Source organism: Streptomyces sp. NPDC034049 (assembly GCF_055575575.1).
Genome location: NZ_JBVISJ010000006.1, coordinates 458,118 through 515,788, shown reverse-complemented (window position 1 = coordinate 515,788; position 57,671 = coordinate 458,118). Strand labels below are relative to the sequence as shown.

Sequence of the window (57,671 nt, the reverse complement as noted above, 5' to 3'; positions counted from 1 at the left end):
GGTGTCGGCGCCCACCACGTCCATGTGCCCCGCAGCAGCGACCCGGCGTCGGTGGCGAGTCTGCGCAGTGCCTGCGCGGACGCCGACCTGGTGCACGCGCACGGCCTGCACGCCGGCTTCCGCGCCACCCTCGCGCTCGGCCGGCGCACCACCCCGCTCGTCGTCACCCTGCACTCGCGCTCGCACGCCGAGGGGGCGCGGGCGCATCTGCTGCGGCTGTTGGAGCGGCGGGTCGCCAAGGCGGCGGCCGTGGTCCTCGGCACCTCCTCCGACCTCGTCGACCGGGCCCGCAGCCGGGGTGCGCGCGACGCCCGGCTGGCCGCCGTGGCGCTGCCCGTGTCGCGCCGGGCCGTCCCCGGCGAGGACCCGGAGCGTCCCGCGTCCAAGGTCAGGGCCGAACTGGGCGCCACGGAACGCCCGTTGCTCATGGCCGTCGGCACGCTCGACCGCCACTGGGGGCACGAGACCCTGCTCGACGCCGCCCGGCAGTGGCGCGAGCTCGACCCTGCCCCTCTGCTGGTCGTCGCGGGTGAGGGGCCGTCGCGGGGGGTGCTGCAGCGGCGCATCGAGGACGAGGAGCTGCCCGTACGGCTCGTCGGGCGGCGCGACGACGTCTCCGAACTGGTCGCGGCCGCCGACCTCGCGCTGCTGCCCGGCGGTCCCGAGGCCCGCTCGGTCCTCGCGCAGCAGGCGCTGCACGCGCGCGTGCCGCTCGTCGCCGCCGCCGTCGGATCGCTGCCCGACCTGGTCGGCGACGGCGCCGAACTCGTCCCGTACGGCGATGCCGGGGCGCTCGCCGGAGCCGTCCTGCGCCTTCTCGGGGACCCCGCCCACCGCGAGGTGTTGCGGGAACGGGGTGCCCGGCAGGCGGCCACCTGGCCGACCGAGGACGAGACGGTGGCCCAGGTGCTCAGTGTCTACGACGAGTTGACGCAGCTCAGGCCCCTGACCTGACGGGCGGGCCGGCGTCCGGCCTCAGCCGACGTGTCGGCGTGCCCGCAGGGCCAGGCTCAGGGCCAGTACCGCCTGGGGGTCGTCCAGGTCGGTGCCGAGCAGTTCGCCGATGCGGGCGAGACGGTTGTAGAGGGTCTGGCGGTTGAGGTGCAGCTCGCGGGCGGTCTCCGCCTTGCGGCCGGCGTGCGCGAGATAGGTCTCCAGGGTCGGCAGCAGCGAGGGCCTGGACCGCTCGTCGTGGTCACGCAGGGGGCCGATCGCGCGGTCCACGAAGGCGGCCAGGTCGGGGTGGTCGCGCAGCCGCCACAGCAGCAGGTCGATGTCGAGGCGCCGGGCGTCGTACCAGGGGCGGTCGGCCAGGCCCTGCGCGGCCGTCGCCGTCTCCGCCGCATGCCTGAGGCCCGCCGAGGCGGCCGCCCAGCCGCCGGGCACGCCCACGACCACCACGGGCGGCCGTCCACCCGGCCGCTGCGTCCCGGCGCGCTCCGCGCCGGCCCGGAGCGCCGCCGCGACCCTGTCGGCCACCGCCGGACGCTCCGACTCCGTGCGCAGGCCCAGCAGCAGCGGTACGCGGCCCTCCACGGGGCGTACGCCGAGCAGCACGGGTACGCCCACGGAGGCCAGCTCCTCGGCCACCGCGCGAGCCAGGACGGCCCAGCCCCCGCCCGGGGAGAGGCCGTCGGCGAGCCGCATCACGACGGGCAGCAGGGGGCCGGCGCCCGGCTTGAAGCCGAGGACGCGGGCCTGCGCGGGCGCGTCCTCGGCCCGGACCCGGCCCTCGGCGAGGTCGGTGAGGAAGTCGCCGCGTCCCCGTGCCGCCAGCTCCTCCTCCTGCCGGGCCTGCATCAGCACGACGGCGAGGATGCCGGCCGCGCGTTCGGCCGCCATCCGGTGGACGGGCGCCAAGGGGGCCACGACGGGCAGGAGGACCAGACGGGCCCGTACCGAGCCGGTGCCGGGACCGCCGCCCGGTACGTCGACGAGGGTCGTCCCGGCGGGCGGCTCGTCCTGGTGCCGTTCGCGCAGCCCCTCCCACACCTGGAGCGGATCGGTGTCCGCCGGACCGGTACCGGCGGCGTACAGCAGCTGTCCGTCGGGGGTCTCCAGGAAGACCGGGTTGCCGCTGAAGCCGGCCAGGATGCCGAGGACCTGTGGCACCCCGCCGCCGCCGAGCAGGGCCTCGGTGCAGCGGCGGTGGACCTCCTCGGCCTGCTGCAGCAGCGCGTAGTGGCCGTTGACGATCTCGGTGTGGATCTCCTCGGTGACCGTCACGAAGGCCACCTCGCGGTGCAGCTGGACGAGCGGGAGCCCGGCCGAGCGCGCCGTCTCGACGAGGGCCGGGGGGAGCCGGTCGAACCGCGGGCCCAGTTCGACGACCAGGGCCGAGATACCGCGCTCGGCGAGGGTCCGGACGAACGCGCGCTGGTCGGCGGGGCGGGTGCCGAGCCCGTACCCGGTGGTCAGCAGCAGCTCGCCGCCCTTGAGGAGCGAGGCGATGTTGGGGACCTCGCCCGCGTGCACCCAGCGCACGGTGCGGTGCAGCCGGTCGGCGCCCGCGAGGACCTCCGGCAGGCCGCCGCGCAGTCCGGGCAGCTCCAGCGCCCGCCGCACGGTGATGCCGCCCTGCGCCTCGCGGCCCTCACCTGGTTCGCGGCCTTGACGGGTGTCCATGCAGCGGACGGTACCCGCTCGTCAGGCCGGCGGGATGTTGTGGTTGAAGCGGAAGACGTTGTCGGGGTCGTACGCGGTCTTCACCGCCGTCAGCCGCCGGTAGTTGTCGACGCCGAGACCGGCGACGACCCGGTCGGCGCCCTCGTCGCCGACGAAGTTGAGGTAGACGTCGCCGGTGCTCCACGGCCGTACGTCGGCGCGCACGTCCCGTACCCAGCGCTTGCACCGGTCGTCGTCCTCGGGGTCCTCCCAGACGCCGAAGGGGTGGACGACCCAGGGGGAGTCCCGGTAGGGGACGGGATAGTGGGCGGGGCCCTCCGGTATCGCGCCGCCGAGCGGGAAGAGCACGTGCTGGGTGCCGGTCGGCACGGGCATCGACCAGGCGCGGGTGGCGAGCACGTCCACCAACTCGTCCGGCAGGCCGGTCAGATACTCCGCCGACCAGTAGTTCCGCATGCCCGGCGGGTCGTCGATCATGCACTGCACGTCCGCGTACGGCATCGCGCCGACCACCTCGGCCTCGTGCGGCAGCGCCAGGAGCGGCTGGGCGACCTTGCGCATGTCCTCGTCGGTGCCCGCGTACGTCAGCAGGACGGCGCAGGTGAGCTTGCCCACCTGGTGCTCGGGGACGAACTCCTCGGGCGGAGCGGTGAGATAGAGGACGCCGCCGCTCGCCTCGCGCGGTCCGGTCTCGACGACCTCGCGGTACACGCGGATCACCTCGGGGCCGTGTTCCGGGCGGTAGAGCAGCAGGGCGACGGCGAAGGCGGGCAGTTCGTGCAGCCGGAGGGTGAGCGCGGTCGCCACGCCGAAGTTCCCGCCGCCGCCGTGCAGGGCCCAGAACAGGTCCGGGTGTTCCTCGGTGTCCGCGTGGACGGCGTGTCCGTCGGCGGTCACCAGTTCGACGCCGAGCAGGTTGTCGACGGCGAGCCCGAAGGTGCGGTCCAGCCAGCCGCTGCCGCCGCCGAGGACGAAGCCGCCGACCCCCGTGGTCGACGCGCGGCCTCCGGTGGTGGCGAGGCGGTGGGGCTCGGTGGCGCGGTCGAGGTGGCTCATGGTGGCGCCGCCGCCGACCTGTGCGGTTCTGGACACGGGGTCGACCGTGACCTCGTGCATACGGCGGAGGTCGATGACGAGCCCGTTGTCGTTCAGTGCCATTCCGGCCACGCTGTGGCCGCCGCCGCGCACCGCGATCGGCAGGTCGAGGTCGCGGGCGAAGCAGACCGAGCGGACGACATCGGTCTCGTCGGCGCACTGCGCGATCACGGCCGGGCGCCGGTCGATCATGGCGTTGAACACCGTGCGGGCGTCGTCGTACCCCGGGTCGTCCGGCGCGAACACGTCGCCTGCCAGATCCTCGCGCAGTGCGGCGAGCGCCGCCCGCGCCTTCGAGAGGGGAGCCATGGTGAGCCGCCCCCTTTCGGTCAGGGGACAGGGCTCCTTCCAGGCTAGGCGGGCAAGGCGGATCGGGCCTGCCCGGCGGAGACGAGGTGCCGCCCGCGCCCACCCGTGCCGCCTCTGGCGGCACGACTGCCCGCAGACAGGAAGACGGGACGAGGCAGCGCGAGCACCCCTACCAGTGAGCGCAAGCGCTTGCCGTGTGCGCCTGTGCGCGCCCCGGTCCGCCGCCGTGCGCGCCGGACCGGAGGGCGCGCGCTCAACCGCCGTACGCCCCCGAGGCGGTCAGCCGCAGAGCGGTGTCGATGAGAGGGACGTGGCTGAACGCCTGCGGGAAGTTGCCGACCTGGCGCTTGAGCACCGGGTCCCATTCCTCGGCGAGGAGGCCGAGGTCGTTGCGCAGGGAGAGCAGCTTCTCGAAGAGCTTGCGGGCCTCGTCGACCCGGCCGATCATCGCCAGGTCGTCCGCCATCCAGAACGAGCAGGCGAGGAACGCGCCCTCGTCGCCCGGCAGCCCGTCCACGCCCTCGTCCTCGCCGGAGGTCGGGTAGCGCAGGATGAAGCCGTCCGGGGTCGACAGCTCGCGCTGGATCGCCTCGATGGTGCCGATGACCCGCTTGTCGTCCGGCGGCAGGAAGCCCATCTGCGGGATCAGCAGCAGCGAGGCGTCCAGTTCCTTCGACCCGTAGGACTGGGTGAAGGTGTTGCGCTCCTTGTCGTATCCCCTCTCGCACACGTCCCGGTGGATGTCGTCGCGCAGCTCGCGCCACTTCTCCAGCGGGCCGTCCGCGTCACCGGACTCGATGAGCTTGATCGTGCGGTCCACCGCGACCCAGGCCATGACCTTGGAGTGCACGAAGTGGCGGCGCGGGCCGCGCACCTCCCAGATGCCCTCGTCCGGCTCGTCCCAGTGGTCCTCCAGGTAGCGGATCAGCTTCAGCTGGAGGAGGGAGGCGTAGTCGTTGCGGGCCAGGCCCGTCATGTGGGCCAGGTGCAGGGCCTCGGTGACCTCGCCGTACACGTCCAGCTGGAGCTGGTGGGCGGCGCCGTTGCCGACCCGGACGGGCGCGGAGTTCTCGTACCCGGGCAGCCACTCCAGCTCGGCCTCGCCCAGCTCCCGCTCACCGGCGATGCCGTACATGATCTGCAGGTTCTCCGGATCGCCGGCCACGGCGCGCAACAGCCACTCGCGCCAGGCGCGGGCCTCGTCGCGGTAGCCGGTGCGCAGCAGCGAGGAGAGCGTGATGGCCGCGTCGCGCAGCCAGGTGTAGCGGTAGTCCCAGTTGCGGACGCCGCCGATGTGCTCCGGGAGGGATGTCGTCGGGGCCGCGACGATGCCGCCGGTGGGGGCGTACGTCAGGGCCTTCAGCGTGATCAGGGAGCGGATCACGGCCTCGCGGTACGGGCCGTGGTACGTGCACTGCTCCACCCAGTCGCGCCAGAACTCCTCGGTCGCCCGCAGCGACGGCTCGGGTTCCGGCAGCGGCGGGGGCTGCTTGTGCGAGGGCTCCCAGGAGATCGTGAACGCGATCCGGTCGCCCGGCGTCACGGTGAAGTCGGCGTAGGTGGTCAGCGCCTTGCCGTAGGTCTCGCACTCGGTGTCGAACCACACCGAGTCCGGCCCGGCGACGGCCACCGTGCGTCCCTCGTGCTTGTGCACCCAGGGCACCACCCGGCCGTACGAGAACCGCATGCGCAGCGCCGAGCGCATCGGCACCCGGCCGCTGACGCCCTCCACGATCCGGATCAGCTGCGGGGCGCCGTCACGCGGCGGCATGAAGTCCGTCACACGGACCGTGCCGCGCGGGGTGTCCCACTCGGATTCCAGGATCAGCGAGTCGCCGCGGTACCGGCGCCGGGAGGCCGTGGGCGGCTCGGCGTCGGCCGCGTGCGCGGGACCCAGTCTCCAGAAGCCGTGCTCCTCGGTGCCGAGCAGTCCCGCGAAGACGGCGTGGGAGTCGAAGCGGGGCAGGCACAGCCAATCGACCGTGCCGTCCCGGCAGACCAGCGCGGCGGTCTGCATGTCTCCGATGAGTGCGTAGTCTTCGATGCGCCCGGCCACGTGCAACTCCAGTCGAACGGCCACGTCGTCGCCCCCCGAGGGGCGGTCGCTGTGCGGTGTGCGGTCAAGGGACCCAAGGGATCGACAAAGGAACCATGTTTCCAGAGTGATCCAAGGGACGGTGTCATGCGATGTCGCTCAACGATCCTCAACGCATATGAGGCGATCGTTGCTCAACCAACTGACGAGCTCTCATGATTACCGGAGACGGTCGGGGGTGGTGCCGTCGCGCCGGCCGCGCTCGGCAGCGAGTGTCCGAAGAGGATACGACGCACCGGAGGGCTCCGCGTGCCGCTCCAGGCAACACGAGTGAGCCGAACGGGTGAGCCAATGGTGAAGACCGACCGGGATGCGCCGACGATCGTACGAGGTCCGTGTCGGCCCGTGCGCGGAGCGTGGCCGGAAGCGATCGTGTCGTGTCGCTGATACCCTGGTAGCCCGTGGACCGGTGGGCGCCCCGACACAAGAGGGACCCCCGAACCGCAGCGAAGGCACCCCCGACGGATGAGCTCGGGCGGCGGCCGACCCGCACACCGAACCGCGACCACGGGAGCCCCCTCTTGGCCATGCCGCCCGCTGCTTTTCGAAACACGACGACAAAGCACATCTTCGTCACCGGGGGTGTCGCCTCCTCGCTCGGCAAGGGTCTGACCGCCTCCAGCCTCGGCATGCTGCTCAAGGCCCGTGGCCTGCGCGTCGTGATGCAGAAGCTCGACCCCTACCTGAACGTCGACCCCGGCACGATGAACCCCTTCCAGCACGGTGAGGTGTTCGTCACCAACGACGGCGCCGAGACCGACCTGGACATCGGCCACTACGAGCGCTTCCTCGACCGTGACCTGGACGGCTCGGCCAACGTCACCACCGGCCAGGTCTACAACACGGTCATCGCCAAGGAGCGGCGCGGCGAGTACCTGGGCGACACCGTCCAGGTCATCCCGCACATCACCAACGAGATCAAGCACCGCATCCGGCGCATGGCCTCCGACGAGGTCGACGTCGTCATCACGGAGGTCGGCGGGACGGTCGGCGACATCGAGTCGCTGCCGTTCCTGGAGACCGTCCGCCAGGTCCGCCACGAGGTCGGCCGTGACAACGTCTTCGTCGTCCACATCTCGCTCCTGCCGTACATCGGGCCTTCGGGAGAGCTGAAGACGAAGCCGACGCAGCACTCGGTTGCGGCGCTGCGCAACATCGGTATCCAGCCAGATGCGATCGTGCTGCGCTGCGACCGCGAGGTGCCCGCCGCGATCAAGCGCAAGATCTCCCTGATGTGCGACGTCGACGAGGCGGCCGTGGTCGCGTGCCCCGACGCCCGCTCGATCTACGACATCCCCAAGACCGTGCACGGCGAGGGCCTGGACGCCTATGTGGTCCGCAAGCTGGACCTGCCGTTCCGCGACGTGGACTGGACGACCTGGGACGACCTGCTCGACCGCGTCCACAACCCGCTGCACGAGATCAACCTGGCGCTGGTCGGCAAGTACATCGACCTGCCCGACGCCTACCTCTCGGTCACCGAGGCGCTGCGCGCGGGCGGCTTCGCCAACAAGGCCCGGGTGAAGATCAAGTGGGTCACCTCGGACGACTGCAAGACCCCGGCCGGCGCCGCGGCCCAGCTCGCCGACGTCGACGCCATCTGCATCCCCGGCGGCTTCGGCGACCGGGGCGTCTCCGGCAAGGTCGGCGCCATCCGGTACGCCCGCGAGAACAGGATCCCGCTGCTCGGCCTCTGCCTGGGCCTGCAGTGCATCGTGATCGAGGCCGCCCGCAACCTGGCCGACATCCCGGACGCCAACTCCACCGAGTTCGACTCCGGCACTGCGCACCCGGTCATCTCCACCATGGCCGAGCAGCTCGACATCGTCGCCGGTGAGGGCGACATGGGCGGCACGATGCGGCTGGGCATGTACCCGGCCAAGCTCGCCGAGGGGTCGATCGTGCGCGAGGTGTACGACGGCAAGGAGTACGTCGAGGAGCGCCACCGCCACCGCTACGAGGTGAACAACGCCTACCGCGCGGAACTGGAGAAGAAGGCCGGTCTGCAGTTCACCGGGACCTCGCCCGACGGCAAGCTCGTCGAGTACGTCGAGTACCCGCGCGAGGTCCACCCCTACCTGGTCGCGACCCAGGCGCACCCCGAGCTGCGCTCCCGTCCGACCCGCCCGCACCCGCTGTTCGCGGGGCTGGTGAAGGCCGCCGTGGAGCGGAAGACCGGCAAGTAAAGCCGAGCGGCGCGAGAGCTGTACGGTGACCGGGGTGCGCGTCTTTCGGGACGTGTGCCCCGGTTTCTTTTTGCATGTGTGGGAGGACGAGTCGACATGACGATCAAGGACACCGCCGAGGAGTGGGAGATCCGGGCGAGCGAGACGCCGTTCGTCGGCAAGAAGACCTCCGTGCGCACGGACGACGTGGTGATGCCCGACGGGTCGGTCGTCCGCCGCGACTACCAGGTGCACCCCGGGTCCGTCGCCGTCCTCGCCGTCGACGACCAGGACCGGGTCCTCGTCATCCGGCAGTACCGGCACCCGGTCCGCGAGAAGCTGTGGGAGATCCCGGCCGGGCTGCTCGACGTGCCCGGCGAGAACCCGCTGCACGCCGCCCAGCGCGAGCTGTACGAGGAGGCGCACGTCAAGGCGGAGGAGTGGCGGGTCCTCACCGACGTCTACACCACGCCCGGCGGCTGCGACGAGGCCGTGCGGATCTTCCTGGCCCGGGACCTCTCCGAGGCCGAGGGGCGGCGGTTCGAGGTGGAGGACGAGGAGGCCGACATGGAGTTGGCCCGGGTGCCGCTGGACGAGCTGGTGCGGGGGGTGCTCGCGGGGGAGCTGCACAACAACTGCCTCGTGGTGGGGGTGCTTTCGCTGGTGGCCGCGCGCGGTGCGGGCGGGGTGGAGTCGCTGCGGGCGGCCGAGGCGCCGTGGCCCGCACGGCCCTTCGAGATCTAGGTGGCCGGGGCGTGGGTGAGCTGCGGGTCCGTCGTGGCTTGTCGGGCAGTTCCCCGCGCCCCTGAAAGCCTGGGGCCCGACTCCTCCCCATCACTCCGACCGCTGCCAGTCGTACGATCTGCTGATCCGATCGAGCGATCTCACCGCCCCGCTCCGCCCTGATCGTCGCAGAGCGTGAACTAGGCTCGGGAAACGCCCGAACCGGAGTCCCGGCGGGCTTGCGCGTGCGGTGGGACGGGAGTGTGGCCCGTGGCGGATCAGGCGGTGGATCTCGGGGATGCCCGGGTGTCCGGAACGGGGCGGCCCCCGGCTGTCGAGGCCGCCCTCACGGAGAGTCAGTTCCTGGGCCGTACGCGAGAGTTGAAGGAACTGCGGGCCGACATCGACCGGGCCGGGCTCAACACACTGGCGGGCCGCAAGGCGCCCCACGCGCGCGTGCTGCTCATCGCCGGCCGGCCCGGCTTCGGCCGCACCGCGCTCGCCGAGGAACTCGTCCGGCAAGTTACCGACGGTTACCCCGATGGGGTGCTGCGGACCCGCCTCACCGAACCCGACGGCACCCGGATCCCGGTCGAGCGCGCGGCGCGGGAACTGCTCGGCGGGCTCGGGCTCCCGGCGCCGGCCGGTGCCGACGAGGACGACCTCAGCGAGGCGCTGCGCGCGGCGCTGGCCGACCGCCGGGTGGTGCTCCTGCTGGACGACGCGGCCGACGCCGAGCAGGTCGACGCGCTGCTGCCGGACACCCCGGACTCCCTGGTCGTCGCGGTCTCCGGCGGGCCGCTGACGGGCATCTCCGACGTCCGCCCCTGCACCCTGGGCGGGCTGGACACCAAGTCCGCCGTGGAGCTGCTGGAACGCTTCAGCGGCTCGGTGCGCATCACCGTGGACCCGCGCTCCGCCGAGGGGCTCGCCGAGGTGTGCGGGGCCCAGCCCGCCGCGCTGCGGCTCGCCGGGGGCTGGCTGGCCGCCCGGCCCTCCGTCGCCGTCTCCGATCTGGCCAAACAGCTGCGCACCGACGAGGACGACAGCCCGCCGCACACCAAGATCTTCAAGCTGTCGTACGCCTCGCTGCCGACCACCGCCGCCCGGATACTGCCGCTGCTCGCCCTGGCCCCCGCCGGCCTCGTCGACCCGCACATCGCCTCCGGTCTCGCCGGCTGCTCGGTCGGCACGGCCCGGGGCGCCCTGGACGACTTCGTGGCCCTGGGCTTCCTGCGCGAGGTCGACTCGCCGCTGCCGCAGTACGAGGTCCCCGGCTGTCTCCAGCCGCTCCTGCGGTCCCTCGTGGAGAGCCAGGCGCGGCCGGGGGAACTGCAGCTGGCCCGGGCGCGGATGCTGGAGCGGACCGTGCGGCTGCTGCAGTCCTGCCGGGCCATCACCGAGACCGACAGCCCGCTGGCCCGCGAGAAGCTCCTCGCGATGCCCAAGGAACTGCGGTTCCCGACGCCCCGGGCCGCCGAGGAGTGGCTGCGCGTGCGCCGGCCCGCGCTGCTGGCCGCGGCCCGGCTCGCGGTCGCCGACGGCGAGCTGGACACCCTTGCCCGTCGCCTGATGTCGCAGCTGGTCAGAGCCCTGGTGGCGCACTTCGGCACGCAGGCCGCCGCCCCGGACCTGTACGACCTGCACGGGCTCGTCCTCGATGTCGCCGAGCGCCGCGAGCTGCCCCGCGAGCAGGCGGCCGCCCTGTTGAACCTGGGCGACCTGGACGCCCGGACCGGCCGTACGACGGCGGCGCTGGCCCGCTACCGGGCCGCGCTCGACGCCGGACGGCGGGCGAACGACCCGTACGCCACCGGCCGCGCGATGGAATCCGTGGGCGCCGCCCATCAGGAGCTGGAGGACTACGAGCGGGCCGCCGACTGGTACGGCAGGGCGCTGGCCCAGCGGCTGGCCCGGGACGAGCGCGAGGACGCCACCCGGCTGTACGGCCGGATCGCAGCCACGCACACCTACGCGGGCCGGTACGGCGAGGCGCTGCGCAACTGGAGCTCGGCGCTCACCGGCCACCGCCGGCTCGGCGATGTGGGCGGCCAGGCGCGGGTGTTGAGCGAGATGGCGCGGGTCCAGGAGTACGCCGGGCGGCCCGAGGAGGCGCTGAGGACCTGCCAGGAGGCCGCAGAGTGGGCGCGGCGCGCCGACGACGTCCGGTTGCAGGCCGCGATCCAACTGCGGATCGCCGACACCCTGGAGCGGCTCGGCGACCCCGCCGCGGCCCGGCTGCACCGGGCGGCCGCCGAGCGGCTGCTCGGCGACGAGGCCCCGGACCCCGAAACCGGCGAGATCGAGCCGGAACAGGGTGCTAACACCTGCGAAATCCGTAGTGCATCCGCGAAAGATTGATGCATTGAAAGGCTAGACAGCGGGGACACCTTCATTAGACTGGCTGCACCGCCGGTTCTCCTGCGGTGTCTCCCGGTGCGCTCAGATGCGTACGGGTATGTCCTGCATTGCGTGTACATGTTTCCGCCTGTGCGTGCGAGCCCCACACCCCTCCGAGCCAAGGACCGTGATCGACGTGAAGGTCGGCATCCCCCGCGAGGTCAAGAACAACGAGTTCCGGGTGGCGATCACCCCCGCCGGCGTGCACGAGCTCGTGCGCCACGGGCACCAGGTCGTCATCGAGCAGGGCGCCGGAGTCGGCTCGTCGATCCCGGACGCCGAGTACGTCGCCGCCGGTGCCGAGATCCTGGCCACGGCCGACGAGGTGTGGGCCGCGGCCGACCTGCTGCTCAAGGTCAAGGAGCCCATCGCCGAGGAGTACCACCGCCTCCGCAAGGACCAGACGCTCTTCACCTACCTGCACCTGGCCGCCTCCAAGGAGTGCACGGACGCCCTCGTCGAGTCGGGCACGACCGCGATCGCGTACGAGACCGTCGAGCTGCCGAACCGCGCGCTCCCCCTGCTCGCGCCGATGTCCGAGGTCGCGGGCCGGCTCGCCCCCCAGGTCGGCGCGTACCACCTGATGCGGGCCAACGGCGGGCGCGGCGTGCTGCCCGGCGGTGTGCCGGGGGTGCTGGCCGGGCGGGCCGTCGTCATCGGCGGTGGTGTGTCGGGCTGGAACGCGGCGCAGATCGCCATCGGCATGGGCTTCCACGTGACCCTGCTCGACAAGGACATCAACAAGCTCAAGGAGGCCGACAAGGTCTTCGGCACCAAGATCCAGACCGTCGTCTCCAACGCCTTCGAGCTGGAGAAGGCCTGCCTGGAGGCCGACCTCGTCGTCGGCGCCGTCCTCATCCCGGGAGCCAAGGCCCCGAAGCTGGTCACCAACGAGCTGGTGTCGCGGATGAAGCCGGGAAGTGTCCTTGTCGACATCGCGATCGACCAGGGCGGCTGCTTCGAGGACTCCCGGCCCACCACCCACGCCGAGCCGACCTTCCCGGTCCACGAGTCGGTCTTCTACTGCGTCGCCAACATGCCCGGCGCGGTGCCCAACACCTCCACCTACGCGCTGACCAACGCCACGCTCCCGTACATCGTGGAACTCGCCGACCACGGCTGGGCCGAGGCCGCGCGCCGCGACCCGGCGCTGGCCAGGGGGCTCAACACCCATGACGGCAGGGTCGTTTACCGCGAGGTGGCCGAAGCGCACGGCCTGGAGCACGTCGAGCTGGCGTCGCTGCTCGGCTGATCCGCCGACGCGGGGACCTCGTCCGCGGTGCGTCGACGGCCCGCTGACCGGCTGCTTCAAGTCACCTTTCGGTAAAAGGCGATACGTCAACACAGGTCGTCAACAGCGTCGTCCCGGCCGGATCTTGCCCGACAAGGTCCGGCCGGATGTGTGTATGGTCACTTTGCGACACTCGCGCAACTGGCCTCGAACGTAACCGTTCGGTTGTTTCGCGCACCGGTGAATCCTGCCGTGCGACGGCCCTACGCCCTTGACAGCCGCATGTTTCATTGCCGACACATCGGGCCGGGTCCGGCGGATTGTGTTGCTGCGGACCGCCGACACGCCATAGAGTCGCCAGCTGTCGGCATGGTGCCACGCTGACCTATCTAGAAGTTTCCTGGTCACCAAGGAGGTAAGACGACTTGTGAATGAGTCGACATTTACTCCCGGGGGTGGTCAACCAGGAATGCCTGCGCCGGTCTCGGGTCCCACGGGGTTCGCGGCTGTCGGCTCGGTCGCTGTCCGCACCTTCGCGGCCCACCAGAGTCCGCAGGCAACTCCGACAGCACTCCAGAGCATGGATGGCCAACACGTGAACGCCATGGCCGGCGACGGAAGTGGCGGGGTCCACAACCACTTCGCCGACTACGACGAGCTGCCCGACGGGCACTTCTACGACCCCGACGCCGAGTACGAGCCCGATCCGGAGTACGCGGCCACGCTCGCGCCCGACGCGGCCCGTCAGCGCCGCGAGCGCATCGGTCCCACCGGTCGCCCGCTGCCCTACTTCCCGATCCCGGGCCCGCTGACCGACCACGGTCCCGCGAAGATCATCGCGATGTGCAACCAGAAGGGCGGCGTCGGCAAGACGACGTCGACCATCAACCTGGGTGCCGCGCTCGCGGAGTACGGCCGCCGGGTCCTGCTCGTCGACTTCGACCCGCAGGGCGCCCTCTCGGTCGGCCTCGGGGTGAACCCGATGGAGCTCGACCTCACGGTCTACAACCTGCTCATGGAGCGGGGCATGTCGGCCGACGAGGTCCTGCTGAAGACCGCCGTCCCCAACATGGACCTGCTGCCGAGCAACATCGACCTGTCTGCGGCCGAGGTCCAGCTCGTCTCCGAGGTCGCGCGCGAGTCGACGCTGCAGCGCGCCCTGAAGCCGCTCATGGCCGACTACGACTACATCGTGATCGACTGTCAGCCCTCGCTCGGTCTGCTCACGGTCAACGCCCTGACCGCCGCGCACAAGGTGATAGTGCCACTGGAGTGCGAGTTCTTCGCTCTGCGCGGTGTCGCCCTGCTGACGGAGACCATCGAGAAGGTCCAGGAGCGGCTCAACCCCGAGCTGGAGCTCGACGGCATCCTCGCCACGATGTACGACTCACGCACCGTGCACAGCCGTGAGGTCCTCGCGCGCGTCGTCGAGGCGTTCGACGACCACGTCTACCACACGGTCATCGGGCGCACGGTCCGCTTCCCGGAGACCACGGTCGCCGGTGAGCCGATCACCACGTACGCCTCCAACTCCGTCGGCGCCGCCGCCTACCGCCAGCTCGCCAGGGAGGTGCTCGCCCGGTGTCACGCCGAGTGAGTCTGCCGGGGGCCGACGAACTCTTCCGTACGACAGGGGGAATGGCGCTGCAGCCGTCCACTCCCCGGCGGGGGCCAGGCGGAGAAGCACGTGTGCCCGCTCCCGCCGGGGAGAGCGACGGGGCCGCCGGCGCCGAGGACGCGCCGCCGTCCGTGCCCGTGCAGGGCGGTGACGGCGAGGGGTCCGAGCATGTGGCCGCGGACGCCGAGTCCGACGGTGAGCAGCCGCGCAGCCGTGCCGCCGCGGCGGGGGCCGAGCGGGCCGCCGCCGGACGGGGGCCGAAGCCGCAGGAAGGTTCTGCCGCCGCTCCCCGTAAGCGGGGGCGGGCCTCCGGGCGCCGGCCCAGCGGGCGGGAGCGGCACGACGAGAAGATCACCGTGTACGTCTCCGCCGAGGAGCTCATGGACCTCGAACACGCGCGGCTGGTGCTGCGCGGGGAGCACGGGCTGGCCGTCGACCGGGGGCGGATCGTGCGCGAGGCCGTCGCCGTGGTGCTGGCGGATCTGGAGTCCCGTGGGGACGCGAGCATCCTCGTACGACGGCTGCGGGGGCGGTAGAGGTAGCCTGCGGGGGCTATGACCTCGTACGACTCCTCTGGCCCGGCTTCCGGTGGTTCCGGTGGTCGTCGGCGTGCGCTGGGGAGGGGGGCGCTGGCTCCGCCCTCGGCTCCGCCGGGTGAGCCGGTTTCGGGTGAGTCTTCGGCCGAGGAGCGTACGGCGGCCGAGGCCGGTGGGGCGTCGTGCCCACCCGCTCCGCTCCGCGGAACGCCTGCCCGCAACGCGAGCGGGAGTGACGAGACGCCGCCTGCCGCGGTCCCTGCCGAAGCCGAAGCCGAAGCCGAAGGGGTTTCCTCCGGTGTCGCGGTCGAAGGGGCCGATGCGGACGGCGGCGGGGTCTTCAAGGTCCGGCTGGCCAACTTCGAGGGGCCGTTCGATCTGCTGCTTCAGTTGATCTCGAAGCACAAGATGGACGTCACCGAGGTGGCGCTGTCCAGGGTCACCGACGAGTTCATGGCGCACATCCGGGCCATGGGGCCGGACTGGGACCTCGACGAGACGACCGAGTTCCTCGTCGTGGCCGCGACGCTGCTGGATCTGAAGGCCGCGCGGCTGCTGCCCGCCGCCGAGGTCGAGGACGAGGCCGACCTCGCCCTCCTCGAAGCCCGGGACCTGCTGTTCGCCCGGCTGCTCCAGTACCGCGCGTACAAACAGGTCGCGGACATCTTCAACCGGCGCCTGGACGAGGAGGCCCGCCGCTACCCCCGCACCGTCGGCCTGGAGCCGCACCACGCCGAGCTGCTGCCCGAGGTGGTCATCAGCATCGGGGCGGAAGGATTCGCCAGGCTCGCCGTGAAGGCGATGCAGCCGAAGCCGAAGCCGCAGGTGTACGTCGACCACATCCACGCGCCGCTGGTGAGTGTGCAGGAGCAGGCCGGGATCGTGGTCGCGCGGCTGCGGGAGCTGGGGGAGGCGTCCTTCCGCGTGCTCGTCGAGGACACCGACGACACCCTCACCGTCGTCGCCCGCTTCCTCGCGCTGCTGGAGCTGTATCGGGAGAAGGCCGTGGCGCTGGACCAGGAGACCGCCCTCGGGGACCTCCTCGTGCGCTGGACCGGCGGGGACGGGGACGCCGAGCCCGTGGTCACGGACGAGTTCGACCGGCCGCCCGAACCGCCGAAGGAGGAGACGAAGGCATGAGCGAGAAGACGAGGGAGGGGGCGAGGGCGGGGACGGCCGAGGACCCGACCGGGGCGCCCGCGGGGTCGCGCGGCGTCGCCGGCCTCGACCTCAAGCCCGCCCTGGAGGCCGTCCTCATGGTCGTGGACGAACCCGCGACGGCGGACCATCTGAGCAAGATCCTGGAGCGGCCGAAGCGGCAGATCTCCAAGGCGCTGCGGGAGCTGGCCGACGAGTACGCGGCACAGGGGCGCGGCTTCGAGCTGCGGCTGATCGCCGGGGGCTGGCGCTTCTACACCCGGCCCGAGTACGCCGCCGCCGTCGAACGGTTCGTGCTCGACGGGCAGCAGGCCCGGCTGACCCAGGCCGCGCTGGAGACGCTGGCCGTGGTCGCGTACCGGCAGCCGGTGAGCCGCAGCAGGGTCTCGGCCGTACGAGGGGTCAACTGCGACGGGGTCATGCGCACCCTGCTCCAGCGGGGCCTGGTCGAGGAGGCGGGCGCGGAACCCGAAACAGGTGCGATCCTGTACAGGACGACGAACTACTTCCTGGAGCGGATGGGCCTGCGCGGTCTGGACGAACTCCCGGAACTCGCGCCCTTCCTCCCGGAGGCGGAGGCGATCGAGGCCGAGACCCAGGAAGCCGTACCGTCGTTCGATCCGGATGCTCCGGATTCCGAGGACACAGACGACAAGACGGAACTTTGATGCGAAGCAGCAGCGGCAGGAACAGCAGCGGAAACAACGGCGGGAGCCGTGGTGGCAACAGCGGCGGCCGCGGCGGGAGCGGTGGTGGCCGCGGCGGGAGCGGCGGTGGCCGTGGCGGGAGCGGCGGTGGCCGTGGCAACTACCGAGGTGCGGGGAACGACCGCGACGACAGCCAGGGCGGCCGGCCGAAGAAGCCCCGCCCCGAGGAGCGCCGTTACGACGTGGGCCCCGGCGGCTCCCCGGACGGTCCCAAGTCCGGGCGCGGCGCCTCGGCGCGCGGTGGGTCCAAGGGCGGTCCGAAGCAGTCCCAGCAGCAGCGCGGGCGGTGGGCCCCGGCGACCTCGCGCGAGTACGACGCGCGGGCCGAGGAGCGCAACCGCGAGCGCTACGCGGGCAAGAAGGACGTCAAGCTGCCCAAGACCTTCCCGGGCGCCGAGCAGGAGGGCGAGCGGCTGCAGAAGATCCTCGCGCGCGCGGGCTACGGCTCGCGGCGGGCCTGCGAGGAGCTGATCGAGCAGGCGCGGGTCGAGGTCAACGGCGAGATCGTGCTGGAGCAGGGCAAGCGCGTCGACCCGGAGAAGGACGAGGTCAGGGTCGACGGTCTGACCGTGGCCACGCAGTCGTACCAGTTCTTCGCGCTGAACAAGCCGGCCGGCGTCGTCTCCACGATGGAGGACAACGAGGGCCGGCAGTGCCTCGGTGACTATGTGACCAACCGCGAGACGCGGCTGTTCCACGTCGGGCGGCTCGACACCGAGACCGAGGGTGTCATCCTGCTCACCAACCACGGTGAGCTGGCGCACCGGCTGACCCACCCCAAGTACGGCGTGAAGAAGGTCTATCTCGCGCACATCGTGGGCCCGATCCCGCGTGACCTGGGCAAGCAGCTCAAGGACGGCATCCAGCTGGAGGACGGGTACGCGCGCGCGGACCACTTCCGGGTCGTCGAGCAGACCGGCAAGAACTACCTCGTCGAGGTGACCCTGCACGAGGGACGCAAGCACATCGTGCGCCGGATGCTGGCCGAGGCCGGCTTCCCGGTCGACAAGCTGGTGCGCGTCGCCTTCGGGCCGATCACCCTCGGCGACCAGAAGTCGGGCTGGCTGCGCCGTCTGTCGAACACCGAGGTCGGCATGCTGATGCAGGAGGTCGACCTCTAGGCCCCGGGTCCGTCAGGACGCCAGGTCCGTGCCGCCTCCGTGCGGCGCGAGCAAGCAGGAGCCGGTCCCGCGTTTGCCGTCGGGGCCGGCTCTTTGCCGTTCCCGGCGCCCCGCTTGTCGACGTTCTTGGCGTTCCTTTCCTCGTAAAGGGCTTGTGGCCCGGCCCTCGCGGTTTTATAGTCGTGATGACTATTAGTCATGGTGACCATTAAGGGGGCGATGGGCATGACCTCACCCGAGGGCTACGACAAGTACGCGTTCGAACCCTTCGCCGTCACCGTCGACCTGGCCGTCTTCACCGTCCGCGCGGGCACCCTCCAGGTGCTGCTCGTCGAGCGTGGCCAGGAGCCGTACGAGGGCCGTTGGGCGCTGCCCGGCGGGTTCGTGCTGCCGGACGAGTCCGCGGAGGAGGCCGCCTGGCGGGAACTCGCGGAGGAGACCGGCCTCAAGGACGACTCCGGACTCCACCTGGAACAGCTGCGGACCTACAGCGAACCCGGCAGGGACCCCCGGATGCGGATCGTCACCGTCGCGTTCGCCGCGCTGCTGCCGGACCCGCCCGTCCCGCACGGCGGAGGCGACGCCGCGCAGGCCCAGTGGCTGCGCTTCAACGCCATCGGGCCGCTCGCCTTCGACCACGACCGCATCCTCGCCGACGCCCACGAACGCGTCGGCGCCAAGCTCGAATACACCTGTCTCGCCACCTCCTTCTGCCCGCCCGAGTTCACCCTCGGCGAGCTCCAGCAGGTCTACGAGACCGTGTGGGGCACTCCGCTCGACCGGCCCAACTTCCGGCGCAAGGTGCTGGCCACGCCGGGCTTCGTCGAACAGGTGCCCGGTGCCGCCCGCCTGACCGGCGGCCGCGGCAAGCCCGCCGCGCTGTACCGCGCGGGTGGGGCCACCGCCCTGCACCCGCCGCTGCTGCGACCCACCACGGAAGGACGGCCCTGATGACCATGTCGCTCCGTACGAAGCGCTCCGCCACCGGCTCGCTGATCGGACTCGCCCTCGGCGACGCCCTCGGCTTCCCGACGGAGTTCAGCGACGTCGCCTCGATCCTCGCCAAGTGCGGCCCCTGGCGGAAGATGGGGCTGCCGAAGCCCGCGATCGTCACCGACGACACCCAGATGACGCTGGCGCTGGGGCACGGGCTGCGGGCCGCCATGGACCGGGGGTCGCTCGGCCCCGAGGCCCTGGTGCGGGCCGTCCGCAAGGAGTTCGTGGAGTGGTCCCGCTCCCCGGAGAACAACCGCGCCCCCGGCACCACCTGCCTGACCGCCTGCGACCTCCTCGCGGTCGAGCGCCACCCCTGGCAGTACGCCAGCCAGATCCACTCCAAGGGCTGCGGCGCCAACATGCGGGTCGCGCCGCTCGGCCTGATCGGCCCGCTGAGCGAGGAACAGCGCGCGGGCGCCGCCCAGTTGCAGGCCGCCCTCACCCACGGCCACCCCACCGCGCTCGCCGCCTCCGACCTCACCGCCCACGCGATACGGCTGCTCGCCCAGGGCGCCGAACCGATGGGCCTGGTCGGCCGGCTGCGCTCGTACGCCTACGAGAACCGCGGCCGGTACCACGCGCGCTGGCTCGGCGACCTGTGGACCTACAGCCAGGACCCCTCGCCCGAGCACTACATCGCCCGGGGCTGGGACGAGTGCCTGGAGGCCCTGGACCGGGTGCAGAGCGCCCTGCGGCTCCCCTCACCGGAGACGGACCCCTGCCTGGCCACGGGGGAGGGCTGGATCGCCGAGGAGGCACTCGCCACCGGGCTGCTGTGCTTCCTGCTCTTCGTCGACGAGCCCGTCACCGCGCTGCGCCGCGCCGCCTGCACCTCGGGCGACTCCGACTCCATCGCCTGCCTCGCCGGTGCCTTCGCGGGCGCCTACCACGGGCCGGACGCCTGGCCCGCCGAGTGGGCCGACCGGATCGAGTACCAGGGCGACCTCGTCTCGTTGGGAGCCCTCTGGGACGCTTGAGGGATGACCGACGCCCTGACCGACGCCCTCGACATCGACCTGGCACCGGTGGTCGCCGAACAGCCCGACCCGCTGCTCTTCGCGACCGTCTCCGGCGCCCACCTGTACGGCTTCCCGTCGCGTGACTCGGACGTGGACCTGCGCGGTGTGCACCTGCTGCCCACGGCCGAACTGGTCGGGCTGCGCGAGCCGGAGGAGACGCGGTCGCGGATGTGGGACCGGGACGGTGTCGAGATGGACCTCGTCACGCACGACCTGCGCAAGTTCGCCCGGCTGATGCTGCGCCGCAACGGCTATGTGCTGGAGCAGCTGCTCTCGCCGCTCGTCGTGCACACCGGTGAGGCGCACCGTGAACTGGTCGCGCTCGCCCCCGGGGTCCTCACCCGGCACCACGCCCACCACTACCGGGGATTCGCCATCACCCAGTGGCGGCTCTTCGAGAAGACCGGCGAACTCAAGCCGCTGCTCTACACGTTCCGGGTGCTGCTCACCGGCATCCACCTCATGCGCAGCGGCGAGGTGCGGGCCCATCTGCCCACCCTGGTGCCGCAGGTGGACGAGGCGCCCGGGTATCTGCCGGACCTCGTCGCGGCGAAGGCGGCCGTGGAGCACGGCAAGGCCGAGGTCGACCAGGAGCGCGTCGCGCGGGACGTGGAGCGGCTCCAGGAGGTGCTGGAGCGGGAGCAGGCGCTGTCAGCGCTCCCGGAGAACCCCTCCGCGTACGACGCTCTGCACGACTTCGTGGTCCGGGTCCGCCTCGACGGCGCGAAGGTCTGAGCCGGCCCCGCGATCCGGCCCGGCCCCGCGATCCGGCCCGGCCCCGCGATCCGGCCCGGCCCCGCGATCCGACGGTGCCGCGAGGTCCGGCCGGGCGCGCAGGGCCGACGTGTGCCGGGTGCGGACGAGGAAGTCCTCGACCCGGGCCCGGTCCGGCTCCGGCGGCAGCGGGCTGCGGTCCGCCGCCTCCTCGGCCTCCGTCGCCAGCCGGGCCATCCACGACTCGACCCGGGCCCACGCCACCTCGCCGCGCTTCACCGCCAGCAGGGGCTCGCGCTGGTCGCCCACGTCGACGGTGAGCGCGCCCGTGCGTAGCAGGTCGCGGCAGCTCATCAGCAGGCGCAGGAGGTGCATGGCGTGCTTCCAGCGCGGGGCGCCGTGCGTACGGACGTCCGCGTCGAGCTTCTTGCGCTGGCCGAGGGCGTAGAGCGCGAACGTCTCGTGGGCCTGCCGGGAGAGGAACGCCCCGCGCAGAGCGAGCAGTTCCCGGCCGGTGGCGTCGACGTGCTCCACCAAGGGGGAGTGCAGGCACTCCAGGATGTTCGGGTTGGCGCGCAGGGCCAGATTGCAGAAGCGCTCCAGCTCCCAGCTGAACTGTTCCTCCGCCGGGCCCTCCACGTGGGTCGGCGGCTTCTCGAAGCGCCAGAACAGCTCGGTGGGGGCCAGGAAGACCCCGCGCCGGTCCGTGTCGCTGTCGTCCGTCGCCAGACCGAAGGCCCGCGACCCCATCACACAGGAGTAGATCGTGTGGTCGCGGACCAGCGTGTGGTGGGGGTGCGGGGGCTGCATGCCCGGGAGCGTACGTGGTGCCTCAGGCCAGCCGAATCGAATTTCCCGAGACCTCGATCTTCTCCGCGGGCAGTGGCCGCGTGGCCGGGCCGCGCACCACCACGCCGTCGGTGATCGTGAACCTGCTGCCGTGGCAGGCGCAGTCGATCGTCTCGTCCGAGACGCTGCTGACGATGCAGCCCTGGTGGGTGCAGACCGCCGAGAAGGCCTTGAAGTCGCCCTCCTGCGGCTGCGTCACGACGACCCTCTGCTCCTCGAAGATCCTGCCGCCGCCCACCGGGATGTCGTCCGTCGAGGCCAGCTCCTCACCGGCGCCGCCCGTGTCGGCGTCCCCGGGCGAGGTCTGTTCCTGGGAGTCGCCGTCGTCGCCCCCGCCGCATCCCACCAGCAGCGCCGCCGTGCCCGCCGCGCCGGTCGTGAGCACCGTGCGCCGCGTCGAACCCATCGTCATGCCGTCACTCCGAACGTGCGGAAGAAGCCAACCCAGGAGAGAGTGCCACAAAACGCGCGATTCGTACGTCACGGGCGTCTCGGCAGGCGGGCGCCGCGTACCGGCCGGGGGCGGGCTGACTAGGCTGGTCGTGCAACGAGTCGGCGGGTGATCAGCGAGGAGCAGAGTCGTGGCGGTACGAGCGGTCCGGGGCGCCGTCCAACTCGAACGGGACGAGGCGGGGCACATGGACGAGCAGGTGGGCGAACTGCTCACCGCGGTCCTGGAGCGCAACGGGCTCGGTCCGGACGACCTGATCAGCATCTGGTTCACGGCCACCCCCGACCTGCACAGCGACTTCCCGGCCGCCGCGGCCCGCAAGCTCGGCACCGGCTTCGCCGACGTACCCCTGATCTGTGCGCAGGAGCTGGACATCGAGGGCGCCATGCCCCGGGTCGTACGGATCCTCGCGCACATCGAGTCCGACCTGCCGCGCTCCGAGATCGCCCATGTGTACCTGGGCGCCGCGGCCGCGCTCCGCAAGGACATCGCCCAGTGAGAACAGCACTCGTCATCGGCACCGGGCTGATCGGCACCTCCGCCGCCCTCGCCCTCGCGCAGCGCGGGGTGATCGTCCACCTCACCGACCACGACCCCGAGCAGGCCCGTACGGCGGCCGCGCTCGGCGCCGGCACCGACGAGGCGCCCGAGGGCCCGGTGGACCTCGCGATCGTCGCCGCTCCGCCCGCGCACGTGGCCGCGACCCTCGCCGACGCCATGGGCCGGGGGCTCGCGCGCGGCTACCTCGACGTGGCGTCCGTGAAGGGCGGCCCGCGCCGGGAACTGGAGGCGCTGGGCCTCGACCTCTCCTCCTACATCGGCACCCACCCCATGTCGGGCCGCGAGAAGTCGGGCCCGCTGGCCGCCACCGGCGACCTCTTCGAGGGCCGCCCCTGGGTGCTCACCCCGACCCGGGACACCGACACCGAGGTCCTCAACCTCGCCCTGGAGCTGGTCTCGCACTGCCGGGCCGTTCCGGTGGTCATGGACGCGGACGCCCACGACCGGGCCGTCGCCCTGGTCTCGCACATGCCGCACCTCGTCTCCAGCCTGGTCGCCGCGCGGCTGGAGCACGCCGAGGAGGCGGCCGTACGGCTGTGCGGGCAGGGCATCCGGGACGTGACCCGGATCGCGGCCTCCGACCCCGGTATGTGGATCGACATCCTCTCCGCCAACCCCGGCCCGGTCGCCGACCTCCTCGCCGACGTCTCCGCCGACCTCGACGAGACCGTCCAGGCCCTGCGCGCCCTCCAGGCCTCCGACGAGGCCAAGCGCCGCGAGGGCGTCACCGGTATCGAGGACGTCCTGCGCCGCGGCAACGCCGGCCAGATCCGCGTCCCCGGCAAGCACGGGTCCGCCCCGCGGAGCTACGAGGTGGTGGCGGTCCTGATCGACGACCAGCCGGGCCAGCTGGCCCGTATCTTCGCCGACGCGGGCGCCGCCGGCGTCAACATCGAGGACGTCCGCATCGAACACGCGACCGGGCAGCAGGCGGGCCTGGTGCAGCTGATGGTGGAGCCGAAGGCCGCGGTGGTGCTCACGGGGGCACTGCGGGAGCGGGGCTGGGCGATCCGGCAGTAGGAGGCAGGGGCCTCGCGCGAGCGGGGCCTGGGGCGTGCGTCCGGGCAGGGCCGGACGGGGTACGCACAGCCAGTACCCTTGTCCGGGGCCTCTTCCGTCCCGCCCCACCATCTCGGACCAGGAAAGGTGCTCCCCAGTGGAACGCGCCACAGTGATCGTTGCCATCGACGGCCCCTCCGGCACGGGCAAGTCGAGCACCTCGAAGGCCGTGGCCGCGCAGCTCGGGCTGAGCTATCTGGACACGGGCGCCCAGTACCGGGCGATCACATGGTGGATGGTCAACAACAACATCGACATAGAGGACCCCTCGGCGATCGCCGCCGTGGCGGGCAAGCCGGAGATCGTCTCGGGCACCGACCCGTCCGGGCCGACCATCACCGTCGACGGCACGGACGTCGCCGGCCCGATCCGCACCCAGGAGGTCACCTCCAAGGTCAGCGCCGTGAGCGCCGTCCCCGAGGTGCGGGCCCGGATCACCGAGCTGCAGCGCTCCATCGCGTCCGGCGCCGAGAACGGCATCGTCGTCGAGGGCCGGGACATCGGCACGACCGTCCTGCCGGACGCCGACCTGAAGATCTTCCTCACCGCCTCCCCGGAGGCCCGCGCCGCCCGCCGCAGCGGCGAGCTGAAGGGCTCCGACGTGCAGGCGACCCGTGAGGCGCTGCTCAAGCGGGACGCGGCCGACTCCAGCCGCAAGACCTCCCCGCTCGCCAAGGCGGACGACGCGGTCGAGGTGGACACCTCCGACCTCACCCTCCAGCAGGTCATCGAGTGCGTCGTCACCCTCGTCGAGGAGAAGCGGGCCGGGAAGTGAGCGAGGCAGCGGCGGACCGGCCGACCTCCGCCGGGACGACACCGGCCGGGACGACCTCGGTCGAGGCCCCTTCGGAGCTCGGCGCCGAGGTGGGCCGGCGTATCGGTGTCGGCCTGATGTACGGGCTGTGGAAGCCGCGCGTGCTGGGCGCCTGGCGGGTCCCCACGACCGGGCCGGTGATCCTCGCCGCCAACCACTCCCACCTCGTCGACGGCCCGATGGTCATCGGTGTCGCGCCCAGGCCCTCGCACTTCCTGGTCAAGAAGGAGGCGTTCGTCGGTCCGCTCGGCCCCTTCATGCGCGCCGTCGGCCATGTGCAGGTGGACCGTTCGACCGCCGACCGCACCGCCATCACCCAGGCACTCGCCGTCCTGGCGAACGGCGGAGTGCTGGGCATCTTCCCGGAGGGCACCCGGGGCGAGGGCGACTTCGCCTCGCTGCGCGCCGGGCTCTCCTACTTCGCCGTGCGCAGCGGAGCACCGATCGTCCCGGTCGCCGTACTGGGAAGCACCGACCGGCGCGGACGGTTGATCAAAGGGCTGCCCCCGCTGCGCTCGCGCGTCGACGTCGTCTTCGGCGACCCGTTCGAGGCGGGCGACGGCACCGGGCGGCGGACCCGCAAGGCACTCGACGAGGCGACCGTGCGCATCCAGAAGCAGCTCGGCGCCCACCTGGAGAACGCCCGGCGGCTCACCGGCCGCCGGTAAAACGCCGGGCGTCCGATCGGGCGCTGGGCGACACTGAGTAGTGGATCAGCCGGTCGTCAGGCCGGGTGCCCCACCGATCACCACGATGAACTACGAGGTACGGACTTCATGAACGACCAGTTTCCCTCCGAGCACGAGCACGGAGAGCTTGGCGACGCCGAGTACGCGGAGTTCATGGAGCTCGCCGCGGAAGAGGGCTTCGACGTCGAGGACGTCGAGGGCGCGATCGAGGAGGCGGGCCACGGCCCGCTGCCCGTCCTCGCCGTCGTCGGCCGCCCGAACGTGGGCAAGTCGACTCTCGTGAACCGCATCATCGGCCGCCGCGAGGCGGTCGTCGAGGACAAGCCCGGCGTCACCCGCGACCGCGTCACCTACGAGGCGGAGTGGGCGGGCCGCCGCTTCAAGGTCGTCGACACCGGCGGCTGGGAGCAGGACGTCCTCGGCATCGACGCCTCCGTCGCCGCCCAGGCCGAGTACGCCATCGAGGCCGCCGACGCCGTCGTGTTCGTCGTCGACGCCAAGGTCGGCGTCACCGACACCGACGAGGCCGTCGTACGACTGCTCCGCAAGGCCAACAAGCCCGTGGTGCTCTGCGCCAACAAGGTCGACGGCCCCAGCGGCGAGGCCGACGCGACCGCGCTGTGGTCCCTCGGCATCGGCGAGCCGCACCCGGTCTCCTCGCTGCACGGCCGTGGCACCGGCGACATGCTGGACGCCGTCCTGGAGGCCCTGCCGGAGGCGCCCGAGCAGAGCTTCGGCACGGCCGTCGGCGGCCCGCGCCGCATCGCCCTGATCGGCCGCCCGAACGTCGGCAAGTCCTCCCTCCTGAACAAGGTGGCGAACGAGGAGCGCGTCGTCGTCAACGAGATCGCGGGCACCACCCGTGACCCGGTCGACGAGCTGATCGAACTCGGCGGTGTCGTCTGGAAGTTCGTCGACACGGCCGGCATCCGCAAGCGCGTCCACCTCCAGCAGGGCGCCGACTACTACGCCTCGCTGCGCACCGCGGCCGCCGTGGAGAAGGCGGAGGTGGCGGTCATCCTCATCGACGCCTCCGAGTCCATCTCCGTGCAGGATCAGCGCATCGTGACGATGGCCGTCGAGGCGGGCCGTGCGATGGTCATCGCCTACAACAAGTGGGACACCCTCGACGAGGAGCGCCGCTACTACCTGGAGCGGGAGATCGAGACCGAGTTCGGTCAGGTCGCCTGGGCGCCCCGGGTCAATGTCTCGGCCCGCACCGGGCGGCACATGGAGAAGCTGGTCCCCGCGATCGAGACGGCCCTGGCCGGCTGGGAGACCCGTGTCCCGACGGGCCGGCTGAACGCCTTCCTCGGCGAACTGGTCGCCGCCCACCCGCACCCGATCCGGGGCGGCAAGCAGCCCCGCATCCTCTTCGGCACCCAGGCCGGCACCAAGCCCCCGCGCTTCGTCCTCTTCGCCTCCGGCTTCATCGAGGCGGGCTACCGCCGCTTCATCGAGCGCCGGCTGCGCGAGGAGTTCGGCTTCGAGGGCACCCCGATCCACATCTCGGTGCGGGTGCGCGAGAAGCGCGGCCGGAAGAAGTAGGCACGAGCGACACGAGGAGGCGGCCACCCGGACCTCGGGGTGGCCGCCTCCTCGTGTGCTGCGCTCCGCTTCAACGACCTCGGCGTGGACCCGGGGGCAGCGGGGACGGGATGTGGTGCATCCCGGTGTGCCCGGTGGGGATCCGCCCCACCGGCTGCCACACGGCCGTCGTCGTGGTCGTGTGACCGGGCTGGGTCTCGCGCTGGGTGGCGAGGTGTCCCGCCGCGTGCCGGGCGCCGTACGAGCCGGAGGTGTACGACCCGGTGGCGCGCTGTCCGCCGGAGCCGTGCGCCAGGCCGCCGAAACCCGTGAAGCCCAGCTCCTCCTCCCCGTGCCGGTCGCCCGGCAGGGTCCGGTAGGTCCTGACCCACTCCGCGTAGAGCGAGTCGTAGATGGGCGTGGCCGAGGGCCCGCCCGACGGATCCTGAGTCGGCCGCATGGACGGGATCGACTGATAGGACTGGCGGCGAGGAACGTCGTATGCGTGCACGTCTGTGCCAACGACCCCACGGGGGAAGAGATGCGCTCCCTCCACCATTCAGCCTCCGGGTCAGGTGAGCGCCCCGGAAGGGGCGCGGGGAACTGCGCGATCGACCACGATCGACCCGCGGCCGACTGACCAGCGAAAGTCCTACGGCGAGACTCCGAAGCGCACCCGAGGTGAAGCGATCAGGTGCCCGCCAGCGGCAGGGTCGCGGCCACCAACTTCCCGTTCGCCGCCGCCTTGTCGAGCGCGTCCCGCAGCAGGTCCTCCCGCGGCTGCCGCCCGATCGACCCCACGGGTGCCGCGAACATCAGCACCTGCTGGTGCTTGTTGGCGGCGGCCCGCCACGGGTCGGCGACCTGGAGCGCCTGATGGGCCTGCCACCACGCGACGGGCGACCCACCGGAGGTGCCCGGCTGCAGGATGGCGTGCAGCTGCCCCATGGCGAGCAGCACGGACCAGCCGTGCAGCACGGGGGGCACGGAGTCGATCTGGGGGAGCGGCATGAAGCCCTGCTCGATGAGCAGCGGCAGGAAGTCGTCGCCCGCGCCGGTCGTGCCCGGGCGCGCGATGGGGGCGGTCGGCTCGACGACCAGCGCCGGGTGCAGCTCCCCGCTGAGCAGGATCAGTCCGCTGGTGACACCGAGCACGGCCTGCTCGGGCGCGGCCTGGGCCTGGTTGTCGCCGGCGATGGAACGGGCGGCGCCCTGCAGCTGCTCCTCGGTGACCTGGACGACCTGGGAGGGCAGACAGGTGGCGTGGGCGAAGGCGAGCACGGCTGTCTCGTCGCCGACGAAGAGGACGGTGCTGGTGCGCTCCTGCTCGGAGTCGCCGGGGGTGCGGCACGACGTGCAGTCGTAGCCGCCGGGGGCGTTCTCTCCGGCGAGCAGCCGGTCGGCCTCTTCGTCGCCGATCTCGGCGCGTACCTCGTCGCTGACCTCGAGCATGCGCGGCACGGGTGGCTCCTCGGGATGCGGTGCGTGTCGGTGCCGGGTGGCGCCCGGCCCATGAGCACGGAGGTTCCGGCTCATGCAGAAGACAACGGGCGATCTGTGGCCGGAGTCACGCCCGAGGACGAACGGAAACGAACCAACCGCAGCGCAGGGTGAATCTCAGGGCGGAATCGGTTACTCCGCGCCAACTTCCCGAGGACCCGGCGAAGTTGATCCGGTGAAGTGGGTCACAGGCCGTCGAGGTCACCGGCCGACATATCAGGAAATCAGGGAATGAAATGGGTGGCCGGAATTAGTTGCTACTCCGGGTAACGGTGAACTGGCCTCGCACGACGAGCCCTTGCTTGCTGACCACCCGTCAACCTCCCTACATTCCCGGCCGTGTGCAACGAGCACCGCTCGGGTACGTCCGCCGGCCGCGCAGAGCCAGACAGCGCGCAGCACCACCTCCGGCGGACGGGGCGGAGCGCGACACCCGCGTCCGTGCGCGGGAAGCGCCCCGCTCGGGGGGACCCCGGGTCCGTGGAGAGGGATCTTCATGTCCGAATGTGCCGATACCACGCGCGGCAGCGCCCGGAAGACGCGTACGACGGCGGTTCTCGCCGGGGCGGCGCTGCTCGCCCCGCTCGGACTCCTGGCCGTCGCCGGCAGCGCCTCGGCGGCCGACAGCGGAGTGTGGGACCGCATCGCCAAGTGCGAGAGCGGCGGCAACTGGCACATCAACACCGGCAACGGCTACTACGGCGGCCTGCAGTTCGCCGCCTCCACCTGGCGTGCCTACGGCGGCACCGCCTACGCGGCCACCGCCGACCAGGCCTCCAAGGCCCAGCAGATCGCGATCGCCACCAAGGTCCAGCGCGCCCAGGGCTGGGGAGCGTGGCCCGTCTGTTCCGGACGTGCCGGGGCGTCCGGCGGCGCGCCCGCCGCGCCCTCCACCGGGACCGCCGGCCCGGCCACCTCCACCGGGGCCGGGAAGTCCGTCAGGTCGGCGCCCTCGAAGGCACCGTCGCGCTCCACGGGCCACCCGGACCGCAGCGCGTCGCGCGGCGACTACACCGTGCGGCAGGGCGACTCCCTGAGCGGTATCGCCGCCCGGCACGGCACCACCTGGCGGCAGGTCTACGCCGCCAACAAGGACGTGATCGGCGGCGACCCGAATCTGATCGTCCCGGGGCAGCGGCTCGATCTCTGACCTCCGGGCCCCGGCCCGCTCAGCCCCGTCCGCCGGCCGGTCGGGCGAGTTCGGTCGCCTCCCCGCCGAACGCCAGTGCCCCGCGCCTAAGTTCGTACGCGAGGACGCCCGGTACCCCGCTCACCGCCGGCGGCAGGCGCTGCTCGGCGAGGACCACACAGGCGTCGAGACCGCTCAGTAGCTCGTACGTACGGGCCGCGACCGCGGGCGACATGCCCTGGGTGGGTTCGTCGACGAGCACGACGCGCGCCCGGTCCGACAGGGCCCGGCAGAGGGCGAGCATGCGCTGCTCGCCGCCGGAGAGGGTGCCCGCTCGGCGGGGGAGCAGGGGTTCGAGCGCCGGATAGGCGTCCAGGGCGCGGGAGAGGCCGGGCCCGGCGAGTTCGAGGTTCTCGCGCACGGTGAGCGCGCCGAAGACGGCCCGTCGTTCCGGTACGAGGACCAGGCCCCGCCGGGCGCGCTCGTACGCGGGTGTCCCCGTGATGTCGGCCCCGTCCCACACCACGGCACCCCCGGAGAGGGCGACCGTGCCGGCGAGGGCCCGCAGCGCGGTCGTACGACCGGAGCCGTTGCGGCCCAGCAGCACGGTGAGGCCGGGGCCCGGGGCGGCGAGGGTGAGGCCGTGCAGGGCCTCCAGGGGGCCGTAGCGGACGCGGGCGCGGCGGAGGGAGACGACGGTCATCGTCCGGCCTCCGGGGCGAGGACGTGGCCGGCCGGGCCGGAGGTGACGATGCGGCCCGCCGCCATGACGTGGACGACGTCCGCGAGTTCCGCGACGAGGTCGAGGTCGTGCTCGACGACGAGCAGGGCCGTGCCGTCGTCGGCGAGGGCGCGCAGTACGCGGGCGAGGGCGGCCACTTCGGGCGAGTCGAGGCCGGCGGCCGGCTCGTCGAGCAGCAGCACGCGGGGGCTGCCGGCGAGCGCCCGCGCCAGCTCGACCCTCCGCAGGGTCCCGGTCGGCAGCCCGGCCGCCGGTGCCGTGCGCACCGCCCCGTCCAGCCCGAACAGCCGCAACGTCCGTTCCACGGCCCCGGGATCGGAGATCCGGCCCTGCTCGGCGCCGACGCGTACGTTGTCCGCCACGCTCAACGACGGGAAGACCGCCAGCTGCTGGAACGTCCGCCCGAGGCCGAGCCGGGTACGGGCGTGCGCGGGCAGCCGGGTGATGTCCCGCTCGCCGAGCCGCACCTGTCCGCTGTCCGGGCGCATGGTTCCGGCGAGGCAGTGGAAGAGGGTGCTCTTCCCGGCACCGTTGGGTCCGACGACCGCGCTGATCCGCCCCGGGAGGACATCGAGATCGACACCGTCGAGGGCGGCGAATCCGCCGTAGCGGACCCGGAGGCCGCGGGCTCGGAGGGAGGGGGCGGGAGGAGAGGAGGGAGGCGGGGCGGTGCCGGCGCGGCTTTCGGGCGGGCGGCTGGTGCTGGTGCCGGTGGCGGCGCCGACGTCGGCCGAGGCGGCGGCCGCGGCTTCGCCGCCGGCGGTGCGGGCATCGGTGTCGGCGGGAGGCGCGGGGGGCCGGTGGGTGCCGGCGTCGGGCCCGAGTGGCTGGTGCGGGGCCCGGGACGGCTCCCCGCCGTGCCCCGCAGCTCGTGCGCTGCCGGGACTCGCGCCCTGTCGCCCCCTCGCCGTCTCCCGCGTGCCCGTTCCGGCTCCGGCCGCCCCGCCGTCCGCCGTCGCGTGCCTGCCTGCCCCGACTCCCGCGGCTCGGGTCCTCACCGGCCCCCTCCGCCCCACCTCGGCCGGCGCGCCCGACCGCACCCGTTCCCGAGCGCGTACCCCCGCCGGGGTCAGCTCCCCACGAACCCCCGGTCGCAGTCGTGCGAATCCCCTCCGCACCGCCTCGTACGGGCCGCCGGGGAGCCGGCCGATCAGGACTGCCAGGGCGCCGACGACCGCCGTGGCCACACCGCCCTCGGTGCCCGCGTCCAGGCCCACCAGCAGGGCGGCCGCCGCGAGGGCGCCGAGGGAGCTGTCCGCGCCGAGGACGACGACCGCGGCGAACCACAGGAGGCTGCGGACGGGGTCGTAGGCGGCCGGGTCGAAGGCGCGCACGCCCATCGCGAGCATGCCGCCGCCGAGGGCGGCGAGGGCCGCGCCCGTGACGAACGCCGCGAGTTTCAGCGACGGGACGCGCACGCCCGCCGCCGACGCCCCGGGCTCGTGGTCGCGCACGGCGGCGAGCGCCCTGCCCGTGCGGCCCCGGCGCAGGGCGTGGGTGGCCAGGAGCGCCAGGCAGAGCAGGGCCAACTCGAGGACGTAGTACGCGCGGTCGCTCTCGAAGCCCGGGGGACGGGAGAGGTCGAGGCCCGAGGTCGCGTACGGCTGGGCGAAGACGAAGCGGCTGACGCCGACCCCCACGGCGAACGTGGCCAGCGCCGGCGCCAGGCCGTGGCGGCTGATCGCGGGCCAGCCGGTGAGCAGGCCGAGCGGGGCCACCAGGAGCACGGCGACCAGGAGGGCGGCCGGTGCGGGAAGGCCGGGGAGGAACGGGAAGCGCCCGGCTGTCAGGAGGGCCGTGAACAGGGCGCCCAGACCCGCGTAGGCCGCCTGGCCCAGGGAGATCTGCCCGCCTCGGCCCGTCACCACCACCAGGGAGAGCAGGACCACCCCCAGGGCCGGCACCTGTACGGCCGTGTGCAGGTCCTGGCCCGCGAAGCCCAGCGGGATCAGGAACAGCAGCAGGGCCACGATCCACGCGCCGCCGGGCGTGCGGACCCGCGCGGTCGCTGTGCGGGCCGGTGCGTCGCGGTCGCCCACACCGGGCAGGACCAGGGCCGCCACGAGGAGGGCGACCACGAAGAGGTTGGCGCCCACGGCCCGGAGCAGCGGCTCCGCCCAGCCCGCCGGATGGAAGCGGGTCAGCTGGCTCTGCGCGACCGCGACACCCAGCGCGACCAGCACGGCCACCGGAAGGCTCCGCATCCGGGCGGCGACCGCCACGGCCACCACCTCCATCACCAGCAGCGGCATGCCGTACGGGTCGAGGCGTACGTAGGGGGCGAGCAGAACCCCCGTCAGACCCGCCGTGAAGGAGCCGAACGCCCAGCCCGCGGCGGCGACCCGGTCCGCGTCGATGCCGCCGAGCACGGCGAGGGAGCGGTCGTCGACGACGGCGCGCAGCTCCCGGCCGAAGCGCGTCCGGCGGGTGACCGCGCCGACGGCCGCCGCGAGGGCGAGGGCCATCGCCAGCTGGCCCCACGGATCGGCGGCGAGCAGGGTCGGGGCGTCGTCCCGCGGGCCCTGCCCCCACAGCAGCGCGGTCCCGCCGACGAGGAGGACGAAGACGCCGATGGAGGCGACGAGGGACTGTGCCGGGTCACCGCCGAGCACGGCGAGCGGGCGGAAGACGAAACGTTCCAGGACCAGGCCGATCGAGGGCGCCACGACCAGCAGGGTCACCAACGCCCCCGGCCAGAGGGGCCATCCCCATTCCACGGTGAACTGGCGCAGCAGATACGCGCACACCACGGCGATCGCCCCGTGCGCGAAGTTGAGCACACCGGTCGCCCGGTAGGTCACGATCAGGCCGATCCCGGTGAGGGCCGCCGCGCTGCCGACCGACAGCCCGGCCAGCGTGAGGTCGTACGTCAGCGACGCCATCAGCCCTCCGCGGAGTCGCCCCGGGAGGGTGCCTCGCAGATCGGGCACGGTCGCAGCGCGCCGCTCGTCAGCACGCGGGAGTCGGCCGGCACCGCTTCCGCCTTCCCCGCCACCAGTGGGCAGTCGGCGCGGTGCCAGAGGGTGCCGCCGGGCACCATCAGCAGGGTGCCGCTGGTGGCGAGAGGGCCGCCCGGCGCCTGCGGGGAGGTGTCGTCGTCGCCGGGTTCCGCGGCGACCAGGAGGCCGTACAACTCCTCGACCCGTGCGGCGGCCAGGACGTTCCCGCCGTGGGCGAGGAGGACCGCGCCCGCGACGATCAGCGCGGCGCCGGGGACCGTGCAGGAGGCCAGATAGGGGAGCTGGCGTGCGGCGAAGCGCTCGCCGGAGACGCCGTACCAGCCGACGACGCACAGCACCGCGCCGCCGGCGAGCGCGGCCCAGCCCGCCCAGCCGGCCCAGAGGACGGGGCGCGCGGTGCGCGGTCGGGCTGTCCGCATCCGGGGCATCCGGGACTCCCCACACGTCGTGTGTCTGTCCATCACAGCCGATGGCTTGCACTATGCCTTCTGCAAGCTGACCCTGAAAGAACCGGGCGCATGCCGTCCGGACCGACACCCGGTGGTGAGCCAGATGGTTCTCGGGAGCGACCTCAGGCGGGCGAACGGACGCGGGTCCGGGGCGGCGGGACGGGGAACGGCCCTGACGGCCGCCCTGATCCTGCTCCTCGCCCCGGCCCTCGCGGCGTGCAGCGACGACAGCGGTGGCGGCGGTGACAGCCCTCCGCCCACACCCTCCGTGGAGCGGACGACGAGCGAACCCGCCGAGGAGACCGTGTCCGCGAGCGCGCCCGCGGACACGGCGGCGGCCGAGCAGGAGATCAAGAAGAACTGGAAGGCGTTCTTCGACCCGGCCACCTCCACGAAGGAGAAACAGGCCGTGCTGGAGAACGGCGACGAGATGGGCCCCGTCCTCGCGGCGTTCAGCGGGGACGAGCGCGGCGGGCAGGTCGAGGCGGAGGTCCGGAAGATCGAGTTCACCTCGGCGACCGGCGCCGACGTCACCTACACCCTGCTGCTGGAGGGCGCCACGGCACTGCCCGACGCGGCGGGCACGGCCGTCGAGCAGGACGGCACCTGGAAGGTGTCCGTCAAGACCCTGTGCGGGCTGGTCGCGCTGAGCGGCAATGCGACACCGGGCCCGGGCTGCTGAGACGGCCGCCGCGGGCCTGCTGCTCCTGCTGGCCACGGCCTGCGGCAGCCGGCTCCCGGAGAGCGACTTCGAGCGGGGGAGCGCCCCGCCCGCTCCGTCGGGCCGGGCGCCGCTGCGCGTCGGGATCATCGCCAGCGTCACCAGCCCCGTCGGCGGCACGGCGTTCACCGGACCGCGCGACGGCGCGAAGGCCTACTTCGCCGCGCTCAACGCGCGCGGCGGCGTCGACGGCCGTCGCGTCGAGGTGCGGGAGTGCGACGACGGGGGCAGCGGGGTCGGCAACAACGAGTGCGTGCACCGGCTCGTCGAGGAGGACGGCGTGGTGGCGCTGGTCGCCACCACCGCCCTCGACTACGCGGGCGCCGCCCGGGTCGCACGCGCGCGCGTGCCCGACATCGGGGGCCAGCCCATCGGGCCCGCGTACGACACGTACCCGTACCTGTACAGCGTCTACGGCAGCCTCGCGCCCCGGCACGGCACGACCGGCTGGGACGGGAAGCAGTACGGCGGCACCGAGGTCTACCGCTACTTCGAGCGCGAGCACGGCGCCCACACCGCCGCCGTGGTCTCCTACAACCAGTCGGCATCCGCCGCGTACGCCCGCCTGGTGGTGCGGGGGCTGCGGGCCGAGGGGTACGACGTGGTCACCGAGCAGGTCGACTTCGCGCTGCCCAACTTCCGCGCGGCCGCCGCCGACATCAAGGAGCAGGGCGCCGACCTGGTCTTCGACGCCATCGACGGCCACGGCAACGCCCGCCTCTGCCAGGCGCTGGACGACGTGGGCGCCGACATCACCGCCAAGGTCACCAACGTGCAGAACTGGACCTCCACGGTCGCCGAGGACTACGCGGACGCCCCGCGCTGCCGCAACGCCCTGTGGGCCACCGGCTCCAGCCGTAATCACGCTGACGTCGGCGACCCGGCCGTGAAGGAGTTCCGGGACGCGACGAAGGGGCTGAAGACGCACTCCCAGTGGCAGTTGGAGGGCTGGGCGGCCGCGATGTGGTTCACGGACGCGGCGCGATCGTGCGCCACGAGCGCGGAGGGCGTCACACGCGCCTGCGTCGACCGTTTCCTGAACCGCGACGAGCCCTACAGCGCCGACGGACTGCTCCTCCCCGTCCGCTTCGAGCGGCTCGCCGAGCCCCCGACGACGCGCCGGACCTGTGTGTCCGTGGCCCGTTGGAAGGACGGGAAGGGGTGGGTGAGCGAGGGCGACATGAACGACACCTGCTTCGACGTTCCGCAACTGCCCTACGGCCCCTGATGCGTTTCGAGGCGAACAGGTTGCCTCGTCCGGCTATCGATCACACAACCGTTCGCAAACAAGTTGATGATGATGTCCAACCATTCCAGGGGAGGCCCGGTCTAACCGTATGGCGCTGGACCAGCAGCGCCATTGACGGTTGATCAGGGAAAACAGGGGCTCGGGGGACGCATGCATATTTCTTTCCTCATACACAACGCGTACGGGATCGGGGGAACGATCCGCACGACGTACAACCTGGCGAACACCCTGGCCGAGCAGCACGACGTGGAGATCGTCTCCGTCTTCCGCCACCGTGACGAGCCGGTCTTCGACGTCGACCCGAGGGTCCGGCTGCGCGGCCTCGTCGACATCCGGGAGGGCGGCGCCGACAAGGGCCACGCCGATCTGGAGCGGCCCGCCAAGGTCTTCCCGCGCGCGGAGGGCCGCTACGGGCAGTACAGCGTCATGACCGACCGGCGCATCGCCGAGCACCTCGCCTCGGTCGACGCCGACGTCCTGGTCGGCACCCGGCCCGGACTCAACGTGCACATGGCACGCCAGACCCGCCGCGGCCCGATCCGCGTCGGCCAGGAACACCTCACGCTCGACAGCCACTCCGCCGCCCTGCGCGCCACGCTGCGCGGCGTCTACCCGAGGCTCGACGCCCTCACCACGACCACCGAGGCCGACGCGCGCGCGTACGGCTCGAAGATGCGGCTGCCCGGCGTCCGCCTCCAGGCCGTGCCCAACCCGGTGCCCGCGCCCACCGTCGACCCGGCGGACGGCACCGGCAAGTGGGTCGTCGCCGCCGGGCGCCTCGCGCCCGTCAAGCGGTACGACCTGCTCATCAAGGCCTTCGACAAGGTGCGCGAGGAGCGGCCCGACTGGCGCCTCAGGATCTACGGCGGCGGCAAGCAGAAGGACAAACTGCGCGCCCTCGTCGACAAGTTGGGCCTCTACAACCACGTCTATCTGATGGGTCCCGCCAACCCCATCGAGCCCGAGTGGGCCAAGGGGTCCCTCGCCGCTGTCACCTCCAGCCTGGAGTCGTTCGGCATGACGATCGTCGAGGCCATGCGCTGCGGTCTGCCGGTGGTCTCCACCAACTGCCCGCACGGACCCGGCGAGATCATCGACGACGGCGTCGACGGTCGCCTGGTCAAGGTCGGCAGCGTCAAGGCCATCGCCGACGGTCTGCTGGAACTCATCAACGACGACGACCGGCGCCGGCAGATGGCGCAGGCCGCGCTCAAGGACTCCGAGCGCTTCGACCCGTCCCGCATCGCCGAGCGCTACGAGACGCTCTTCGGCGACCTCGTCTCCCGCGGCGGCACCTCCTCGGTGGGCCGGATGCGCGGCTCGCTGCACCGTACCCGTGGCGCGCTGCTCGGCAGCGCGTACGCCGTGCGGGATGCCGGACGGTCCGCCTTCAAGAAGGGGCGCACCGCATGATGACGCTGGCTCCCCAGCAGCCCACGCACCGCGACGACCCGGAGGACAGGGCCACGACCCCCCGCGCCGACTGTGTCGCCGACTTCGCGGGCGGCCTGACCTTCCAGGTACCCGACCGCGGCGAGACCGGCCCCGCCCATCTGCTGCTCGTCCTCCGCGGCGGCGAGGAGAAGGTGCGCCTGCCGCTCACCCCGGCCGGCGACGGTGTGCTGAGGGCCGCGCTGCCGAGCAGCGCGGACGTCCCCGAGGGCCTCTGGGACGTCTACCTCCAGACGGCCGAGGGCGAGCCGCGCCGCCTGGCCCCGGGCGTCAACGACCTGCGCTCCCTCGTCGACCGCGCCCCCGCCGCCTCGTCCGAGCGGATCGCCGTCCGCATCCCGTACGGCACCAAGCACGGCAACCTCACCATCCGCAGCTGGGAGCGCTCCCCGCACGCCGAGGCCGGTGAACTGCACATCGGCGAGGGCCGGCTGGAGGTGACCGCCCGGCTGTACGGCGCCGAGCCCACGCCCGGGGCGTACGCCGAACTCACCGACCAGAACGGGGTGCTGACCGCCGTACGGACCGACCTCACGGCGCACGGCGACGCGGGCGAGGTCCGCTTCACCGTGGCCTACGGCGCACTGCGGCCCGGCCACTGGGACCTGTGGCTGCGACCCGGGGGCGAGGACGGACCGAAGGTGCGGGTCGCCCGGCTGCTCGACGACGTCGTCGACAAGCACCCGGTCTTCGTCTATCCCAAGTCCCGCGCCGAGTCGGCGCACGGTTCGGTGGAGGGCGAGCCGTACTACACGGCCCACAACGACCTGTCCGTCACGGTCACCGCCGCCGACTGAGCCGGGCCCCGGACCCCGGCCACCGGACCCCGGCCACCGGACCCCGGTGGCCGGGCGACGCCGATGGCGCGAACTGGGCTATCCGGTCAACGCCGGCCCCGGCACGGGCCGCGGTGGCCGTCGGGCTGCGCTCGGCCGCTACCGCCGTCGTCTTCGACGACGTCGGTCGAACCGGAGGGGCTGACCGGGACGATCAGGCCCCTTCGGGACCGCCTGTCGGCCGTTCTTGGCCGAATCGGGGGTGCGGTGTCCGCTCCTGGCCCCTGCGGGTCTGCGGCGGGGTGATCGCCGCGAACCTCGGATGGTGCAGATCGAAGGCCGGGGACTCCGAGCGCACCCGGGGCAGCGTCACGAAGTTGTGGCGCGGCGGCGGACACGACGTCGCCCACTCCAGCGACCGGCCGAAGCCCCACGGGTCGTCGACGTCGACCCGCACGCCGTACCGGGAGGTCTTCCAGACGTTGTAGAGGAACGGCAGCGTGGACAGGCCCAGCAGGAAGGAGCCGATCGTCGAGACCGTGTTGAGGGCCGTGAACCCGTCGGCGGCCAGATAGTCCGCGTACCGCCGCGGCATGCCCTCGGCGCCCAGCCAGTGCTGCACCAGGAACGTGGTGTGGAAGCCGACGAAGAGCGTCCAGAACTGGATCTTGCCGAGCCGCTCGTCGAGCATCTTCCCGGTGAACTTGGGCCACCAGAAGTAGAACCCCGCGAAGGTGGCGAAGACGACCGTGCCGAAGACGACGTAGTGGAAGTGGGCGACCACGAAGTAGGAGTCGGTGACGTGGAAGTCCATCGGCGGCGAGGCCAGGATGACCCCGGTGAGCCCGCCGAACAGGAACGACACCAGGAAACCGGTCGCCCACAGCATCGGCGTCTCGAACGACAGCGAGCCCTTCAGCATCGTCCCCGTCCAGTTGAAGAACTTCACCCCGGTCGGCACGGCGATCAGGAAGCTCATGAACGAGAAGAACGGCAGCAGCACCGCGCCCGTGGCGAACATGTGGTGCGCCCACACCACGACCGACAGCCCGGTGATCGCCATCGTGGCCCCGACCAGCGTCAGATAGCCGAAGATCGGCTTGCGGCTGAAGACGGGGATGATCTCCGTGATGATCCCGAAGAAGGGCAGGGCGATGATGTAGACCTCCGGGTGCCCGAAGAACCAGAACAGGTGCTGCCACAGCAGCGCGCCGCCGTTGGCCGCGTCGAAGACCTGTGAGCCGAAGCGCCGGTCCGCCTCCAGGACCAGCAGCGCCGCGGCGAGCACCGGGAACGCCATCAGGATCAGGATCGACGTGAACAGCGTGTTCCAGGTGAAGATCGGCATCCGGAACATCGTCATACCGGGGGCGCGCATCCCGATGATCGTGGTCAGGAAGTTCACCGCGCCGAGGATCGTCCCGAACCCGGACAGCGCCAGCCCCATGATCCACATGTCGGCACCGATCCCCGGCGACCGTTCCGCGTTGTTCAGCGGCGCGTAGGCGAACCACCCGAAGTCGGCGGGCCCCGAGGGCGCCAGCAGCGAGCCCAGCACGATCAGCCCGCCGAACAGGAACAGCCAGTACGACAGCATGTTCAGCCGGGGGAAGGCGACATCGGGCGCGCCGATCTGGAGCGGCATGATCTCGTTGGCGAACCCGGCGAAGGTCGGTGTCGCGAAGAGCAGCAGCATGATCGTGCCGTGCAGGGTGAACAACTGGTTGAACTGCTCGTTGTCCACGATCTGGGTGCCCGGCCGGGCCAGCTCGGCGCGCATCACCAGCGCCATCAGGCCGGCGGCCAGGAAGAACAGGAAGGACGTGACCAGATACAGATGGCCGATCTTCTTGTGGTCGGTCGTGGTCAGCCAGTCGACCACCAGCTGCCCCGGTGTCCTCGCTCCCGACGGCCGGGTCGGCGCCTGCACGGTCTCGGTCCCCATCGCTCGCCCCTTCGCTGCCGCGTCCTGGGCCCGTGATGCACGCACGCCATGATGCGCGTGCCCCGGTCCGCTCCGACAGGGGGCGTACGGGGGAAGTGTGTGGGAACCGTGTATTTCCCATGAGTCGGGGACTTCCGGGAGCCGTCCGGGAATCGGTGGGAAAAGGCCGGACATGCACCGGACACACACGGCCCCGGACATGCTTTCCGACGGGCTATTCGTGATGGTGTCGAAGCGGTCGGGAATTACGTTCGGCAGCACGCGGAAGGCGTAAGGAACCGCTCGTACGTGTGACTGCGTTGGGCCGAAACGGGTGTCGTGGTTCTGTGACAGAAGCGTGACTGCGGGGCGACAGCGGGGCCCCCGGACGCCTACCGTGGCGGTCATGGCACCCTTTCCCACCCCTTCCGAAGAGCCCCGGGACGACCCCGACGCCTACGTCGGTCTGGAGGCGCCGCAGGCCGAGCGCCGCGCCGCCGAACGCGGCTGGTCCACGGTCAGAAAGCTGCCGCCGGGCGCGATCATCACCATGGAGTACCGCTTCGGCCGGCTGAATCTGGAGGTCGAGGACGGACGGGTGAGGCGCGCCTGGAAGGGCTGAGGCCGAACGCGGTCCAGGACGGGCGAAGGCCCGGCTCCCTCGGGAGCCGGGCCTTCGCCGTGCGGGGCATGGGCTGTGCGTACCGGGCCCCGCTGTCTCGTGTCAGCCGCCCGCGACCGGTCTGGTGTCAGCCGCCCGCGACCGGTCGGGCCGAGGGCGCGTTACGGGCCACCCGGTCGGCGTGGGGCGGCCTACGGGTGCCGAGCGGCGTCACCGGGGCCCGCTCCGACCTGGTCAGATGCGGGCCGGGGGACAGATGCAGCGGCACGATCGGGGGATGGGCGGTGCGGGCCGCGATGCCGGTCTCCCGGGCGCTCGCGGGCTCCTCGGCGGGTGTCCGCAGCGGGGCCGTGTCCACGGCGGGCGCCGGCGCGGACACCGGGACGGGCGCCGTACGACGGTCGCGCCAGGCGTCCCGCAGGGAGAAGAGCCAGACCTCCGCGCGGGCGATCAACGGCTCGAACCAGGGCAGCGCCAGCATGATCAGCAGACCGGCGGCCCAGCCCAGCAGGACGTCGCTCAACCAGTGCGTGCCCAGGTAGACCGTGGTGAGGCCGACGCCGAGCGAGATCACGGCGGACAGCGCGGACAGCCAGCGCCTGGCCCTCGGCGTCGACGCCAGATAGGCCAGGATCCCCCAGGTCACCACGGCGTTGGCGGTGTGTCCCGAAGGAAATATGTCGCCGCCCAGCCACATCTCGTTGGAGCCGATCTCGGTGGCGTAGTGCGGACCGAGCCGGCCCATGCCCAGCTTCGCGGCGCCGACGGTGATGTTCAGCAGCAGCAGCGACACGCCGAGCGCGAGCATCGGCCGCAGGGTGTGCTGTCTCCAGGAGCGCCAGCCCAGCCAGGCGGCGACCATCACGGCGGTGGGGCCGCGCTGGCCGAGGACGACGTAGTAGTCCAGGAAGGCGTGGATCTGCTGCCACTGCTGGTACGGCCGGAAGAACATGATCTGCCAGTCGAGCCGGACCAGCCAGGACGTGACGACGACGGCCCACACGATGGCGACGTAGAAGGCCAGGGTGGAGGCGAACAGCACCACCCGGTGGCGGGTCATCACCGGTACATCGATGTGGGCCGGCCGTTCCGGCTCACGGTCCAGCCTGGAGAAGACCCGGTCCAGACGGGTCGGCTTTAGTTCGGTACGCACTCAATCGACGTTACAGCGAGTGAGCTCGTACGCGGCGTGAATCACCGGCTTTGTGATGACGCCGTGATGTGGGATTCCTCTCAGAATGATGTTTATTTCTGCTGAATGATGAATCGTTGCGCCACTCGGCCTTCAATTCCATGGCCTAATGTAGAGCGGTCGTTTTGCGGCCCTTTTGAATTCGTTCACCGATTGCTCGTGCGGAATTACCCGAATGCTCGCTGTCCGTCGCGGACCGGTCACGGCGGACCGGAACCATTCAGCCAGAACGCCCCGTAGAGGGCCGACACCGCCGCGACAGCGCCGAGAACCGCCGCTGACCTGGGTGTACGCGCACCGGCGAGCGCGCGGGCGAGTGGCAGCAGCAGCGGGAAGGCCGGCATCAGCAGCCGGGGCTTGGAGCCGAAGTAGCTCGACGCGCACAGCGCCAGCGCGGTGACGACCCCCGTGTAGACCAGCAGCGGGAGCGGCTGTCCCTGGCGTACACAGACGGCGTACAGCCAAATGATCAACGCCACTCCGATGATCAGCCCGACACCCGCCAGGGCCGACGGGAACGACGTGAACTTGTCGGCGACGAAACGCGCGAAGGCGTAGCCCCCGTCGAAGCCGTTGCGCCACCCCGCCTGGACGTCCAGATAGCCGAGCGGGCCCTTGCCCGTGCGCCGGCCGACCCACAGCACATAGCCGGCCGTCCCCAGGGGAGCGAGGAGCATCCCGAGGGCGCGCGGCCACCAGCGAGCGCCTCCCGATATATCCGTGCTCCGGTTTCGTACGAACGGGGGAGTGGGAGCGGGGCCCCCGGCGTGCGGGAGGGTGTCTCGTCGCTCCCGTAGGTACGACACGATCGCCGCCGCCCACACCGCCACCACCACCGCGAGCCCCACCGGCCGGGTCAGCCCGGCAAGCGCCGCGAGCGCGCCCGCCGTCACCCAGCGGCCGGTGAGGACGGCGTACAGCGACCAGGCGGCCAGCGCGGTGAACAACGACTCCGTGTACGCCATCGACTGCACGACCCCGACCGGCAGCACGGCCCACAGCAGCACCGCGCACACCCCGACCCGGCGTCCGTACACCCGGTCCGCGACCGCGAAGATCCCCCAGGCCGCGGCGAGCGAGGCGACGGTGCCGACGACCAGACCCGCATGGGCGTAGGACAGCGGCGTCACCGCGGACACCGCCCGCTCCAGCCAGGGCAGCAGCGGGAAGAACGCCAGGTTCGAGTGGATGTCACCGTTCGGAAGCCGCACCTCGTAGCCGTAACCGAGCTCGGCGACCCGGGTGTACCAGAGCGAGTCCCAGCGGGCCGACAGCAGCGTCAGGGCGCTCTTGTCGCGCGCCGCGCTCCACCCGGCGAGGACGACGAGGCCCAGGGCGCGCACGGCCGCGTACCCGAGGAGCGCGGGGGCGGCCCGCCTCAGGAGGGGCGCCGCCGGGCGCGTGGCAAGATCGGTCACGCGCTCGATTATCGACGGCGCCGGGAACCGGCCCGGACGCCGTCACGTGGTGGTCCGTGAGGAACCGTGATGGTCCGTGAGCGCGGAACCACGGACGAGTGATGAAGGAGCCATGGAGGACCGGTGGACGGCCCGGCGCGTGGCGTATGCCACACGTCACATGAGCGTTCCATGAGACACCCACCACGTTCCACCGGCGGGAACTCGCGTACGCTGACGGCTCGCTCGCCTTTCGTTGCGCGGGTCCGGGACACCGCTCCTCCCGAACCGTGACCGCCGGGGACTCCCCGCCCCGCCGGTTCCGCCGAACGCGAGAGCATTCTGGGAGGTACGTACATGTCCGGGACGCCCACGGCCGCCGCGGCACGCCGTCGGGACGCCGGGGCCGGTGCCAACCGCTGGGTCGTCCTCGTCGTCCTCTGCGTCAGCCTGCTGCTCGTCGCCGTCGACGCCACCGTGCTGCACGTGGCGGTGCCCGCGGTCACCGAGGACATCAAGCCGAGCGCCATGGAGCTGCTCTGGATCGTCGATGTCTACCCGCTGGTCTGCGCCTCGCTGCTGATCCTCTTCGGCACGCTCGGCGACCGGGTCGGCCGCAGACGGATCCTCCTCCTCGGCTACGCCCTCTTCGGCATCGCCTCCGCCCTCGCCGCCTTCGCGGACAGCCCCCATGTGCTGATCGCGGCCCGTGCCCTGCTCGGCGTCGGCGGCGCGATGATCATGCCCGCGACGCTGTCGATCCTCCGTCAGGTCTTCCCCGACCGCCGTGAACGGGCGCTCGCCATCGGCATCTGGAGCGCGGTCGCCGCCGTGGGCGCGGCCGTCGGACCCCTCCTCGGCGGGTTCCTCCTCGAACACTTCTGGTGGGGCGCGGTCTTCCTCGTCAACATCCCGCTGATGCTGGTCAGCCTGCCCGTCGGACGGCTGCTGCTGCCCGAGTCGACGGGCGAGCGCGACGGCCCCTGGGACGTGGTCGGCGCCCTGATGGCCGCGGTCGGTCTCTTCGGCGTCGTCCTCGGCGTCAAGCGGCTCGGTGGCGGCCACCCGCCCTTCGACCCGGGCACCGCGCTCGCCCTCCTCGTCGGCGCCGCCCTGCTGGCCGCGTTCGTACGACGGCAGCGGCGCCGGACCCATCCGCTGGTCGACCTGCGGATGTTCGCGCGCCCCGCGTTCAGCACCTCCGTCGGCTGCATCGTCCTCGCGATGCTCGCGCTGGTGGGGCTCGAACTGATCGCCGCGCAGTATCTGCAACTGGTCCTCGGCCTCTCTCCGCTGGAGACGGGCCTGCGGCTGCTGCCGCTGACCGTCGCCGCGATGGCCGCCGGGCTCGTCGGCTCCCACATGCTGCACCGCGTCGGGCCGCGCCGCATGGTCTCCGCCGGCTTCTGCCTCACCGCCTTCGCGGTCGTCCTGCTGACCGCGATGGGACGCCACGACAACGCGGGGCTGCTGCTCGCCGGGTTCGTGCTGCTGGGCTTCGGCCTGGAGACGACCCTGTTCGGGGCGTACGAGTCGATGCTCAGCGAGGCGCCCGCGTCGTCGGCGGGCGGGGCGGCCGCGATCGGCGAGACCTCCTACCAGCTGGGCGCCGGCATCGGGATCGCGCTCCTCGGCAGTGTGATGAACGCGGCGTACGCGCCCGGGCTGTCCTCCGTGCCGGGGGTGCCTTCGTCGGCGTCCGCTGCCGCCGGGCACTCGCTGGGGGAGGCGTACGAGGTCGCGGACCGGCTGGGCGGGTCCTCCGGGGAGGCGCTGCGGCATGCCGCCCGGGACTCGTTCGTTCATGGCCTGCATGTGACGCTGCTGGTGAGCGCGGCGCTGCTGGTGCTCGGTGCGGTGATGGCGTTGCGGTTGCCTCGGGGGATGGAGTGCGAGGGCTCCGCGGAGGTCCCGGGGCCTCGGGAGGCCTCGGGTACGCCGGTGCGGGCCGAGTCGGTGCGCTGAACCGAGGCCGGGCCCGTGAGGGGCGCGGGAAACCGGGCCGGCCACGGACGGCCCGCAGCTGAGGGTGGCGGAGAGTGGGTACGGTGGTTAGCGTCGCTAGTTTTTATGAGCCGGAGGTGCACCCATGAGCTTCGCCCCCGCCGATCTCCTCGGCCTCGACGATCTGCTCGACCCCGAGGATCTCGCCGTGCGGGAGACCGTGCGGACCTGGGCGGCGGACCGGGTGATGCCGTACGTCGCCGAGTGGTACGAACGCGGGGAGGTGCCCGCGATCCGGGAGCTGGCGCGGGAGTTGGGGACCATCGGGGCCCTCGGGATGTCGCTCCAGGGGTACGGGTGCGCGGGGGCCAGCGCCGTGCAGTACGGGCTCGCCTGTCTGGAGCTGGAGGCAGCGGACTCGGGCATCCGGTCGCTCGTCTCCGTGCAGGGGTCGCTCGCGATGTACGCCATCCACCGGTTCGGCAGCGAGGAGCAGAAGCAGACCTGGCTGCCGCGCATGGCCTCCGGTGAGGTGATCGGCTGCTTCGGTCTCACCGAGCCCGACCACGGGTCCGACCCCGCGTCGATGCGTACGTACGCCAAGCGGGACGGTGGCGACTGGGTGCTCGACGGGCGGAAGATGTGGATCACCAACGGGTCCGTCGCCGGGGTCGCCGTCGTCTGGGCGCAGACCGACGACGGCATCCGGGGATTCGTCGTACCGACGGACACCGCCGGTTTCTCCGCGCCGGAGATCAAGCACAAGTGGTCCCTGCGCGCCTCCGTCACCAGTGAACTCATCCTGGACGACGTGCGGTTGCCCGCCGACGCCGTACTGCCGGACGTCACGGGGCTGAAAGGCCCGCTGAGTTGTCTCTCGCACGCCCGCTACGGAATCGTGTGGGGCTCGATGGGCGCCGCGCGCGCCTGTTTCGAGTCGGCCGTCGAATACGCGAAGACGCGGGAGCAGTTCGGGAAGCCGATCGGGGCGTTCCAGCTCACCCAGGCCAAACTCGCCGACATGGCGGTCGAGTTGCACAAGGGGATTCTGCTCGCCCACCATCTGGGGCGGCGGATGGACGCGGGACGGCTCCGTCCCGAGCAGATCAGCTTCGGCAAGCTGAACAACGTGCGTGAGGCGATCGAGATCTGCCGTACCGCCCGCACGATTCTCGGCGCGAACGGGATCTCTTTGGAGTACCCGGTGATGCGGCACGCGACGAACCTGGAGTCCGTGCTCACCTACGAGGGCACCGTCGAGATGCACCAACTCGTGCTGGGCAAGGCGCTCACCGGTCTTGACGCCTTCCGGTGAGCCGCGCCGGGTGACCCGGACACCGAAAGGACGGGCCGGCGAGCGGCCCTGCCTCAGCTCTGGTTGAAGAAGCCGTCCACCGGGCGGCTCGCGACCTCGCCGCTGACGATCTCGGTGTCGGCGGGGGTCAGCAGGAACACACGGTTCGACACGCGCTCGATCGAACCGCGCAGACCGAAGATCAGACCGGCCGCGAAGTCGACGACACGCTTGGCGTCGGCGGGCTCCATGTTCGTGAGGTTCATGATGACCGGGACGCCGTCCCGGAAGAGCTCGCCGATGTGCCGGGCGTCACGGAAGCTGTCCGGCGTGACCGTGCCGATCCGGCGGCCGTGCTCCTGCGCCGACTCGGAAGCGACCTTGACACGAGGGTCGGTGACCCATGCCTCGCCGGTGCCGGACTCCCGCTCATCGGCGTAGTCGTCGTCGTAGTAACGCTCGTCATCGTTGTCGTCGACGAGGCCAAGCCAGGCACTCGCCTTGCGCACCGATCCCATGGACGCCTCCTCTCGCAGCGGTCTTTCGTGCTTTCCGCATCCCTATCGTCGTCCATGATGCGGATGTCTCGCCAAGTGGATAGACGCCGCACGGGGGTTTCGTGACGGTACTGGTGCAGAACGAATTCGTCGAGAGTCCATGTGCCCCAAGGGCTTCGCTGTACACACCTGCTGACTGGGAGTGAAATAATATTGTTCACGGCGTTTGGGTGAGTCCTGCTGCGTCCGGGTGAACGTTCCGGCGGCTACGATGCGGCCACGCCGAGGGGCGTGCGGAGGCATCGGGAGACACGGGGGAGTGTCGTGTTCGGAATGGTGAGGCCCTGTAGCCATCGGCTGGGCGAGGGGCTGCGGACGCAATGGATGGCGCATCTGTGCGGGCTCTGTCTCGCACTGCGCGGTGATCACGGGCAGTTCGCCCGGATCGTCACCAATTATGACGGCTTGCTGGTCTCAGTTCTGACGGAGGCTCAGGCCGAGCGCACCACCGACTGGCGGCGCACCGCCGGGCCCTGTCCGCTGCGCGGGATGCGCACCGCCTCCGTCGCACAGGGTGAGGGCGCGCGGCTCGCCGCCGCCGTCTCCCTGGTGCTCGCCTCGGCCAAGGTGCGTGACCATGTCGCCGATGGGGATGGACTGCTCGCGCGCAAGCCGGTGGCGCACGCCGCGCGCCGGATCGCGACGAACTGGGGGCGCGCGGGGGCGCGTACGGGATCGGACATCGGGTTCGACACGGCGGTGCTGGTCGACGCTGTGGACCGACAGCTCGGCATCGAGGCGCTCGCCGGTCCCGGCACCCCGCTGCTGACCGTCACCGAACCGACCGAGACGGCGACCGCCGCGGCGTTCGCGCACACGGCGATCCTGGCCGGACGACCGGGCAACGCCGAACCGCTCGCCGAGGCCGGACGCCTCTTCGGGCGGCTCGCCCATCTGCTGGACGCGGTGGAGGACCGGGCCGCCGACGCCGCCGGCGGCGCGTGGAACCCGCTGACCGCCACGGGCACCTCCCTGACCGAGGCCCGGCGGCTCGCCGACGACGCGCTGCACGGCATCCGCCTCGCCCTGCGCGAGGCCGAGTTCGTGGACGGCAAGCTGGCCCATCTGCTCCTCGTTCACGAACTGCGCAGGTCGGTGGACCGCGCGTTCGGGGCCGTGCCGGTGTGCTCGGCGCATCAGCAGGGCGGCCCGCATCAGCAGGGCGGGCCGTATCAGCAGGGCGGTCCGCAGGTGCCGGGGAATCCGTACGCGGGCGGCGCCGGTGACCCCTATATCGGAGGCGGGGGGAATCCGTACGCCGGCGGGGGCGGCAATCCGTTCGGTGGTGGTGGCGCGGGCTACGGCGGTGGCGGGGGTGGTGGTTTCGGTGGAGGGCCGGCGCCGCAGCCGCCGCGGCGGCGGGGGTTCTGGGCGGGATGCGGGATGTTCATGCTGCTGTGCTGCACCTGTCAGATGTGTTGTGCGAAGGAGTACGAAGGTCCCTGGTCCCGGAAGAAGCGCGAGGGCATCTGCCGGGACTGCGACTGCTGTGACGCGTGCGAGTGCTGCGGCTGCGACTGCTGAGAGCGCGGCCGCGCGGGACCGGGAGAACAGGGGAGCGCGAGGGGAGGGCGCTGTGTGAAGGCCGGGGGAAAACGCGAACGGCGCCCCGCGGAACCGGGGCGCGCAGTGGGATCGGCTCAGCTCAACAGGAGGAGGACCACACTCGACCGAAGTCGATGTGGGAGCGCTTGACCAGCCACTGCTGCGGATGCATGGACCAAGTGGAACAGGCATCCGAATGCGCGTCAACCGGCTTGAGACGCGACGCTCATAGTTCGGACAACCTTGACAGCGAGGGGAACAACGGCCGTAGTCTCGGCGCAGACCGCTGCTGAGGGGCTCGGTCGTCCGCGTCCGACTCGACCGGACGCGCTCGTGTGAAGGCACCCGTGTTCGACTCGGACATCACGGAGCCTTTCGCATGCCGTCTGCCTCTTTCTCCCACCTCTCCCTGCCCTCCTCACGCCCGTCCCTGGTGATCGTCGGGGCCGGGCCGCGCGGCACCGGCCTGATCGAACGGATCGCCGCCAACGCCGGTGCGCTCCACCCGGGCGCCGGGTTCGACATCCATCTCGTCGACCCCCATCCGCCGGGCGCCGGGCGCATCTGGCGGGCGGAGCAGTCGCCGCTGCTGTGGATGAACTCGCAGGCCGAGGACGTCACCATGTTCACCGACGAGACGGTGCAGATGGAGGGTCCCGTACGGGAGGGGCCCACCCTGCACGAGTGGGCGGGCCTCGACGGGCGGGTCTTCCCGGACCGGCGGATCCAGGGCGAGTATCTGCGCTGGGTGCACGGCCGCGCGGTGGCCGACCTGCCCGAGGGGGTCACCGTCCGTCATCATCCGCGGCGGGCGCTCCGGGTGACCGGTCCGCCCGAAGGGCGCCAGCATGTGTGGCTGGAGGGGCGGGCCCGTCCGCTGCCCGCGGACCTCGTGGTCCTCGCGCTCGGCCATCTGGACGCCGAACTCGACGACGAGCAGCGGGAGTTGGCCGCCTACGCCCGGGCCCACGGGCTCATCCATCTGCCGCCCGACTTCACGGCCGACAGCGACCTGTCGTCGCTGGCGCCCGGGGAACCGGTGCTCGTGCGGGGCTTCGGCCTCGCGTTCGTCGACCTCATGGTGCTGCTGACGGAGGGGCGCGGCGGGCGCTACGAGGGGGAGGCCGACGGGGAGTTGACGTACCACCCCTCGGGACGGGAGCCCGTGCTGTACGTCGGGTCGCGACGCGGGGTGCCGTACCACTCGAAGATCGGGTACGACCTGGAGGGCGAACGGCCGCCGCTGCCCCGGTTCTTCGGGCCGGCCGAGGTCGACGCCGTGCTGGAGCGGACGGGCCGGGCCGGGCGGGTGGACTTCCGGCGCGACGTGTGGCCGGCGGTGGAGAAGGAGCTGGGGTTCGCGCACTACCACCGGCTGTTCCGGGCCCATCCCGAGCGGACGGCCATGGACTGGGCGGACTTCGAGGAGAAGTACGCGGCCGCGGACGCGGGGGAGCGGGCGGTGCTGGTGGCCTCGGCGGTGCCGGACGCGGCCGACCGGCTGGACCTGGCCGCGCTGGACCGCCCGTTGGCGGGGGTGCGGTACGGGTCGTTCGAGGAGCTCCAGGACGGTCTGCGCGGCTATGTCGAGGCCGATCTGGCACGCCGCCACGATCCTTCGTTCAGCCCGGACCTGGGTGTCTTCTTCGGACTGCTCTCCGTCTACGGGCAGTTGATCCGGCTCGGTGACGTCGGGCCGTGGTGGCACGGGTTCTTCAGCTACCTGGCCTCCGGACCGCCCGGGCCCCGGCTGCGGCAGATGCTCGCGCTGTCGCGGGCCGGTGTCCTGAACTTCGTCGGGGCGGACATGGCGGTGGCCGCCGTGGACGGGGTCTTCCGTGCCTCCGGTGCCACCGTGCCCGGTGGGTCGGTCGAGGCGAGAACGCTGGTCGAGGCACGGCTGCCGGAGCCGACGGTCGCGCGGGTGCGGGACGGGTTGCTGCGCGAGCTGTACGAGGACGGGGGTGTCGTCGAGACGGCGGAGGGGCTGGTCGCCGTCGACCCGCGGGACGGGCGCGTCCTGGACCGGGCCGGGCGCCCGCACCCCAGACGCTTCGCCCTCGGCCCCTACACGAACGGCCGTACGCCGGGCGCGTTCACCCGGCCGCGTACCGGAGGGCCCGCCTTCCGCCAGAACGACGCCACGGCCCGGGCCGTACTGGCGTTCCTGCGCGACCTCGGGCAGCGCGCGGCCGCGTGAGGACCGGCCGAGGGGGGCTCTGCGGTCGTTGAGGGTTTCGCAGTTTCTGCGCGGTTTCTATGTCTGTGGTCGGAATGGAGAGAGGTCGGTCGGTATGGGGTCGTCGTACGGTCGGGGGCGGTTGCACCTGGCCGCAGCCATCGATCAGCGGGCGGAGGGCGACGCGGAGGTGTGTGTCGAGCTCGCCCGGCTCGCGGAGCGCGGGGCACTGGATTTCGTGACGGTCGGGGACGCGTTCGCGCGGCCGGGGCCGGACGCGCTGGCGGTGTCGGCGCGAGTGGCGCCGGAGACGGGGCGGGTCGGGCTCGTGCCGGTGGTGACGGCGACTCCCGACGAGCCGTGCCGGGTGCGGGCGGCCGTGGCGACGCTCGACCGGGTCAGCCGGGGCCGGGCCGGGTGGTGGCTCGGGGCGCCGGGCCCGGAGGAGGGGACGGTGCCGGTGAGGGCGCGTCACGTCGAGTCCGTGGGTGCGGGGGATGCCGAGGGTGCCTGGCTCCCCGCCCAGGAGGCCCCGGTGGTGACCCGGCCGCAGCAGGGGCACCCCGTGCGCGTCGTCGACGCGACCGAGGGGGAGAGCCGTGGGATCGCCGCCCGGTGCGCGGACGTGGCACTCCTGCGGGTCGCCGACCCGGACCACGCCGACGCCGTACGGACGGAGCTGCGGGACGGGGCGGCCGGGGCCGGACGGGACCCCGACGAGCTGCGGGTCCTGGTGAGCCTGCGCGTGGACCTCGGCGGTGGGGAGTACGCGGCCGAGCCGGGCCACGGCGGGGGAGGGCCGCGCCGGACCGCCGACGGCCCGCTCTACCGGGGCGGCCCCGTCGCCCTCGCCGAGCTGATCGCCGACTGGCACCGGGCCGGGGCCACGGACGGCTTCCATCTCGTCCCCGTCGAACCGCGCCGTGACCTGGAGCGACTCGTCAACGGGACGGTGGCGCTGCTCCAGCACCGCGGGCTGTTCCGCACCTTCTATCCGGGCAGCACGCTCCGCGAGCACCTGGGCCTGGGGCCCGCCGAGCAGCACGTCGTGACCAAAGGAGGGGGATGACCGACCGCCGAACGGGCCCGGCTCGGCAAGTACGGCCATGCTCAAGGCGGTCCATGACCCCGGGTGGCGGAACCGAACGGCTGAACGGCCCAATGCATCACTTCCGGACACCCCCGGGCGGTGGACCCGGGTACTCCGACCGGGCGCCTCGGGCGGTGGCCTCCACCGCGGCCGACGATAGTGGTGATCGACGCTTCCGGGCCCTGCGGCCTGCTCCGACGCCCCGTCAGCCGATCCCTCCGGGAGCCGACAAGGATTCACACAGAACCCGCACATATGGCCTGGTGGGGTCAACCGGCATGGAGGGCGGGCCGGTTGGGTTCCGAGAGGCCGAAAGGCACCCTTGCGTGGGTCGGCGGTACGGCCGAATACTTCCCCCCAGCGCCTTGTCAGGGGCACGGCGTGTCCGGAATCCGGACCGATGCCCCTGATCTGCGCCTCACGGGCCCCGACCCCACGCGGGCCCCCGACTTCCCTTTGGAGGGAACGAACAGTGAGGATCAAGCGCACCACCCCCCGCAGCGGCATAGCGAGACGGACCCGGCTGATCGCCGTGACCGCCGGACTCGCGGCCGCGGCCGCCGTCACGGTCCCCACCGCCAACGCGGCAGGCACCCAGACGTTCAGCGCCTCCGAGCTCAAGAGCGCCAGCTCATCGGTGCTCAAGGCCGATATCCCGGGCACCGCCTGGGCGATCGACCCGGCGACGGACAAGGTCGTCGTCACCATCGACAGCACCGTCTCCCAGGGCGAACTGGCGCGGATCAAGGAGGCGGCGGGCGAGAACGCCGACGCCCTCACGATCAAGCGGACCCCGGGCAAGTTCAACAAGCTGATCAAGGGCGGCGACGCCATCTATGCGAGTAGCTGGCGCTGTTCGCTGGGCTTCAACGTCCGCAGCGGGAGCACGTACTACTTCGTGACCGCCGGTCACTGCACCGACGGCGCGGGCACCTGGTACTCCAACTCCGGCCGCACCACGGTCCTCGGCCCGACCGCCGGGTCGAGCTTCCCGACCAACGACTACGGCCTCGTCCGCTACAGCAACACGTCCATCGCCAAGGACGGCACCGCGGGCAGCGTGGACATCACCAGTGCGGCCACCCCGAGCGTGGGCACCAACGTGATCCGCACCGGCTCCACCACCGGTACCCGCACCGGACGCGTGACCGCTCTCAACGCGACCGTGAACTACGGTGGCGGCGACATCGTCTACGGCATGATCCAGACCACGGTCTGCGCCGAGCCCGGCGACTCCGGCGGTCCGCTCTACGGCAGCAACGGCGTGGCGTACGGTCTCACCTCCGGCGGCAGCGGCAACTGCACCTCCGGTGGCACGACCTTCTTCCAGCCGGTCACCGAGGCCCTGAGCGCGTACGGCGTCTCGGTCTACTAGGTCGGCGGATCGACAGGCCGACAGGTAGGCAGGTCGACAGACCGACAGGTCGAGTGGGAGCCGGCGCACTTCCCCCCGGCGCCGACTCCCCACCCGGCCGCGGCCGACAGCAGGCGGCAGCAGGCGAGCCCCCGCACACATCGTGTGCGGGGGCTCGCCCTCGTTCCGGGGCGGGGTTACCGTCGACCTGTACTCCCTCTCGTACGCCCACGTCGGACCCTGGGGGGCCGTGATGGTCGAGGAGCTGGTGACGGCGGGGGTGGCCCTCGCGTCCTTCGGCACGGTCTACGTGATGTCGGCGGCCCGGGTCGTGAAGCAGTACGAGCGGGGGGTGGTCTTCCGGCTCGGCCGGCTGAAGCCGCAGGTGCGGGGGCCCGGTTTCACGATGATCGTGCCGTTCGTCGACCGGCTCCAGAAGGTCAACATGCAGATCGTCACGATGCCGGTGCCCGCGCAGGAGGGCATCACCCGGGACAACGTCACCGTACGCGTCGACGCCGTCGTCTACTTCAAGGTGACCTCGGCGGCGGACGCGATCGTGCGGGTGGAGGACTACCGGTTCGCCGTCTCCCAGATGGCCCAGACCTCGCTGCGGTCCATCATCGGCAAGAGCGAGCTGGACGATCTGCTCGCCGACCGGGAGAAGCTCAACCAGGGGCTGGAGCTGATGATCGACAGCCCGGCGGTGGAGTGGGGCGTCACCATCGACCGGGTCGAGATCAAGGACGTCTCGCTGCCCGAGACCATGAAGCGGTCCATGGCGCGGCAGGCCGAGGCCGACCGGGAGCGCCGGGCGCGGGTCATCAACGCGGACGCGGAGTTGCAGGCGTCGAAGAAGCTCGCGGAGGCGGCCAAGGAGATGTCCGAGCAGCCTGCCGCGCTGCAACTGCGGCTGTTGCAGACGGTGGTGGCGGTGGCGGCGGAGAAGAACTCCACGCTGGTGCTGCCGTTCCCGGTGGAACTGCTGCGGTTTCTGGAACGGGCGCAGCAGGGGGCTCCGCCGGGGAGCGGGGCGTCTTAGTCGGTGGAGCTGGTGGTTCGTCTGCGGGCCGGTGGGGGCTGGTGGTTCGTCCGCGGGCCGGTGGGGGCTGGTCGCGCAGTTCCCCGCGCCCCTGAAAGCCTCAGGCCCCTGCGGGCCCGAAGGACCACGGCCCTGCGGGCCTGAAAAGCACGGGCGCAGCCCCGGCTTTTCAGGGGCGCGGGGAACTGCGCGAGAAGCCCCACCGGACCCGCGGCTGGGGGAGGGACGGGTAGGGGCGGCGGGGGCGAACGCGCGCGCCAAGAATCGATGCGGAAGCAACTCCCATCCCGCGAGACCCGTTTGGTTCCGGACCTCCGATGGGTGAATTTCGGACAGGACTAGACCTCACCCGTTGCTGAGGAAACCGTTGCTTCTCGTGTTTGCAGTGTGAACAAGCGTGGTCGAGAGGTGGGGCGTTACCGGACGGTAATGACATAGGGGGCGTGCGCCCTCGTCGTGCGTCAGGCCTGAAGTCGACCTTGTGTGCCCCCCGTGCGCCTAGGAATAGTTGTCGCCGCACAGTTGGCATGGACGCGGCGTTTTTACCGTCTGTCGCCTCCCTGCCCGTACACCTTCCGGTCGAAAGGGGCCCCCACGCCCCTCTTGACCAACCCCCCACAGGAGGACGCGAGTTGAAGCACCGACGCATACCCAGGCGCCGTGCCGTCATGACGGGTGCGGGTATCGCCGCACTGGTCGCCGCGGGAGTGACCTTCCAGACTGCGAATGCGAGTGAGACCGCGCCGGCCCCCGCGCCGAAAGCGCTCTCCATCACGGCGGCCGGAAAGCTCGCCCTGACCCTCGACGCGGACCTCGGCGCCGACGCGGCGGGAACGTACTACGACGCGAAGAGCAAGCTCCTCGTCGTCAACGTGCTCGACCAGGCCGCCGCCGAGACCGTCGAGGCGGCCGGCGCCAAGGCCCGCATCGTGGAGAACTCCCTCGCCGAGCTGAAGAGCGCCCGGACGACCCTCAAGGCGGACGCCACCATCCCCGGTACCGCCTGGGCCACCGACCCGACCACCAACAAGGTCGTCGTCACCGCCGACCGCACCGTCTCCGAGGCCGAGCTGGCGAGACTCACGAAGGTCGTGGACGGCCTCGGGGCCAAGGCCGAACTCAAGCGCACCAAGGGCGAGTACAAGCCCTTCGTCGCGGGCGGCGACGCCATCACCGGCGGCAGCGGCCGGTGCTCCCTCGGCTTCAACGTGGTCAAGGGCGGCGAGCCGTTCTTCCTGACGGCCGGTCACTGCACCGAGGGCATCTCCACCTGGTCGGCCGGCGGCCAGGTCATCGGCGAGAACGCCGACTCCAGCTTCCCCGGCGACGACTACGGCCTGGTGAAGTACACCGCCGACGTCGACCACCCGAGCGAGGTCAACCTCTACAACGGCTCCACGCAGGCCATCTCCGGGGCCGCCGAGGCGACCGTGGGCATGAAGGTCACCCGCAGCGGTTCGACCACCCAGGTCCACAGCGGCACGGTCACCGGCCTCGACGCCACCGTGAACTACGGCAACGGCGACATCGTCAACGGCCTCGTCCAGACCGATGTCTGCGCCGAGCCGGGCGACAGCGGCGGCTCGCTCTTCTCGGGCGACAAGGCCATCGGCCTCACCTCCGGCGGCAGCGGCGACTGCACCTCGGGCGGCGAGACGTTCTTCCAGCCCGTCACCGAGGCGCTGTCGGCGACCGGCACGCAGATCGGCTGACAGCCGGTCAGCCGGTCAGCCGGTCAGCCGGCCGGCCGCTCGGATGCCGGCCGGTCCGTCGGCTTCGTCCTCAGGGCCGCCATCACCACGGTGATGGCGGCCCCCGCCGCTGCCCAGGCGGAGAGCACCAGCAGGGGGCCGGTGGTGTCGTTGCCCTCGAAGTAGGCGATGGAGCGGGCCACCCAGACGCCCGCGCCCGGGGGCAGTGCCGGGCCGATCGCCGCCCAGAACGGCGGGAGCAGCGGCGGCGGCAGCGCGCCGCCCGCGCTCGGGTTGCCCGCGATCACCACCAGCAGGACGGCCACGCCGATGCCGGCGATCCCGAAGACGCACTGGAGCGCCAGCGTGGCCGCGCCGACCGCGAAGACCACCAGGGCCCCCAGCCCCCACAGCGCCGCCAGGCTCCCCGGCAGGGCGCCGAGGACGGGCCCGGCGATGACCGCGCCGCCGAGTCCGCCGAGGACCGAGAACAGCGCGAGGGCGCCGAGGCGGATGATCCCGCGCCGGATGTCGGTGGGCCGTGCGCCCGCGCTCACCGCCAGCGCCGAGGCGCACAGATAGCCGCCCACGCACCAGCCCACGACCAGATAGAAGGACGTGAGCCCGTTGGCGTCCCCGACGTCGGCCGGGGCCACGTCCACCGTCCGCACCGTGCGGCCCTCGGACCGCTCCAGCGCGGTGACGAGGGCGGCCAGCGCGTTGGCCAGGGTGCGTCCGCCGCCGGAGGCGACCAGCAGGGTGTCGGTGGTGCCGGCCGGGTCGATCAGCAGGGCGCCGTCGATCTCCCGGTCCAGGATCCGCTCACGTGCCGCCGCCCGGTCGGCCACCGTCCGCGGGTCCAGCGGCTCGCCCGGCAGCCGCTCCAGCCGGGTCACCGCCTGCTCGGCCGCCGCCCGGGGCGCGACCACCCCGAACGGCACGTCCCTGAGCTTCGGATTGTGCAGCGCCCCCACGTACGAGGCGATGAAGAGCAGCTGCAGGGCGAGCACCCCGACGACGAGCAGGACGGCCCGCGGGGTGACCGCGTCCTTGAGCTCGTCGAGGAAGGACCTGGGGGCGGGCTCGGCCGTCTGTGTCATGTCCCCACGGTCGGAGGCGAGGGGCGTTTGCGCAGGTGGGGCGGGGCCGAATGGTTGTCGTACAGAAGTTCGAAAAGTGGTCTATGGTGGAGGCGAGGGGGCTGTGAACTGATGTTCGAGCCGAGTGGCTGATCGAGTGGCTGGGCGACTGGTGGATCGAGTGCGGGAGGTGCGTGTGCCGGGGTTCACGCATCTGCACACCGTCTCCGGGTTCTCCCTGCGGTACGGCGCCTCGCACCCGGAGCGGCTGGCCGAGCGCGCCTCCGAACGGGGCATGGACGCCCTCGCGCTCACCGACCGGGACACCCTCGCGGGCGCCGTCCGGTTCGCCAAGGCGTGCGCCCGGGCCGGGGTCCGCCCGCTGTTCGGGGTGGAACTGGCAGTGGGGGCGCCCGCGCCTTCCGTGCGGCAGGCGCGGCGGCGTGCCCCCGTGCGCGGCGGCGCCTTCCTCGACGAGTCGACCCCTCGGGTGACGTTCCTCGCCCGGGAGGGCGCCAAGGGCTGGGCCGAGTTGTGCAGAATCGTTTCAGCGGCGCATGCGGGCGGCGGCCCGGAGGGGAGCGGGAGCGAGGTGCCACCGCTGCTGCCCTGGGCGGAGTGTGCCGCCGAGGGCCTGACCGTGCTTCTCGGCCCCGCCTCCGACGTGGGGCGCGCGCTGGCCGCCGGGCGTCCCGACCGCGCCGCGAGACTCCTCGGGCCCTGGCGGGAGAGGTACGGCGACGCCCTGCGCCTCGAAGCGGTGTGGCACGGCCGCGAGGGCACCGGCCCCGGTTCGCTGCGGCTGGCCGCCCGGACCGTCGGCTTCGCCGCCGAGCAGCGGATACGGCCCGTGCTCAGCAACGCCGTCCGGTACGCCGACCCCGGCATGGGCCCGGTCGCCGACGTCCTGGACGCGGCCCGGCGGCTCGTCCCCGTCGACCCCCGGGGGGAGCTGGACTCCGGCGAGGCCTGGCTCAAGGGCGCGGACGCCATGCTGGGCGTCGCCGAGCGGGTCGTCGAGGCCGCCGGGTACCGCCGGGACACCGCGTACCGGCTGCTGGAGCAGACCCGGGCGACGGCCGCCGAGTGCCTGGTCGACCCGGAGGACGACCTCGGCCTCGGCACCGTCCACTTCCCCGAGCCGCGTCTCGTCGGCGCGGGCCGTCGCACCGCCCAGCGGGTGCTGGCCTCGCGGGCGGCGGCCGGGATGATGCGGCACGGCTACGGCACCCGGCGGGCGTACTGGGAACGGATGCACCGGGAGCTGGACGTGATCGCCCACCACGGCTTCGCCTCCTACTTCCTGACGGTCGCTCAGGTC

General features: G+C 72.2%; 48 protein-coding genes (2 of these 48 cut by a window edge). 33 read left to right on the top strand and 15 right to left on the bottom strand.

Going from position 1 to position 57,671, the window contains the following annotated elements; all coding sequences use genetic code 11:
- On the top strand, positions 1–954 hold the 3' portion of the coding sequence (locus ACZ52C_RS21035; RefSeq protein WP_469076138.1) for a glycosyltransferase family 4 protein. It extends 183 nt beyond the left edge of the window; the window shows 954 of its 1,137 coding nt (coding positions 184–1,137); its start codon lies off the left edge, out of view; its stop codon occupies positions 952–954.
- A 21-nt stretch (positions 955–975) separates the two neighbouring features.
- Here ACZ52C_RS21035 and ACZ52C_RS21030 read toward each other — a convergent pair whose 3' ends face one another.
- The 3 genes from ACZ52C_RS21030 to ACZ52C_RS21020 form a co-directional block, all read right to left on the bottom strand.
- Positions 976–2,625 carry a PucR family transcriptional regulator gene (locus tag ACZ52C_RS21030; protein ID WP_469076137.1) on the bottom strand — a complete coding sequence of 550 codons (1,650 nt, stop codon included), beginning with the start codon at positions 2,623–2,625 and terminating at the stop codon, positions 976–978.
- A gap of 21 nt (positions 2,626–2,646) precedes the next feature.
- Positions 2,647–4,029: an FAD-binding protein gene (locus ACZ52C_RS21025; RefSeq protein ID WP_469076136.1), complete on the bottom strand. Its 1,383-nt coding sequence runs from the start codon at positions 4,027–4,029 to the stop codon at positions 2,647–2,649.
- Positions 4,030–4,282: 253 nt separating this feature from the next.
- Entirely contained in the window at positions 4,283–6,085 is a 1,803-nt protein-coding gene (locus ACZ52C_RS21020) for a glycoside hydrolase family 15 protein (protein WP_469076165.1), read from the bottom strand.
- Positions 6,086–6,651: 566 nt separating this feature from the next.
- On the opposite strand from ACZ52C_RS21020, the gene ACZ52C_RS21015 reads away from it, so the two are divergent.
- The 12 genes from ACZ52C_RS21015 (at position 6,652) to ACZ52C_RS20960 (ending at position 20,533) form a co-directional block, all read left to right on the top strand.
- A complete protein-coding gene (locus ACZ52C_RS21015) occupies positions 6,652–8,310 on the top strand; it encodes a CTP synthase (RefSeq protein WP_319236284.1) in 1,659 nt (552 codons plus the stop codon).
- Positions 8,311–8,406: 96 nt separating this feature from the next.
- Positions 8,407–9,033, top strand: a complete 627-nt coding sequence (locus tag ACZ52C_RS21010; protein ID WP_469076135.1) for an NUDIX domain-containing protein — start codon at positions 8,407–8,409, stop codon at positions 9,031–9,033.
- A 249-nt stretch (positions 9,034–9,282) separates the two neighbouring features.
- On the top strand, positions 9,283–11,373 hold the full coding sequence (locus ACZ52C_RS21005; RefSeq protein WP_469076134.1) for a tetratricopeptide repeat protein: 2,091 nt from the start codon (positions 9,283–9,285) through the stop codon (positions 11,371–11,373).
- A gap of 166 nt (positions 11,374–11,539) precedes the next feature.
- Positions 11,540–12,664, top strand: a complete 1,125-nt coding sequence (gene ald, locus ACZ52C_RS21000; RefSeq protein WP_469076133.1) for an alanine dehydrogenase — start codon at positions 11,540–11,542, stop codon at positions 12,662–12,664.
- 448 nt (positions 12,665–13,112) lie between these two features.
- Entirely contained in the window at positions 13,113–14,240 is a 1,128-nt protein-coding gene (locus ACZ52C_RS20995) for a ParA family protein (RefSeq protein ID WP_239753114.1), read from the top strand.
- Positions 14,225–14,797, top strand: coding sequence for a hypothetical protein (locus ACZ52C_RS20990; protein WP_469076132.1), 573 nt, complete (start codon positions 14,225–14,227; stop codon positions 14,795–14,797). The genes ACZ52C_RS20995 and ACZ52C_RS20990 overlap by 16 nt, the downstream gene beginning before the upstream one ends.
- Positions 14,798–14,815: 18 nt before the next feature.
- Positions 14,816–15,937, top strand: coding sequence for a segregation and condensation protein A (locus ACZ52C_RS20985; protein WP_469076131.1), 1,122 nt, complete (start codon positions 14,816–14,818; stop codon positions 15,935–15,937).
- A complete protein-coding gene (gene scpB, locus ACZ52C_RS20980; RefSeq protein WP_469076130.1) occupies positions 15,934–16,623 on the top strand; it encodes an SMC-Scp complex subunit ScpB in 690 nt (229 codons plus the stop codon). Before ACZ52C_RS20985 ends, scpB begins: the two co-directional genes overlap by 4 nt.
- Entirely contained in the window at positions 16,623–17,783 is a 1,161-nt protein-coding gene (locus ACZ52C_RS20975; RefSeq protein WP_469076129.1) for a pseudouridine synthase, read from the top strand. Before scpB ends, ACZ52C_RS20975 begins: the two co-directional genes overlap by 1 nt.
- Positions 17,784–18,008: 225 nt before the next feature.
- Positions 18,009–18,734: an NUDIX hydrolase gene (locus ACZ52C_RS20970; protein WP_086799947.1), complete on the top strand. Its 726-nt coding sequence runs from the start codon at positions 18,009–18,011 to the stop codon at positions 18,732–18,734.
- Positions 18,734–19,756 carry an ADP-ribosylglycohydrolase family protein gene (locus ACZ52C_RS20965; RefSeq protein WP_469076128.1) on the top strand — a complete coding sequence of 341 codons (1,023 nt, stop codon included), beginning with the start codon at positions 18,734–18,736 and terminating at the stop codon, positions 19,754–19,756. The genes ACZ52C_RS20970 and ACZ52C_RS20965 overlap by 1 nt, the downstream gene beginning before the upstream one ends.
- 15 nt (positions 19,757–19,771) lie before the next feature.
- Positions 19,772–20,533, top strand: coding sequence for a nucleotidyltransferase domain-containing protein (locus ACZ52C_RS20960; RefSeq protein WP_469076164.1), 762 nt, complete (start codon positions 19,772–19,774; stop codon positions 20,531–20,533).
- On the opposite strand, the gene ACZ52C_RS20955 is transcribed toward ACZ52C_RS20960, so the two are convergent.
- Together ACZ52C_RS20955 and ACZ52C_RS20950 are read right to left on the bottom strand one after the other, a co-directional pair.
- Positions 20,450–21,322 carry a nucleotidyltransferase domain-containing protein gene (locus ACZ52C_RS20955; protein WP_469076127.1) on the bottom strand — a complete coding sequence of 291 codons (873 nt, stop codon included), beginning with the start codon at positions 21,320–21,322 and terminating at the stop codon, positions 20,450–20,452. The two genes, ACZ52C_RS20960 and ACZ52C_RS20955, sit on opposite strands and share 84 nt — an antisense overlap.
- Before the next feature lie 22 nt (positions 21,323–21,344).
- Positions 21,345–21,773, bottom strand: a complete 429-nt coding sequence (locus ACZ52C_RS20950) for a QcrA and Rieske domain-containing protein (protein WP_469076126.1) — start codon at positions 21,771–21,773, stop codon at positions 21,345–21,347.
- A 169-nt stretch (positions 21,774–21,942) separates the two neighbouring features.
- Between ACZ52C_RS20950 and aroH the strand changes: the two genes are divergently transcribed.
- The 5 genes from aroH to der all read left to right on the top strand — a co-directional run bounded on the left by aroH (position 21,943) and on the right by der (position 26,483).
- Complete coding sequence (gene aroH, locus ACZ52C_RS20945) at positions 21,943–22,311, top strand: chorismate mutase (protein ID WP_469076125.1); 369 nt, start codon at positions 21,943–21,945, stop codon at positions 22,309–22,311.
- Entirely contained in the window at positions 22,308–23,393 is a 1,086-nt protein-coding gene (locus ACZ52C_RS20940) for a prephenate dehydrogenase (protein WP_469076124.1), read from the top strand. Before aroH ends, ACZ52C_RS20940 begins: the two co-directional genes overlap by 4 nt.
- A 136-nt stretch (positions 23,394–23,529) precedes the next feature.
- Entirely contained in the window at positions 23,530–24,207 is a 678-nt protein-coding gene (gene cmk, locus ACZ52C_RS20935; protein WP_469076123.1) for a (d)CMP kinase, read from the top strand.
- Positions 24,204–24,914 (top strand): lysophospholipid acyltransferase family protein, encoded by a 711-nt coding sequence (locus ACZ52C_RS20930; protein WP_469076122.1) that lies wholly within the window; start codon positions 24,204–24,206, stop codon positions 24,912–24,914. The genes cmk and ACZ52C_RS20930 overlap by 4 nt, the downstream gene beginning before the upstream one ends.
- Before the next feature lie 108 nt (positions 24,915–25,022).
- On the top strand, positions 25,023–26,483 hold the full coding sequence (gene der, locus ACZ52C_RS20925; RefSeq protein ID WP_045556962.1) for a ribosome biogenesis GTPase Der: 1,461 nt from the start codon (positions 25,023–25,025) through the stop codon (positions 26,481–26,483).
- Between the two features lie 70 nt (positions 26,484–26,553).
- On the opposite strand, the gene ACZ52C_RS20920 is transcribed toward der, so the two are convergent.
- Positions 26,554–26,922: a hypothetical protein gene (locus tag ACZ52C_RS20920; protein WP_469076121.1), complete on the bottom strand. Its 369-nt coding sequence runs from the start codon at positions 26,920–26,922 to the stop codon at positions 26,554–26,556.
- 230 nt (positions 26,923–27,152) lie between these two features.
- A complete protein-coding gene (locus tag ACZ52C_RS20915; RefSeq protein WP_469076120.1) occupies positions 27,153–27,923 on the bottom strand; it encodes a hypothetical protein in 771 nt (256 codons plus the stop codon).
- 535 nt (positions 27,924–28,458) lie between these two features.
- Between ACZ52C_RS20915 and ACZ52C_RS20910 the strand changes: the two genes are divergently transcribed.
- The gene (locus ACZ52C_RS20910) at positions 28,459–29,112 is read left to right on the top strand and encodes a transglycosylase family protein (protein ID WP_469076119.1); all 654 of its coding nucleotides are present in this window, start codon (positions 28,459–28,461) and stop codon (positions 29,110–29,112) included.
- Positions 29,113–29,131: 19 nt separating this feature from the next.
- On the opposite strand, the gene ACZ52C_RS20905 is transcribed toward ACZ52C_RS20910, so the two are convergent.
- The 3 genes from ACZ52C_RS20905 to ACZ52C_RS20895 are packed head-to-tail and all read right to left on the bottom strand — an operon-like array spanning position 29,132 to position 33,212.
- A complete protein-coding gene (locus tag ACZ52C_RS20905) occupies positions 29,132–29,794 on the bottom strand; it encodes an ATP-binding cassette domain-containing protein (RefSeq protein WP_469076118.1) in 663 nt (220 codons plus the stop codon).
- Positions 29,791–32,715, bottom strand: coding sequence for an ABC transporter permease subunit (locus ACZ52C_RS20900; protein ID WP_469076117.1), 2,925 nt, complete (start codon positions 32,713–32,715; stop codon positions 29,791–29,793). The genes ACZ52C_RS20905 and ACZ52C_RS20900 overlap by 4 nt, the downstream gene beginning before the upstream one ends.
- A complete protein-coding gene (locus tag ACZ52C_RS20895; protein ID WP_469076116.1) occupies positions 32,715–33,212 on the bottom strand; it encodes a hypothetical protein in 498 nt (165 codons plus the stop codon). Before ACZ52C_RS20895 ends, ACZ52C_RS20900 begins: the two co-directional genes overlap by 1 nt.
- Before the next feature lie 133 nt (positions 33,213–33,345).
- On the opposite strand from ACZ52C_RS20895, the gene ACZ52C_RS20890 reads away from it, so the two are divergent.
- From ACZ52C_RS20890 to ACZ52C_RS20875, 4 genes are all read left to right on the top strand, one after another.
- Complete coding sequence (locus ACZ52C_RS20890; protein WP_469076115.1) at positions 33,346–33,924, top strand: MTB12 C-terminal domain-containing protein; 579 nt, start codon at positions 33,346–33,348, stop codon at positions 33,922–33,924.
- Complete coding sequence (locus tag ACZ52C_RS20885; RefSeq protein WP_469076114.1) at positions 33,899–35,191, top strand: ABC transporter substrate-binding protein; 1,293 nt, start codon at positions 33,899–33,901, stop codon at positions 35,189–35,191. The genes ACZ52C_RS20890 and ACZ52C_RS20885 overlap by 26 nt, the downstream gene beginning before the upstream one ends.
- Positions 35,192–35,362: 171 nt before the next feature.
- Complete coding sequence (locus ACZ52C_RS20880; protein WP_469076113.1) at positions 35,363–36,625, top strand: glycosyltransferase family 4 protein; 1,263 nt, start codon at positions 35,363–35,365, stop codon at positions 36,623–36,625.
- The gene (locus ACZ52C_RS20875) at positions 36,622–37,461 is read left to right on the top strand and encodes a hypothetical protein (RefSeq protein WP_469076112.1); all 840 of its coding nucleotides are present in this window, start codon (positions 36,622–36,624) and stop codon (positions 37,459–37,461) included. The genes ACZ52C_RS20880 and ACZ52C_RS20875 overlap by 4 nt, the downstream gene beginning before the upstream one ends.
- A gap of 193 nt (positions 37,462–37,654) precedes the next feature.
- Here ACZ52C_RS20875 and ctaD read toward each other — a convergent pair whose 3' ends face one another.
- Entirely contained in the window at positions 37,655–39,385 is a 1,731-nt protein-coding gene (gene ctaD / locus ACZ52C_RS20870; protein WP_469076111.1) for an aa3-type cytochrome oxidase subunit I, read from the bottom strand.
- Between the two features lie 385 nt (positions 39,386–39,770).
- Between ctaD and ACZ52C_RS20865 the strand changes: the two genes are divergently transcribed.
- Positions 39,771–39,986: an I78 family peptidase inhibitor gene (locus ACZ52C_RS20865; protein WP_045556971.1), complete on the top strand. Its 216-nt coding sequence runs from the start codon at positions 39,771–39,773 to the stop codon at positions 39,984–39,986.
- A 127-nt stretch (positions 39,987–40,113) separates the two neighbouring features.
- On the opposite strand, the gene ACZ52C_RS20860 is transcribed toward ACZ52C_RS20865, so the two are convergent.
- Positions 40,114–41,139: a phosphatase PAP2 family protein gene (locus tag ACZ52C_RS20860; RefSeq protein ID WP_469076110.1), complete on the bottom strand. Its 1,026-nt coding sequence runs from the start codon at positions 41,137–41,139 to the stop codon at positions 40,114–40,116.
- Positions 41,140–41,378: 239 nt separating this feature from the next.
- The gene (locus ACZ52C_RS20855; RefSeq protein ID WP_469076109.1) at positions 41,379–42,596 is read right to left on the bottom strand and encodes a glycosyltransferase family 39 protein; all 1,218 of its coding nucleotides are present in this window, start codon (positions 42,594–42,596) and stop codon (positions 41,379–41,381) included.
- 336 nt (positions 42,597–42,932) lie between these two features.
- Here ACZ52C_RS20855 and ACZ52C_RS20850 point away from each other — a divergent pair, with 336 nt between their 5' ends.
- Positions 42,933–44,540, top strand: a complete 1,608-nt coding sequence (locus ACZ52C_RS20850) for an MFS transporter (protein WP_469076108.1) — start codon at positions 42,933–42,935, stop codon at positions 44,538–44,540.
- Between the two features lie 124 nt (positions 44,541–44,664).
- Positions 44,665–45,834: an acyl-CoA dehydrogenase family protein gene (locus ACZ52C_RS20845; protein WP_469076107.1), complete on the top strand. Its 1,170-nt coding sequence runs from the start codon at positions 44,665–44,667 to the stop codon at positions 45,832–45,834.
- Between the two features lie 53 nt (positions 45,835–45,887).
- Here ACZ52C_RS20845 and ACZ52C_RS20840 read toward each other — a convergent pair whose 3' ends face one another.
- Positions 45,888–46,331 carry a cell division protein SepF gene (locus ACZ52C_RS20840; protein ID WP_045556976.1) on the bottom strand — a complete coding sequence of 148 codons (444 nt, stop codon included), beginning with the start codon at positions 46,329–46,331 and terminating at the stop codon, positions 45,888–45,890.
- 303 nt (positions 46,332–46,634) lie between these two features.
- Between ACZ52C_RS20840 and ACZ52C_RS20835 the strand changes: the two genes are divergently transcribed.
- The 6 genes from ACZ52C_RS20835 to ACZ52C_RS20810 all read left to right on the top strand — a co-directional run bounded on the left by ACZ52C_RS20835 (position 46,635) and on the right by ACZ52C_RS20810 (position 55,292).
- Positions 46,635–47,894, top strand: coding sequence for a DUF5685 family protein (locus ACZ52C_RS20835; protein WP_469076106.1), 1,260 nt, complete (start codon positions 46,635–46,637; stop codon positions 47,892–47,894).
- Positions 47,895–48,294: 400 nt separating this feature from the next.
- Positions 48,295–50,115: an FAD/NAD(P)-binding protein gene (locus ACZ52C_RS20830; RefSeq protein WP_469076105.1), complete on the top strand. Its 1,821-nt coding sequence runs from the start codon at positions 48,295–48,297 to the stop codon at positions 50,113–50,115.
- Positions 50,116–50,209: 94 nt separating this feature from the next.
- Positions 50,210–51,163 carry an LLM class flavin-dependent oxidoreductase gene (locus ACZ52C_RS20825; RefSeq protein WP_469076104.1) on the top strand — a complete coding sequence of 318 codons (954 nt, stop codon included), beginning with the start codon at positions 50,210–50,212 and terminating at the stop codon, positions 51,161–51,163.
- A gap of 493 nt (positions 51,164–51,656) precedes the next feature.
- Positions 51,657–52,559, top strand: coding sequence for a S1 family peptidase (locus tag ACZ52C_RS20820; protein WP_469076103.1), 903 nt, complete (start codon positions 51,657–51,659; stop codon positions 52,557–52,559).
- A 232-nt stretch (positions 52,560–52,791) separates the two neighbouring features.
- Positions 52,792–53,580, top strand: coding sequence for a slipin family protein (locus ACZ52C_RS20815; protein ID WP_469076163.1), 789 nt, complete (start codon positions 52,792–52,794; stop codon positions 53,578–53,580).
- 632 nt (positions 53,581–54,212) lie between these two features.
- The gene (locus ACZ52C_RS20810; protein WP_469076102.1) at positions 54,213–55,292 is read left to right on the top strand and encodes a S1 family peptidase; all 1,080 of its coding nucleotides are present in this window, start codon (positions 54,213–54,215) and stop codon (positions 55,290–55,292) included.
- A 23-nt stretch (positions 55,293–55,315) separates the two neighbouring features.
- Here the strand turns inward: ACZ52C_RS20810 and ACZ52C_RS20805 are convergent, their stop codons facing one another.
- Entirely contained in the window at positions 55,316–56,371 is a 1,056-nt protein-coding gene (locus tag ACZ52C_RS20805; protein ID WP_469076101.1) for an ABC transporter permease, read from the bottom strand.
- A gap of 175 nt (positions 56,372–56,546) precedes the next feature.
- Here ACZ52C_RS20805 and ACZ52C_RS20800 point away from each other — a divergent pair, with 175 nt between their 5' ends.
- Positions 56,547–57,671 carry the start of a DNA polymerase III subunit alpha gene (locus ACZ52C_RS20800; RefSeq protein ID WP_469076100.1) on the top strand. 2,481 nt of this gene lie beyond the right edge of the window, so the window shows 1,125 of its 3,606 coding nt (coding positions 1–1,125); the start codon lies at positions 56,547–56,549; the stop codon falls past the right edge of the window.

What these genes read in the sequence shown, in the direction of transcription:
- ACZ52C_RS21030 (WP_469076137.1), bottom strand. Translation starts at nt 2,625, where the DNA reads ATGGACACCCGTCAAGGCCGCGAACCAGGTGAGGGCCGCGAGGCGCAG.
- ACZ52C_RS21025 (WP_469076136.1), bottom strand. Translation starts at nt 4,029, where the DNA reads ATGGCTCCCCTCTCGAAGGCGCGGGCGGCGCTCGCCGCACTGCGCGAG.
- ACZ52C_RS21015 (WP_319236284.1), top strand. Translation starts at nt 6,652, where the DNA reads ATGCCGCCCGCTGCTTTTCGAAACACGACGACAAAGCACATCTTCGTC.
- ACZ52C_RS21010 (WP_469076135.1), top strand. Translation starts at nt 8,407, where the DNA reads ATGACGATCAAGGACACCGCCGAGGAGTGGGAGATCCGGGCGAGCGAG.
- ACZ52C_RS20995 (WP_239753114.1), top strand. Translation starts at nt 13,113, where the DNA reads ATGCCTGCGCCGGTCTCGGGTCCCACGGGGTTCGCGGCTGTCGGCTCG.
- ACZ52C_RS20985 (WP_469076131.1), top strand. Translation starts at nt 14,816, where the DNA reads ATGACCTCGTACGACTCCTCTGGCCCGGCTTCCGGTGGTTCCGGTGGT.
- scpB (WP_469076130.1), top strand. Translation starts at nt 15,934, where the DNA reads ATGAGCGAGAAGACGAGGGAGGGGGCGAGGGCGGGGACGGCCGAGGAC.
- ACZ52C_RS20975 (WP_469076129.1), top strand. Translation starts at nt 16,623, where the DNA reads ATGCGAAGCAGCAGCGGCAGGAACAGCAGCGGAAACAACGGCGGGAGC.
- ACZ52C_RS20970 (WP_086799947.1), top strand. Translation starts at nt 18,009, where the DNA reads ATGACCTCACCCGAGGGCTACGACAAGTACGCGTTCGAACCCTTCGCC.
- ACZ52C_RS20965 (WP_469076128.1), top strand. Translation starts at nt 18,734, where the DNA reads ATGACCATGTCGCTCCGTACGAAGCGCTCCGCCACCGGCTCGCTGATC.
- ACZ52C_RS20955 (WP_469076127.1), bottom strand. Translation starts at nt 21,322, where the DNA reads ATGCAGCCCCCGCACCCCCACCACACGCTGGTCCGCGACCACACGATC.
- ACZ52C_RS20950 (WP_469076126.1), bottom strand. Translation starts at nt 21,773, where the DNA reads ATGACGATGGGTTCGACGCGGCGCACGGTGCTCACGACCGGCGCGGCG.
- der (WP_045556962.1), top strand. Translation starts at nt 25,023, where the DNA reads ATGAACGACCAGTTTCCCTCCGAGCACGAGCACGGAGAGCTTGGCGAC.
- ACZ52C_RS20920 (WP_469076121.1), bottom strand. Translation starts at nt 26,922, where the DNA reads ATGCGGCCGACTCAGGATCCGTCGGGCGGGCCCTCGGCCACGCCCATC.
- ACZ52C_RS20910 (WP_469076119.1), top strand. Translation starts at nt 28,459, where the DNA reads ATGTCCGAATGTGCCGATACCACGCGCGGCAGCGCCCGGAAGACGCGT.
- ACZ52C_RS20905 (WP_469076118.1), bottom strand. Translation starts at nt 29,794, where the DNA reads ATGACCGTCGTCTCCCTCCGCCGCGCCCGCGTCCGCTACGGCCCCCTG.
- ACZ52C_RS20900 (WP_469076117.1), bottom strand. Translation starts at nt 32,715, where the DNA reads ATGGCGTCGCTGACGTACGACCTCACGCTGGCCGGGCTGTCGGTCGGC.
- ACZ52C_RS20895 (WP_469076116.1), bottom strand. Translation starts at nt 33,212, where the DNA reads ATGCGGACAGCCCGACCGCGCACCGCGCGCCCCGTCCTCTGGGCCGGC.
- ACZ52C_RS20890 (WP_469076115.1), top strand. Translation starts at nt 33,346, where the DNA reads ATGGTTCTCGGGAGCGACCTCAGGCGGGCGAACGGACGCGGGTCCGGG.
- ACZ52C_RS20885 (WP_469076114.1), top strand. Translation starts at nt 33,899, where the DNA reads ATGCGACACCGGGCCCGGGCTGCTGAGACGGCCGCCGCGGGCCTGCTG.
- ACZ52C_RS20880 (WP_469076113.1), top strand. Translation starts at nt 35,363, where the DNA reads ATGCATATTTCTTTCCTCATACACAACGCGTACGGGATCGGGGGAACG.
- ACZ52C_RS20875 (WP_469076112.1), top strand. Translation starts at nt 36,622, where the DNA reads ATGATGACGCTGGCTCCCCAGCAGCCCACGCACCGCGACGACCCGGAG.
- ctaD (WP_469076111.1), bottom strand. Translation starts at nt 39,385, where the DNA reads ATGGGGACCGAGACCGTGCAGGCGCCGACCCGGCCGTCGGGAGCGAGG.
- ACZ52C_RS20865 (WP_045556971.1), top strand. Translation starts at nt 39,771, where the DNA reads ATGGCACCCTTTCCCACCCCTTCCGAAGAGCCCCGGGACGACCCCGAC.
- ACZ52C_RS20850 (WP_469076108.1), top strand. Translation starts at nt 42,933, where the DNA reads ATGTCCGGGACGCCCACGGCCGCCGCGGCACGCCGTCGGGACGCCGGG.
- ACZ52C_RS20845 (WP_469076107.1), top strand. Translation starts at nt 44,665, where the DNA reads ATGAGCTTCGCCCCCGCCGATCTCCTCGGCCTCGACGATCTGCTCGAC.
- ACZ52C_RS20840 (WP_045556976.1), bottom strand. Translation starts at nt 46,331, where the DNA reads ATGGGATCGGTGCGCAAGGCGAGTGCCTGGCTTGGCCTCGTCGACGAC.
- ACZ52C_RS20830 (WP_469076105.1), top strand. Translation starts at nt 48,295, where the DNA reads ATGCCGTCTGCCTCTTTCTCCCACCTCTCCCTGCCCTCCTCACGCCCG.
- ACZ52C_RS20825 (WP_469076104.1), top strand. Translation starts at nt 50,210, where the DNA reads ATGGGGTCGTCGTACGGTCGGGGGCGGTTGCACCTGGCCGCAGCCATC.
- ACZ52C_RS20815 (WP_469076163.1), top strand. Translation starts at nt 52,792, where the DNA reads ATGGTCGAGGAGCTGGTGACGGCGGGGGTGGCCCTCGCGTCCTTCGGC.
- ACZ52C_RS20805 (WP_469076101.1), bottom strand. Translation starts at nt 56,371, where the DNA reads ATGACACAGACGGCCGAGCCCGCCCCCAGGTCCTTCCTCGACGAGCTC.